This is a genomic window from Streptomyces sp. NPDC047853, assembly GCF_043204535.1.
In the GTDB taxonomy this organism is placed as follows: Bacteria; Actinomycetota; Actinomycetes; order Streptomycetales; family Streptomycetaceae; genus Streptomyces.
Map to the genome: position 1 here is coordinate 25743 of NZ_JBIDCI010000016.1, position 57671 is coordinate 83413.

At 73.2% G+C, this 57671-nt stretch carries 46 protein-coding genes and 2 pseudogenes; 29 read left to right on the forward strand and 19 right to left on the reverse strand.

Features of this window, described 5'->3' with window-relative positions; all coding sequences use genetic code 11:
• Positions 1–138 precede the first annotated feature (138 nt).
• Both ACGF5T_RS26710 and ACGF5T_RS26715 read right to left on the reverse strand, forming a co-directional pair.
• Positions 139–2916: a glycosyl hydrolase gene (locus ACGF5T_RS26710; RefSeq protein ID WP_366767437.1), complete on the reverse strand. Its 2778-nt coding sequence runs from the start codon at positions 2914–2916 to the stop codon at positions 139–141.
• A 323-nt stretch (positions 2917–3239) separates the two neighbouring features.
• Positions 3240–4550: a hypothetical protein gene (locus ACGF5T_RS26715; protein WP_366767486.1), complete on the reverse strand. Its 1311-nt coding sequence runs from the start codon at positions 4548–4550 to the stop codon at positions 3240–3242.
• Positions 4551–4776: 226 nt separating this feature from the next.
• Here ACGF5T_RS26715 and ACGF5T_RS26720 point away from each other — a divergent pair, with 226 nt between their 5' ends.
• Entirely contained in the window at positions 4777–7428 is a 2652-nt protein-coding gene (locus ACGF5T_RS26720) for an ATP/GTP-binding protein (protein ID WP_366767438.1), read from the forward strand.
• A 5-nt stretch (positions 7429–7433) separates the two neighbouring features.
• Entirely contained in the window at positions 7434–8360 is a 927-nt protein-coding gene (locus ACGF5T_RS26725) for a phosphotransferase (protein WP_366767439.1), read from the forward strand.
• A gap of 166 nt (positions 8361–8526) precedes the next feature.
• Here ACGF5T_RS26725 and ACGF5T_RS26730 read toward each other — a convergent pair whose 3' ends face one another.
• Complete coding sequence (locus tag ACGF5T_RS26730; protein ID WP_366767487.1) at positions 8527–9210, reverse strand: DUF6234 family protein; 684 nt, start codon at positions 9208–9210, stop codon at positions 8527–8529.
• Here ACGF5T_RS26730 and ACGF5T_RS26735 point away from each other — a divergent pair.
• Positions 9196–10639: pseudogene (locus ACGF5T_RS26735) on the forward strand (NF041680 family putative transposase). The gene ACGF5T_RS26730 and the pseudogene ACGF5T_RS26735 sit on opposite strands and share 15 nt — an antisense overlap.
• 168 nt (positions 10640–10807) lie before the next feature.
• Here the strand turns inward: ACGF5T_RS26735 and ACGF5T_RS26740 are convergent.
• Positions 10808–11140, reverse strand: coding sequence for a hypothetical protein (locus ACGF5T_RS26740; RefSeq protein WP_366767440.1), 333 nt, complete (start codon positions 11138–11140; stop codon positions 10808–10810).
• Between the two features lie 114 nt (positions 11141–11254).
• Between ACGF5T_RS26740 and ACGF5T_RS26745 the strand changes: the two genes are divergently transcribed.
• The 5 genes from ACGF5T_RS26745 (at position 11255) to ACGF5T_RS26765 (ending at position 17563) form a co-directional block, all read left to right on the forward strand.
• A complete protein-coding gene (locus ACGF5T_RS26745) occupies positions 11255–11791 on the forward strand; it encodes a GNAT family N-acetyltransferase (RefSeq protein WP_366767441.1) in 537 nt (178 codons plus the stop codon).
• 164 nt (positions 11792–11955) lie between these two features.
• Entirely contained in the window at positions 11956–13458 is a 1503-nt protein-coding gene (locus tag ACGF5T_RS26750) for an ABC transporter substrate-binding protein (RefSeq protein ID WP_366767442.1), read from the forward strand.
• Between the two features lie 3 nt (positions 13459–13461).
• Positions 13462–15255: an ABC transporter permease subunit gene (locus ACGF5T_RS26755; RefSeq protein ID WP_366767443.1), complete on the forward strand. Its 1794-nt coding sequence runs from the start codon at positions 13462–13464 to the stop codon at positions 15253–15255.
• Positions 15252–16523: an MFS transporter gene (locus ACGF5T_RS26760; protein WP_366767444.1), complete on the forward strand. Its 1272-nt coding sequence runs from the start codon at positions 15252–15254 to the stop codon at positions 16521–16523. The genes ACGF5T_RS26755 and ACGF5T_RS26760 overlap by 4 nt, the downstream gene beginning before the upstream one ends.
• A gap of 158 nt (positions 16524–16681) precedes the next feature.
• Positions 16682–17563: a GNAT family N-acetyltransferase gene (locus ACGF5T_RS26765; RefSeq protein WP_356610936.1), complete on the forward strand. Its 882-nt coding sequence runs from the start codon at positions 16682–16684 to the stop codon at positions 17561–17563.
• Positions 17564–17650: 87 nt separating this feature from the next.
• Here ACGF5T_RS26765 and ACGF5T_RS26770 read toward each other — a convergent pair whose 3' ends face one another.
• Positions 17651–18412, reverse strand: coding sequence for a CDP-alcohol phosphatidyltransferase family protein (locus tag ACGF5T_RS26770; RefSeq protein WP_356610935.1), 762 nt, complete (start codon positions 18410–18412; stop codon positions 17651–17653).
• Positions 18413–18521: 109 nt separating this feature from the next.
• Between ACGF5T_RS26770 and ACGF5T_RS26775 the strand changes: the two genes are divergently transcribed.
• The 5 genes from ACGF5T_RS26775 (at position 18522) to ACGF5T_RS26795 (ending at position 23617) form a co-directional block, all read left to right on the forward strand.
• Entirely contained in the window at positions 18522–19508 is a 987-nt protein-coding gene (locus ACGF5T_RS26775; RefSeq protein ID WP_356610933.1) for a zinc-binding alcohol dehydrogenase, read from the forward strand.
• 137 nt (positions 19509–19645) lie between these two features.
• Positions 19646–20044 carry a 6-carboxytetrahydropterin synthase gene (locus ACGF5T_RS26780; RefSeq protein ID WP_356610931.1) on the forward strand — a complete coding sequence of 133 codons (399 nt, stop codon included), beginning with the start codon at positions 19646–19648 and terminating at the stop codon, positions 20042–20044.
• Complete coding sequence (locus tag ACGF5T_RS26785; RefSeq protein ID WP_356610930.1) at positions 20041–21249, forward strand: glycosyltransferase family 4 protein; 1209 nt, start codon at positions 20041–20043, stop codon at positions 21247–21249. The genes ACGF5T_RS26780 and ACGF5T_RS26785 overlap by 4 nt, the downstream gene beginning before the upstream one ends.
• Entirely contained in the window at positions 21246–22364 is a 1119-nt protein-coding gene (locus ACGF5T_RS26790; RefSeq protein ID WP_366767445.1) for a trans-aconitate methyltransferase, read from the forward strand. Before ACGF5T_RS26785 ends, ACGF5T_RS26790 begins: the two co-directional genes overlap by 4 nt.
• Positions 22337–23617, forward strand: coding sequence for a lysylphosphatidylglycerol synthase transmembrane domain-containing protein (locus ACGF5T_RS26795; RefSeq protein WP_392889454.1), 1281 nt, complete (start codon positions 22337–22339; stop codon positions 23615–23617). The genes ACGF5T_RS26790 and ACGF5T_RS26795 overlap by 28 nt, the downstream gene beginning before the upstream one ends.
• Here ACGF5T_RS26795 and ACGF5T_RS26800 read toward each other — a convergent pair.
• A pseudogene (locus ACGF5T_RS26800) lies at positions 23590–24225 on the reverse strand (creatininase family protein); the annotation flags it as partial. The gene ACGF5T_RS26795 and the pseudogene ACGF5T_RS26800 overlap by 28 nt on opposite strands.
• Before the next feature lie 65 nt (positions 24226–24290).
• Between ACGF5T_RS26800 and ribA the strand changes: the two are divergent.
• A complete protein-coding gene (gene ribA / locus ACGF5T_RS26805) occupies positions 24291–24950 on the forward strand; it encodes a GTP cyclohydrolase II (protein ID WP_366767447.1) in 660 nt (219 codons plus the stop codon).
• Positions 24951–24996: 46 nt separating this feature from the next.
• On the opposite strand, the gene ACGF5T_RS26810 is transcribed toward ribA, so the two are convergent.
• The 3 genes from ACGF5T_RS26810 to ACGF5T_RS26820 all read right to left on the reverse strand — a co-directional run bounded on the left by ACGF5T_RS26810 (position 24997) and on the right by ACGF5T_RS26820 (position 28533).
• The gene (locus ACGF5T_RS26810) at positions 24997–26226 is read right to left on the reverse strand and encodes a serine hydrolase domain-containing protein (RefSeq protein ID WP_356610978.1); all 1230 of its coding nucleotides are present in this window, start codon (positions 26224–26226) and stop codon (positions 24997–24999) included.
• 119 nt (positions 26227–26345) lie between these two features.
• Positions 26346–27704, reverse strand: coding sequence for an MFS transporter (locus tag ACGF5T_RS26815; protein ID WP_356610923.1), 1359 nt, complete (start codon positions 27702–27704; stop codon positions 26346–26348).
• Positions 27705–27867: 163 nt separating this feature from the next.
• Positions 27868–28533, reverse strand: a complete 666-nt coding sequence (locus ACGF5T_RS26820; RefSeq protein WP_063483628.1) for a TetR/AcrR family transcriptional regulator — start codon at positions 28531–28533, stop codon at positions 27868–27870.
• A gap of 156 nt (positions 28534–28689) precedes the next feature.
• Here ACGF5T_RS26820 and ACGF5T_RS26825 point away from each other — a divergent pair, with 156 nt between their 5' ends.
• Entirely contained in the window at positions 28690–29589 is a 900-nt protein-coding gene (locus tag ACGF5T_RS26825; protein WP_361018209.1) for a shikimate dehydrogenase, read from the forward strand.
• A gap of 4 nt (positions 29590–29593) precedes the next feature.
• A complete protein-coding gene (locus tag ACGF5T_RS26830; protein ID WP_366767448.1) occupies positions 29594–31444 on the forward strand; it encodes a TIM barrel protein in 1851 nt (616 codons plus the stop codon).
• Here the strand turns inward: ACGF5T_RS26830 and ACGF5T_RS26835 are convergent.
• The 7 genes from ACGF5T_RS26835 to tkt form a co-directional block, all read right to left on the reverse strand.
• Complete coding sequence (locus ACGF5T_RS26835) at positions 31431–32891, reverse strand: membrane-associated oxidoreductase (protein ID WP_366767449.1); 1461 nt, start codon at positions 32889–32891, stop codon at positions 31431–31433. The two genes, ACGF5T_RS26830 and ACGF5T_RS26835, sit on opposite strands and share 14 nt — an antisense overlap.
• Before the next feature lie 56 nt (positions 32892–32947).
• A complete protein-coding gene (gnd, locus tag ACGF5T_RS26840) occupies positions 32948–33829 on the reverse strand; it encodes a phosphogluconate dehydrogenase (NAD(+)-dependent, decarboxylating) (protein ID WP_356610915.1) in 882 nt (293 codons plus the stop codon).
• Position 33830: 1 nt separating this feature from the next.
• Positions 33831–35483: a glucose-6-phosphate isomerase gene (gene pgi / locus ACGF5T_RS26845; protein ID WP_356610913.1), complete on the reverse strand. Its 1653-nt coding sequence runs from the start codon at positions 35481–35483 to the stop codon at positions 33831–33833.
• Positions 35476–36411, reverse strand: coding sequence for a glucose-6-phosphate dehydrogenase assembly protein OpcA (gene opcA, locus ACGF5T_RS26850; RefSeq protein WP_356610911.1), 936 nt, complete (start codon positions 36409–36411; stop codon positions 35476–35478). The genes pgi and opcA overlap by 8 nt, the downstream gene beginning before the upstream one ends.
• Positions 36408–38186: a glucose-6-phosphate dehydrogenase gene (gene zwf / locus ACGF5T_RS26855; protein ID WP_356610909.1), complete on the reverse strand. Its 1779-nt coding sequence runs from the start codon at positions 38184–38186 to the stop codon at positions 36408–36410. Before zwf ends, opcA begins: the two co-directional genes overlap by 4 nt.
• Complete coding sequence (gene tal / locus ACGF5T_RS26860) at positions 38183–39328, reverse strand: transaldolase (protein WP_356610907.1); 1146 nt, start codon at positions 39326–39328, stop codon at positions 38183–38185. Before tal ends, zwf begins: the two co-directional genes overlap by 4 nt.
• 86 nt (positions 39329–39414) lie before the next feature.
• Positions 39415–41499: a transketolase gene (tkt, locus tag ACGF5T_RS26865; protein WP_356610905.1), complete on the reverse strand. Its 2085-nt coding sequence runs from the start codon at positions 41497–41499 to the stop codon at positions 39415–39417.
• A gap of 157 nt (positions 41500–41656) precedes the next feature.
• Between tkt and ACGF5T_RS26870 the strand changes: the two genes are divergently transcribed.
• Together ACGF5T_RS26870 and ACGF5T_RS26875 are read left to right on the forward strand one after the other, a co-directional pair.
• The gene (locus tag ACGF5T_RS26870) at positions 41657–42592 is read left to right on the forward strand and encodes an AraC family transcriptional regulator (protein WP_356610903.1); all 936 of its coding nucleotides are present in this window, start codon (positions 41657–41659) and stop codon (positions 42590–42592) included.
• A gap of 110 nt (positions 42593–42702) precedes the next feature.
• Positions 42703–44040 (forward strand): 6-phospho-beta-glucosidase, encoded by a 1338-nt coding sequence (locus ACGF5T_RS26875; RefSeq protein ID WP_366767450.1) that lies wholly within the window; start codon positions 42703–42705, stop codon positions 44038–44040.
• Positions 44041–44108: 68 nt separating this feature from the next.
• On the opposite strand, the gene ACGF5T_RS26880 is transcribed toward ACGF5T_RS26875, so the two are convergent.
• A complete protein-coding gene (locus ACGF5T_RS26880; RefSeq protein WP_366767451.1) occupies positions 44109–45413 on the reverse strand; it encodes an ATP-grasp domain-containing protein in 1305 nt (434 codons plus the stop codon).
• A 290-nt stretch (positions 45414–45703) separates the two neighbouring features.
• Here ACGF5T_RS26880 and ACGF5T_RS26885 point away from each other — a divergent pair, with 290 nt between their 5' ends.
• Both ACGF5T_RS26885 and ACGF5T_RS26890 read left to right on the forward strand, forming a co-directional pair.
• Positions 45704–46573, forward strand: a complete 870-nt coding sequence (locus ACGF5T_RS26885) for a metallophosphoesterase (RefSeq protein ID WP_366767452.1) — start codon at positions 45704–45706, stop codon at positions 46571–46573.
• Positions 46570–47250 (forward strand): 4'-phosphopantetheinyl transferase superfamily protein, encoded by a 681-nt coding sequence (locus tag ACGF5T_RS26890; RefSeq protein ID WP_356610896.1) that lies wholly within the window; start codon positions 46570–46572, stop codon positions 47248–47250. The genes ACGF5T_RS26885 and ACGF5T_RS26890 overlap by 4 nt, the downstream gene beginning before the upstream one ends.
• Positions 47251–47278: 28 nt before the next feature.
• On the opposite strand, the gene ACGF5T_RS26895 is transcribed toward ACGF5T_RS26890, so the two are convergent.
• Positions 47279–47515, reverse strand: coding sequence for a hypothetical protein (locus ACGF5T_RS26895; protein WP_356610894.1), 237 nt, complete (start codon positions 47513–47515; stop codon positions 47279–47281).
• A 93-nt stretch (positions 47516–47608) separates the two neighbouring features.
• Positions 47609–48265: a helix-turn-helix transcriptional regulator gene (locus ACGF5T_RS26900; RefSeq protein WP_356610892.1), complete on the reverse strand. Its 657-nt coding sequence runs from the start codon at positions 48263–48265 to the stop codon at positions 47609–47611.
• Positions 48266–48496: 231 nt separating this feature from the next.
• Between ACGF5T_RS26900 and ACGF5T_RS26905 the strand changes: the two genes are divergently transcribed.
• The 9 genes from ACGF5T_RS26905 (at position 48497) to ACGF5T_RS26945 (ending at position 57652) form a co-directional block, all read left to right on the forward strand.
• Positions 48497–49156: a hypothetical protein gene (locus ACGF5T_RS26905; protein WP_366767453.1), complete on the forward strand. Its 660-nt coding sequence runs from the start codon at positions 48497–48499 to the stop codon at positions 49154–49156.
• Between the two features lie 70 nt (positions 49157–49226).
• Entirely contained in the window at positions 49227–50378 is a 1152-nt protein-coding gene (locus ACGF5T_RS26910; protein ID WP_356610890.1) for an FAD-binding oxidoreductase, read from the forward strand.
• Positions 50375–50674, forward strand: coding sequence for a (2Fe-2S)-binding protein (locus tag ACGF5T_RS26915; protein WP_356610888.1), 300 nt, complete (start codon positions 50375–50377; stop codon positions 50672–50674). Before ACGF5T_RS26910 ends, ACGF5T_RS26915 begins: the two co-directional genes overlap by 4 nt.
• Positions 50664–52064, forward strand: a complete 1401-nt coding sequence (locus tag ACGF5T_RS26920) for an FAD-dependent oxidoreductase (protein WP_366767454.1) — start codon at positions 50664–50666, stop codon at positions 52062–52064. Before ACGF5T_RS26915 ends, ACGF5T_RS26920 begins: the two co-directional genes overlap by 11 nt.
• Complete coding sequence (locus tag ACGF5T_RS26925) at positions 52061–52951, forward strand: dihydrodipicolinate synthase family protein (protein WP_356610885.1); 891 nt, start codon at positions 52061–52063, stop codon at positions 52949–52951. The genes ACGF5T_RS26920 and ACGF5T_RS26925 overlap by 4 nt, the downstream gene beginning before the upstream one ends.
• 10 nt (positions 52952–52961) lie before the next feature.
• Positions 52962–53963: a proline racemase family protein gene (locus ACGF5T_RS26930; protein ID WP_356610883.1), complete on the forward strand. Its 1002-nt coding sequence runs from the start codon at positions 52962–52964 to the stop codon at positions 53961–53963.
• Positions 53960–54655 carry a GntR family transcriptional regulator gene (locus ACGF5T_RS26935; RefSeq protein ID WP_366767455.1) on the forward strand — a complete coding sequence of 232 codons (696 nt, stop codon included), beginning with the start codon at positions 53960–53962 and terminating at the stop codon, positions 54653–54655. Before ACGF5T_RS26930 ends, ACGF5T_RS26935 begins: the two co-directional genes overlap by 4 nt.
• A 221-nt stretch (positions 54656–54876) precedes the next feature.
• Positions 54877–57486 (forward strand): class III lanthionine synthetase LanKC, encoded by a 2610-nt coding sequence (gene lanKC, locus ACGF5T_RS26940; RefSeq protein WP_366767456.1) that lies wholly within the window; start codon positions 54877–54879, stop codon positions 57484–57486.
• Positions 57487–57523: 37 nt separating this feature from the next.
• On the forward strand, positions 57524–57652 hold the full coding sequence (locus ACGF5T_RS26945; protein ID WP_003972313.1) for a SapB/AmfS family lanthipeptide: 129 nt from the start codon (positions 57524–57526) through the stop codon (positions 57650–57652).
• The last annotated feature ends 19 nt before the right edge of the window (positions 57653–57671 follow it).

The following is a 57671-nucleotide window of genomic DNA, read 5'->3' on the forward strand; positions in this document are numbered from 1 at the left end:
GGGGGGGGGGGGGGGGGGGGGGGGGGGGGGGGGGGGGGGGGGGGGGCGGGGGCGGCCGGGGGGGGGGCGGGGCCCGGGGGGGGGGGGGGGGGGGGGGTGCGGCCCCCCCCGCCCCCCCCCACGCCCGCACTCGATGGTTCAGCTGTACGGAATCACCAGCACGGACCTGTCCGTGCCCGTCTGGAGCTTGGCGGTGCCGTTGCCGATGGCGCTCCACACCTCGAGGCGCACGCTGCCGCCCCTGAGGTCGGCCGGCGTTCCCGTCGACGCCTTCAGGCCGCGAGCCTGGGTGTACTCCTCCCATCCGGCGACCGGGTCGGTCGCGAAGTAGTGGTACGTCTCCGTCCGGTCGTAGCTGCCGTCACCGGTGAAGTCGTAACTGACGCGCGCCTGCTGGCCGAGGCCGACCGCGGTGCCCGCGTCCACCTGGAGCCGGAAGGCGGTCGACGCGCCCGGGGTGAGCGAGCCGTTGACGCCACGCACCTCGTAGACGAGAGGCTGGTACGGGCTGCCGTCGTGATTGGCACCCCCGCCGGAGGCGATCGTGTCGCTGCCCGCCGTGCCGCCGGTCGCCGTGGTCAGGGCGCCGCCGGTGCGCAGCTGGAAGGTGTTGCCGGTCGGCGGGTCAGGATCGGGGTCGGGGTCCGTCGAGCCCGACCCGGTGCCGGTCGCCGTGGAACGGGCCGGTACGGAGAGGGTCTTGCCGTCGGAGAAGGTCACCGTGCGGGCCGTCGCTCCGTGGTTGTGTGCCGCGTAGGTCCGGGTCGTGCCCTTGGTGAAGACGGCGGACGTGGGGATGTCCCCGCTGACGGTGGCGTCCGGTGCGCCGAGGGCGTCGAGCGTGTTGATCCAGTGGTAGGTGTGCGCCTTGGACTCCCCCTGTTCCGGGGTGTATCCCGCGTGCCCCGCGTCCCATTTCGCCTTGGCCGTACCGGGGTCGGCGAACGACTGGAACTCCCAGAGGATGTCACGCCATTCGACGGCCGGGCCGCCGTTCTCCCGCTCCATCTCGGCGATGTTGCGCCGGATCGCGGCCTTCTCGCCGCCGAGGTGCAGCGAGCCGCCCGTCACGGGGAGGACGTTGATGCCGTGGATCTCCTCGGGGTTGGCGGTCCACCAGGTGGAGTAGGCCGCGCCACTGCCCCACACCATGCCGGCCGTGTCATGGCCGAACGAGGACGGGAAGACCTGCTCGTCGGCGTCGAACCAGTACTGGGCGATCGACTCCGACTCGGTGGTCAGCAGGAAGGTGCCGAGGTCGCGCAGCGAGGTGTCACCGGTGGCCGACCCCCACAGGATCAGGGCCGCGCTGAGGTTGGTGGACTCGGAGGACGACTCCTGGTTGTTTCCGGCCGCGAAGCCCTGGTGACCGGAGGCCCAGCTGTGCCCCGCGTACACGTCGAAGCCGCGCAGGAAGGGGAAGGCGGTGTCGGTGCGGCTGGGGTTGGCGGTGTCCCGCACGAGGGTCTTGACCATGCCGCCCCACGCGGAGTCGGCGGCCCACGCCTGGTCGTACTGGGCGATGATCGCCGCCGCGTAGACGTAGTAGCCGTAGTGGAAGTGGTGGTCGTTGAGTTCGGTGTCGCTGCCGTAGGAGGCGGGGTAGCCGGTGAGGGTCTTCCAGTCCCTGTCGTAGCTGAACTCGTTCGCGCCTCCCGCCGTGAACCAGTCCTGGAGCCTGCCCTTCAACAGGCCGAGCAGCCGGTCGCGGACGCCCGTCTCACCGATCTGCTCCGCCACCGGGACGAGTTGGGCGAGGCGGCCGAGGGCCTTGCCCGTCCAGTAGGTGTCGGCGGCCCCGGAGAAGGGGTCGGAGGCGTTCACGACCTCGTTGAGGTAACCGCGCAGCCGGGCGGCGTCCACGCCGTTCGACTTCGGCAGCGCGGGCAGCACCGCCGAGGCCTTCTGGCTGGTGGTGAAGGAGGCCGACTCGCGGACCTTCATGATGCCGCGCGGCGAGACGTACGTGTAGGAGGTGAGGGGGTCCGTGGTGTGCAGCCACTGGTGGCGGTAGAGCGCCTGGAGCGTGCCGCGCTCGGTGCCCTCCTTCGCCTCGGTGGTCAGCGTGTAGGTGGCCTTGGAGGCGCCCCCGGAATAGCTCCAGGACACGTGGGAGCCGGTGACGAAGCTGTAGGCGTACTTCTTGAACGTCGCCAGCGCGCCGGTGGAGGGCAGCACCGCGACGGAGAAGTAGTCCTTGGAGCCGAGCCCCGCCGTGACGGTCGACCCGGAGACGTTCCAGTCACTGCCGGTCGGCGCGAAGAGGGCGTAGTGGTGCCCGGCGACGGTGATGCCGAGCACGTTGCCCTGGTCGGCGAAGACGGCGGGCGCGCCGGCGGTGGTGATCTGGGCGTTGCCGCCGGAGCCCTTGGCGTACACGAACGGGGAGCCGTGGCCGATCGTGGTGCGCAGCGTGCGGGTGCCGTCGGACCAGTAGGGCGTGACCGTCCAGTCGGACCAGTCGTCGGCCTTGGTGTCGGGGGAGTTGAGGCCGGTCAGTCCGATGGTGAGGTCGCGCTTGTGGGCGTACTCGTACTGGCGGCCGTCGCCGACGATCGCGGGGGTCGTCGGGTAGCCGACGTCGAGCCCGCCGGCCGTGGCCTGGTAGGTCAGGGGATGCCCGTACATGGGGGTCGAGTACGGGTTGTCCCCGTAGCGCTGGTACGCGAGGGAGGACCACCAGTCGTTGGTGGGCACGGGCCGGTTCCGGGCGGCAGCGGTCACCTTGGGCGTGACCGGTGCTCCCGTGTTGGTGGTGGGACCCGACGTGCCGGCGGGCCGGGTGTCGGAGTAACTGCCGGAGCCTACGGGGACGGTGGCGGCGGCCGCGGGCGTGGCGGCCGGGCCCAGGCCGACGAAGGCGAGGGCTGAGGCCAGCAGCAGAACGGATGCCGGTCTGAAGCGTGGGGCTGGCATGTGTCACCTCAAGTCGTGACAGGGGGGAGTTTCTGAGAGCGCTCTCAGATGGGCGGAACGTAAAGCCCATGTAATGCACTGTCAATAGGTTGAACACAACGACCACGGCAGGCACTTGCCGTCCGACAGGTCTTCGCGGCTCGCCCGGGACCAGCGCGTGGGCGGCCACGACGGGCCGGGCGGCGTCGCCGTGGAGAGGTCGGCCGGCGGGTTGCGCTGGGTGCAGAACGGGCTTTGCGGGTCCGATGAGGCACAGACGCGTGCCGGACTCACGCCGTCCGGGCGTCACCTGGGCCGCCCCGGACCGATGAGCGCGAGTGCGCCTACGCGGGCAGCGCCGGGAACACGACCACCGAGCCGTCCTCGTTGCGGGCGATGTCGATCGCCACGTCGGTTGGGCGGCTGTCGACCACTACGCCGTCACCCAGCTGGTGGATGCGGTGTGTCGCGCGCATCAGGCGGTCGACTTCGGCGGTCGTGAAGACGGGCCGCTTCCCGTTCGGGCGGGCCAGTTCCAGCGCCGACAGGCGGACCAGGATACCGGCGATGCCCGACTCCAATTCGTCGAGGCGCTGCTGATCGCGCTTGAGAGCGCGGGTGAAGTTCTCGAACGGGTTGCTCGAATCGCTCTGGGCGTGCTCGACGGCCTGCAGCACGACGACGCGCCGCTTCAGCGCGATGGCGAGGGCGGCGAGTTCGAGGTGGGCATGAAAGGTGCCGCCATGATCTTCGACGCCGGGGAACGACTTGGTCAGCGTGCCGAGCTCGACGGCCTTGCCCTGCGGCAGTTTGTCGAGGGCGTTCTGCCACTGGGCAAGGCGGCGATCGGCGGCACCCAGCGCCGAGTTGATGGCGTGCACCGCCGAGTCAAGTCCCAGCGAGGCACCCGGTTTGCCCTGGTCGAGGAGAACGGCGGTGGCCTTGTCGATCGCGTCGCGGCAGCCGTCGAGCAGGCTCTGCTCGTGTTCGAGCTCCCGCACCTGAAGTTGCTCGAGAAGCTCGGTGATGTGCTCGATGGCCTCCCGGCGCCTGCTGTCGGCGTGCGCGCTCACACCCACCGCCACGGCCATGAGGACGAGCGGCGCGGCCACGGTGAGCGCCGCGCTGCCGCCGACCGCCACGCCGGCTGTCGCACCGGCACCACCGACGGCGCCCGCCGTCGCCGATTGACCGGCGGGCACGAACCTCGCGGCGCCGGCGATCCTGCCGGTCGAGTCCACGAGCGCGCCGCGGACACCACCCGCCGTGCCCTTCGCCGCCATCGGGCGAATGATGCCCTGGCCGAACTGGGCGGCGACCTTGGCCGGGATCACCATGCGGTACAGGCCTTCGCCGGCAACTGTGGCCGTGGCCCCCTCGGAGGAACCTCGCGCCGACTGCGCGATGAGCTGCGACAGGTGCTGAGCCAGAGGACTTGCGACATCGAGCGGGATACCCCGCCCGCGGTCGAGCGTGTCGGGCAGCGGATGCACCTCAAGCGTGGCGATCGGCTCGTCGGCCAGGGCGGCCAGCGCACCACGCAGTTCTGCCAAGCGCTCGGCCGTCATCGGCCCGTCTCCTGTCAGTGCGGGCACCCGGACGTCACCCGTCGCCAACATCCACACCGGTACGGTGGCCCTGCGGTCGTCAGTCATCATCCCCCATTTCCGCGGTACAGCCTACGGTCGCTGTCCGACCGGGAGGCAGGAACCTTGCGCATACGTGTTACAGACGAGGCGTCTACTGGCACACCATGCACGTCGAACCCGGTGAGACCGGCGTGGCAGGGGATCATGGTGCCCTTGCCTGGGCGTTCACCACGACTTGACGGTTATTCAGGTCGGCTGCTCTGCTGGCACCGTTGTCGACAAAGGGGGACTGGTGAGCCAGTCGGATCTGAGGGCGTTGTTCCGCTCGAACGATCGCGAAGTCAAGGCGGTCGACTACTTCGCCGACAGGCGTGACGAGTGGGACTCGGTGGCGCGGAGCCTAGCCGACCTCGTCCCGGGAGTGCGTGCCGATGGCTTCGATGTGCAGGACCTCGAGACGCCCCGCCGCAATGTGCTGACGTTCTACGGGGTCGGCGGCATCGGCAAGTCGACGTTGTCCCGGTGCGTGGCGCAGCATCTCTCCGGAGATCTGCCGGTCCAGGGGCACTGGCCGCCGCTCGACGAGAGCCTCGGCCCCATCGTGCCGGTGCGGGTGGATCTGTCGCGCGACTCGGGCGTCGATCTCGAGTCCCTGATTCTGGCCGTCCGACTGGCCGCGGCCGAGATCGGGCAGCCGATGCCGACGTTCGACCTGGCTCTCCAGCGGTACTGGGAACACAACCATCCCGGTGAACCGCTCGACGAGTACGTCCGTCGCCGCACCCGACTGAGCTCCCTTCCCGGAGCGCGGAATCTGTCGGCCCAGATGCAGTCGGCCTTGGCCGACGTGGCGCAGGCGGTGGCCCTTCCAGGCACGGTGGGGCAGGTGGTCGGCAATGGGCTGAGGACAGTCGTCCGGGCGCTGAGGGAACGACAGCACAGGATCAGGGCGCTCGCGGAGTGCAGTCGCTTCGCCGACCTGCTGGAGGCCACTCCCGACCAGGACGCACTCAGCTACTATCCGCACCTCCTCGCGTGGGACCTGGCGTCCCTGCCCGCCAAGCACCGGGCCACCCTGGTGGTGCTGCTGGACACGTTCGAGGACGTGGGAGACCGGGTGCACCGGGATCTGGAGCGCCTTGTCCAGCGGTTGGTGTGGTTGATGCCCAACGCCTTGTTCATCGTCACGGGTCGCAATCGCCTCCAGTGGGACGATCCGCTGCTGGAAGGCCAACTCGACTGGGCAGGGCCGGAGTGCTGGCCCCAGCTCGTCGGCGGTGCGACGCGTGAACCCCGACAACACACCGTTGGATACTTGTCCGCGGGAGATTGCGAAACCTATCTGTCCCAGCGCCTGACACGAGACGGTCGTCCGATGATGGACGACGCGACCCGCCGTCTGATCACGGCGAACTCGCACGGACTGCCGCTCTACCTCGACCTCGCGGCGATGCGCTTCCTTGATCTGTACCGTCGCTCGGGGAACGCTCCCTCCGTGCACGACTTCAACCTTGACTTCCCCGCCCTGGTCGCCCGGACCTTCCGTGACCTGCCTCCGGACGTGCGACGGGTCGTGCGGTCCGTCAGCCTTCTGGACACGTTCTCCGTGCCGCTGGCTTCGGCGGCCGCGGGCTTCGACCACGACGCTCCGGCCCAGAACCTGGTGGACAGGCCGTTCGTCGATCACGACCCCGGTGCGCCATGGCCCTACCGCCTGCACGCCCTGGTCCGGGACACGGTCCGCGAGGCGGACTCGACCAGCGACGACCGGTGGACCTCCGCCGACTGGCAACGCGCTGCGCGACGCGCCTTCGGGGCCCTCGGACAGGAGGACAAGTCCCACCGCGGGCGCCTGGTGTCCGCTCTCCGCCAAGGCCTCGCTCTGGCCCATCAGTTCGATCTCCCGCTCGGCTGGCTCGAGGACGCAGCCTTCCAGTACGTCGACGATTTCGTCTGGGAGCCCGTCGAGCCGCCGGCGGCCGTCCTGGCGGGGGCGTCTCCCACTGCGGCCCAAGCACTCGCCGCGACCCTCTCGGCCATCGCCCAGCGCCAGCGCCGGCACCGGGGCAGCACGGCGCAAGAACTCCGCGACGTCCTGCGGGCCGGAGTCCTGCCGCAAAGTCTGGACGAGTTGCCGCGCTACTTCCTGGCCGAGTGCGACCGGGACCTGGGCAATTTCCAGGAGTCGCTGAACGGCATGCAGCGCGTCGCGGAACGGGGAGGCCGCCTTGCCGCGACCGCTCGCCGGGGGCTCATCCACCTGGCGCGCCGCATCGGTGACTTCCCGCAGGCCAGGGAGGCGGCACTGCACCTGGGCACGGAGGGCCGTCAGGACCGCGTACTCGGCGACCTCTGGTGGCCCCAGGGATCCATCGCCTTGGCCTGCTCCGCGTACGCGGCCGGCCGCGATCAGGCACTGGCCACCGGGATGCTCGGCGAAGCCGCCCTGTCGCAGGCCTGTCTCGCCTTCGCCGCGGCCTTCCAGGACCGCCCGCGCGCGGCCGAGCAGATTGCCCGGGCCGAGGAGCTGCTCGGGGGCGTGTCGATCCGGTGGGCCGAAATGCAGACCCGCATCGCAGCCCTGGTGAGGGACGCGGGCATCGCGCCAGACCTGCCGGAGCGCGCCGAGGCCGTCGCGGTGGAGGCCATGGAGGCGGGGCTGACCTCATCGGTCGCCTACATCCGCTTCGCTGGATGCCTGCATGCCCTCCTGAACGGCGCCCCTGAAGCGCTCACCCAGGCCCGGGAGCGCCTTATGGCGGACTGTGTCAACGGCGTCGAGTTCGCCTACCTCGCCGAACTGACCTATCTGATGGCCGACGAGGATCCACCTTTGGGCCTTCCGCGCGCTGAGTGGCTGGACAGTGTCCCTCAGGTGCGGGCACGCTGGGTCGGCCTCGTCGAGGATCGCCGACAGGAGTCGGCAGCACAGCTAGGAGCTTGAACCAGGTGGCGCACTACACCACAGCGGACCAGATCGACCTCTCCAGCGTTGCCGACAGGTACGGACTGACGGGCGCGTCCCTCACCGTGCTCTCGGGCGGCGCCGCGAACTCCAGCTTTCGCCTCACCTGCGACCAGGGCGAGTACGTGCTGACCTCCCTTGACAACCACCACGAGGACACCGCGAACACCCTTGCCCGCCACACCCGGGCCTTCCACCGGCTCGGCCTGCCGACCAGCGAGGTCGTCCCCGCCACGGACGGTTCACTCATCGTCCGGGTCGAGGACCGCCTCCTCGTCCTGAAGAGGTGGATCGCCGGTACGGTCGAGCAGCCCCTTCCCCCCGCGCTCCTTCCCGAGGCCGGCAACCTGCTCGCCCGCCTTCACGCGCTTGCCCCCGACGCCGACGGCCTGATCGACGTCCCCATCGGGGCCCGCCGTCTCTCCGCCGAGCACCTCGCGTCGGTCCCCGACTTCGCCGACCAGGAGTTCGCCCGGTGGCTGACCTCCCGACTCGACCGAGTTCGTGACGCCGAGGCCGACAGCCACCGAACGTCCTGCCTGATCCACGGGGACCTCTTCGACGACAACGTCATCGTCCGTGACGACGGCGGCCTGTCCGTCCTGGACTGGGAGACGGTCTCCCTCGACGATCCCCTGCTCGACCTGGGCATGGCAGCCGTCGGTCTCGCCCAGGACGAGGCCGGCTTCCTCGACACCGAGCGTCTCCACGCCCTGCTCGACGGATACGAGAAACTCCGTCCCCTGACCACGGTGGACCGCGCGATCCTCCCCCTCGAGATTGAGCACGCGGCGCTGATCATCGCCTTCCACCGCTATCACCGCCACAACGTCCGGTTCCCGAACCCAGAGAGGGCCACGTATCACCGGGCGATGGTCCGCTTCGCGGAGTCGGTCGCCGCTCGGATCTGAGGCCGCCTCCTCACAGCGAAGGGTGACCGGTTTGCGACCTGCTACTCAGCTTGTTCTTTATGGTCGCCGGTGACTGGCCGCGACAGCTCGCGGGGTTGAGTGTGCATGACTGCCCCAGTTGCTGCGCCTGTGTGGCTTTGTCCTTCGGCATCCGGCGTTGTGGCTTCTACCGGTCGGTCACGTGGTTCGAGGGAGTGTGCGGCATCCCGGCCCTCGTTGGTGGCTCAGGTGGGTGGGCACGCTCGTACTGGCCGTGCCAAGCAGCGATCGTGAAAGACAGCGCGATGGCTGCCACGAGCAGTTGGACCGCTCCTGCGAACGGATGTGCCGAGTACAGGAAGATTACGGCGATCACGAGCACGCCCAATGTGAACCCGCCGAGCCAGAGGATCGGAACCCAGTCCATCGGGGGTGCCACGGTTTGCTCGTCCACACGGCCCCATCCACGGATGACCGACGTCAACCCCAGCAGAGAGGCGACCGGGATTTCGATGAGCAAGACGATCAGGCTTATGCAGCCACCCGCGAACCCGTCGCTTCGAGTGTCTGAAGGCTCTTCAGGCCGGCAATCGTTCCCCGGTAAGCGCGGTATACGCGAACTCGGCTCGAAGCGCATGGTCACACTCTCGTGCGTCACGCCGTGCACTGCATCACGGTTCACCAGGCCGAGACCGAGTCGTGGCCGAGCTGAGCACTCCGCAGGCCTCCTCCTGCCGTCGAACTGCAAAGTGAACGCACTCGCTCGTTTGAGGGTTCCGGGGACGTGAGCACGGCCTCCGTCTGATTTTGTGCTCCGACCAAAGAGGCACTTGACCAGTACGAAGGCCGTGGGGGAATGAGTCTGCTGCATCACGATGCCGTCCGGGAGTCGTTCGCGGTGGCGTCACGCTTCCGGGACGACTTCTTCGGCTGTCTGACCGCGCGTGGGGACACGTTGTTCGAGCTGACCGATGCACTGTTGTGTGCGGATGGGCCGGTAACAACGCCGGTGGACCTCACGTTGACGGCAGAACACCGGCGCGGGCACGGCGCGATGTACGAGGCGCTCAACTGCGGGAACGTCGAGGTACCGAAACTGCGGCAGGTGCTGGCCGGGCTGCCGCAACCCGAGGCCGCCGACGGACGCCTGGTCCTGGCGGTGGACGTCACCCACTGGCTCCGTCCGGACGCGCCGACCAGCCCGGACCGCCTGTTCTGTCACGTCTACGGCCGCAGCGGACGCTCCTCAGACCAGTTCGTGCCCGGCTGGCCGTACTCGTTCGTCGCCGCGCTGGAGTCGGGCCGGACCTCGTGGTGCCAGATCCTGGACGCGCTGCGGCTGGGACCGGCCGACGATGTCGCCGAGGTCACCGCGGTCCAGGTCCGCCGCGTGGTCGAGGACCTCATCGACGGGGGCCGCTGGCACCCGGGTGACCGCGACACCTCATTGTCTTCGACGCCGGCTACGACGCTCCGCGCATCGCCTATCTGCTGGAGGGGCTGCCGGTTGAGGTCCTGGGGCGGATGCGCACCGACCGCGTGATGCGCAAGCCGGTCCAGGTTCCCTGGATCTCGCCGTCACAGGGCGGGCGCCCGCCGAAGCACGGCAAGGAGTTCCGCTTCGCCAAGCCCGACACCTGGGGCGAGCCCGATGCCGCGACCGCAGCTGTCACCGACCGCTACGGCACCGCCCGCGCGAGGGCCTGGGACCGTATCCATCCTCGTCTGACCACCCGCTCCGCATGGGTCGACCACACCGGCGAACTCCCCCTAATCGAGGGCACGTTGATCCGCCTGGAGGTCGACCGCCTGCCCGGCGGCCACGATCCACTCCCCAACTGGCTGTGGACGTCGGCCACCGGCCTGACCGGTGAGAACGTCGACCTGCGCTGGCAGGCATTCCTGCGCAGATTCGACCTTGAACACGCCTTCCGGATGATCAAACAGACCCTCGGCTGGACCCGCCCGAAACTCCGCACACCCCAGGCGGCTGACCGGTGGACCTGGCTGATCATTGCGGTCCATACCCCACTCCGTCTCGCCCGGCCGCTGGTCGCGGATCTACGCCGTCCCTGGGAGAAGCCGGTCGAGCCCGGCCGGCTCACCCCCGCGCGGGTCCGCCGGGGGTTCAGAAACTTGCGTCCGGACCTGCCCTGTCCGGCCCGTGCGCCGAAACCCAACCGTCCAGGCCCCGGCAGACCCCAGGCTCGAAGGACCGGCGTCCCGCCACCCGCTACAACGTGGGCAAAACGGCCAGGCGACCTGAGAGCATCGCCGAACGTGACCAGGTCAGACCATAAAGAGCAACCTCAGAGTTGCGGGCTGTGGCAGCGTGATTCGAGGTGGGGTGCGCTGGAAGCGGGGACTGGCAGGGCAGTGATGACGGCGATGTTCCTCGATGCCGAAAGACGCGGCCCAACGTATGCGCTTGGTGATGCGACGCTTGTACTCGCGTGTCAGTTCGCGTGTCAGGCGAGGGGTGGTCCGTCGACGAGGACGCTCAGTACGCTGCGGCGCGCCCCGGCACGGGCCACACGAGTCTTGTTCGTGTTGAGCTTCATATCCAGCGGTCGAAAGGCCTTCTTCACGTCGGCTACCGGCGGTCGATGCTTTCGCCACGGACGAGCCGACGGCTGGAGAAGTAACATCTCGTCGCTGTAGCGCGTGTAGCGCAGGCCAAAGGACTCGGCTACGTGGGTGACAACGGCGTCGACGTCCCGCATGACGAGGTTCGAGATGGGTTCCTGAGACCCGCCGACCGCGTTGAACCGGAAAGTAGCCTCCCCATGCGTCGAACTCACCGGCCGGTTGTCCGATGACGCCCACAGCGGCCTTTCATCCTGGGGCGGCGTGCGGACGCCGCCCAGGCCGGGGCTCTCTGATCAGCGGCATTCGTTATTGCGTACGATGTGCAAGTGCGCACCAGTGACTACACCCTCAGGACAGCCACCCCGGACGACCTGGACGCCGCCCGGGCCGTCATGCTCGACACCGTCTACCGCGACTTCGGCACCGGGTACGTGCCCCGTTGGCACGGGGACATCGTCGACCTGGTCGGGGCCTATCTGGCGCCCGAGCGGCACACCCTTCTCGTCGCCGTGGACGCGGGCGGCGAGGTCGTCGCGACCGGTGCTCTCGACTCCCGGGGTCCCGCGCACCCCCCGAACCCCCGGTACGTCGCCGAGCGCTACCCGTCCGGCGTGACCGCGCAGCTGCGCCGCGTGTACGTGCGGCCCGAGCACCGGCGGCGCGGGCTGGCGCGCCGGCTCGTCGACGAGCTGCTCGCCTTCGCCGCCGCGGACGGCGGGTACCGGGCCGTGTACCTGCACACCGACCCGGCGGTTCCCGGTGCCGAGCCCTTCTGGCGGTCGCTCGCCAAGGTCGTGCACGACGAGCGGGAGGACGCGGGCGGCGGGCAGGCGGTCGTGCACTTCGACGTGCCGATGGCGTGAGGCCGATGGGGACGAGGCCGATCGGGGAGAGCCCGATCAGGGCGAGACCGATCGGGACGAGGCCGATCAGGGGGCGCGCTCCGTCATGGAAATGATTGTCATGTAGTCTCCGTTCGTTGCTGTCACCCCGCCTGACCCGCTCGACGCCGATTGATCCGAGGACCATGCGTTCCCACCGCCGCTCCCGGCTGCTCGCCCCGTTCCTGCTCGTGCCGCTCATAGCGAGCTGCTTCGCCTCGGGCGGTGGTGACGACTCCGGCTCCGGCGACGAGGGCGACGGTTCCCGCCTGCGCGTGGCCCTCGCCTTCCCGCCCGCCGAGAACCTCTCCCCGTACGGCGCCGACGCCACCCTCCTCAGCCGCCTCGCCGTCACCGAGGGCCTCACCGCGCTGGACGCCAACGGCTCCGCCGCCCCCGCCCTCGCCGAGTCCTGGCGCAGGGACGGCGAGAGGACCTGGGAGTTCACGCTCCGCGACGCCACCTTCCAGGACGGCAGCGAGGTCACCCCGGCCGCCGTCGCCGACTCCCTCACCCACGCCACCGACGCCGAGCCCGCGCCCGCCGCCCTCGCCGGCGTCACCCTCAGCGCCGAGGCCGGCGGCGAGCGGGTGGTCCGGATCACCACCGCCGAGCCCGACCCCGTACTGCCGTTGCGGCTCTCCAGTCCCAGCCTCGCCGTCCTCTCCGCGAAGGCCTACGAGAAGAGCGGGCACGTCGACCCCGTCGGCACCGCCACCGGGCCCTTCGAGCTGACCAAGGTCAACGGCGCCGGCTCCGCGACCCTCGACCGCTTCGACGACTACTGGGGTGGCCGCGCCCAGGCCTCCGGCATCGACGCCCGCTTCATCGCCGACGGCACCGCCCGCGCCAACGCCCTGCGCACCGGTGAGCTGGACATCGCCGAGGCCGTTCCGGTGGCCCAGGCGGCGACCCTCGACAAGGAGACGCGGCGCGACACCGCCACCACCCGGACCACCAGCCTGCTCCTCAACGCGACGTCCGGAACCTTCGCGGACGCGAAGCTGCGGGCCGCCGCCCGTGCCGCCCTCGACACCTCCGTCTTCGCCGAGGACGTGTACGAGGGCTACGCCGACCCCGGTGCCGGGATCTACGGGCCCGCCGTGACCTGGGCCGAGGGGAAGCGCACGCGGCCCGTGGGCCGCGCTGCGGCCGGGAAGGCCGACGGGAGGACCGTCACCCTCGCCACCTACGACAACCGGCCCGAGCTGCCCGAGGTCGCCCAGGTGGTCAAGCAGCAGCTGGAGAAGGCCGGCTTCACGGTGAAGCTCACCGTGCGCGAGTACTCGCGGCTGGAGGGGGACGCGCTGGACGGGAAGTTCGACGCGTTCGTGCTCGCCCGCAACACCCTCCTCGACACCGGTGACCCCGTCGCCGTCCTCTCCGGCGACTACACCTGCGACGGCGGCTTCAACATCGCCCAGCTCTGCGACAAGGACGTCGACTCGGCGGTCGCCGGGGCCGAGAAGATCGCGGACACCGCGAAGCGGCAGGACGCCGCGATGGCCGCGGAGGCCCGCATCCTCGGCAGCGACGCCGTCGTGCCGCTCGTGCACCAGCGGATCATCACCGGCGTCGCCGACTCCGTGCAGGGCGTGATCCTCGACCCGTACGAGCGCACCCTCGTCGGTACCGGCACCCGGCGCTGAGCCGTGCGGCAGCGGGTGGCCACCGTGGTGTGGCGGGTCGTGCTGGCGGCGGCGCTGGTGTGCGGGATCGGGCTGCTGCCGTGGCTCACGCACACCGATCCCGCCCACACCGTGCTCAAGGCGCGGTCCGCCGAGCGTGACCCCACGCCCGAGGTGCTCGCCGACATCCGCGCGCAGCTCGGGCTCGACGGCGGGCCGTTCCACGTCCTCGGGCGGTGGCTCGGGGGGCTGGTGCGGGGGGACGCCGGGCAGTCGTGGATCTCGGGCGCCGACGTGCTGCCCGGCGTGGTCCAGGCGCTCGGCGCGTCCCTGCTGCTCATGGCCGTCGCCCTCGCCGTCGCGGCCCTCACCGCCGGACTCGTCTGCGCCCGCACACTCCGGCTGGGCGCCCGCCGCCGGCTCGGCGGGCGGCGGCGTGGCGGCACCGGCTCGGCCGTCGTCGCCTCGCTGCCCGAGTTCCTCGTCGCCTCCGTGCTCGCCACCGTCGTCGGGGTGCAGCTGGGGTGGCTGCCCGCGCTGGGCTGGTACGGGCCCCAGTGGACCCTGCTGCCCGCCCTCGCCCTCGGGCTGCCCGCCGGGGCCGTGATCGGGCGGCTGCTCGACGACCTGCTGCCCGGCGCCTTCGGTGAGCCCTGGGCGCTGGCCGCCGCCGCCCGGGGACTGACCGGGAGCCGTATCGCCCGGCAGGCGCTGCGCCGCTGCGTGCCCGCGCTGCTGCCCAACCTCGGGCTGTTCGTCGTAGGGCTGACCGGCGGTGCCGTCGCCGTCGAGCAGGTCTTCGACATCCCCGGCCTCGGCCGGACCACCCTCCAGGCCGCCCTCGCCCAGGACCTGCCCGTCCTCCAGGCCGGCACCCTCGCCCTGGTCCTCCTCGCGGCGTTCGCCACCGGTGCCACCCGCGTCACCGCCCGACTGCTGACCGGGCCCGCGCCGAGCGACGGCGCGCTGTCCTCCCTGCACCGGCCCGCCCCGCCCGGCGGCCGCGTACCGCCCCTCCTCCAGGGTGCCGTGCTGCTCGCCGTCATCGGGGTCGGCCTGACCCGTGATCCGCTCGCCCTCGACACCGGGCAGCGGTTGCGGGCACCCTCCCTCGCCCATCCGTTCGGCACCGACTCCCTCGGCCGCGACCTGCTCGCCCGCGTCGGCCACGGCGCGCTCGACACCCTGCTGCTCGCCTCCGCCATCACGGCCGCCGCCCTCGTCGCGGGCGTGCTCCTCGGACTCGTGCCCCGGGTGTCCGGGGCGCTCGTCGACACCGTCAACGCCGTGCCGCCCGTCCTCGTCGCCCTCCTGGTCACCGCCGTCGCGGGCAGCGGAGGGGCCACGCCCGCGCTCGCGGTGGGCGCCGTCGCCTGGGCGCCGCTCGCCGCGCACACCTCCGCACTGCTGGGCCAGGAACGCGCCACCCTGCACATCACCGCCACCCGGGGCCTCGGCGCCGGGCGCTGGTACCTGCTGCGCCGCGAACTGCTGCCCGCCGTGCTGCCCCCCGTGCTCCGCCACGCCCTCCTGCGGCTGCCCGGTGTCGCCCTCGCCCTCGCCTCGCTGGGCTTCCTCGGACTGGGCGCCCAGCCGCCCTCCCCGGAGTGGGGCCTGCTCCTCGCCGAGAACCAGCCCTACGCCGAACGCGCCCCCTGGGCCGTCCTCGCCCCCGCCGCCGTCCTCGCCCTGCTCGGCGCCCTGGCCGTCAGCGCCGCGGGCGGGCTCCGCGGGCCCGGGCGGCGACCCGTACGCCCCGCCCCGGCCGTCGCCGAACAGGCCACCGCGCCCAAGAAGGAACCGGTCGCCGCACCATGACCTCGCTGTTCACACCCCGGACCGCACGGACCGCACGGAGCACCCGGCGACCGGCCCCGCTCCCGCCGCTGCTCCGGCTGCTGATCCTCACCCAACTGGCCTTCAACATCGGTTTCTTCGCCGTCCTGCCCTTCCTCTCCGAGCACCTGGGACAGAGCATCGGCATGGCGGGCTGGCTGGTCGGGTTCGTGCTGGGGCTGCGGACCTTCAGCCAGCAGGGGCTCTTCGTGGTCGGCGGCGCGCTGGCCGACCGGTACGGCATCCGGCCGGTCGTCCTCGCCGGGTGCGTGCTGCGGATCGCCGGGTTCGGCTGGCTCGGGTTCGCCGAGCAGACCTGGGCCGTGGTCGGGGCCGTCCTGCTGATCGGGTTCGCCGCCGCGCTCTTCTCACCGGCCGTCGAGTCCGAGGTGGCCCGGCAGGCCGTCGCCTGGGAGGAGCGCAGCGGTGAGGACCGGAGCCGGGTGCTCGCGCTGTTCACCGTCGCCGGGCAGGCCGGGGCCTTCGTCGGGCCGCTGCTGGGGGCCCTGCTGCTCGCCGTCGACTTCCGCACCGCGTGCCTGGCCGGCGCCGGTGTCTTCGTGCTCGTCCTCGCCGGGCACGCGTGGCTGCTGCCGCAGCGCATCCCCGGGCGGACCCGGGTCCCGGTCAGGGGCGGGACGCGACTGCTGCTGCGCAACCGGCGCTTCCTCGCGCTGTGCTGCGCCTACGGCGCCTACCTGCTCGCCTACAACCAGCTCTACCTCGCCCTGCCCGCCGAGGTGGAGCGCGCCGCGGGTTCCCAGGCACCGCTGGCCTGGCTGTTCGCGCTGTCCTCGCTGCTGGTGGTGACCGCGCAGTTGCCGGTGACGCGGTGGGCGGGGAAGCGGCTGGCGCCGCGCCGGTCGATGGTGGCGGGGCTGGTGCTGATCGCGACCGGCTTCGCCGTCGTCGCGGCCGCGCGGCCGGTCGGGTGGACGGGAACGGGCGGACTGCTGCCCGCGGCCGGGTTCGTCGTCCTGCTCACCCTCGGGCAGATGCTGGTCGCGCCCGTCGCCCGTGCCTGGGTGCCGGACCTCGCCGAGGACGGACGGCTCGGGCTGTACACGGGGGCGCTGTCCTCCGTCTCCGGGCTCATCGTGCTGGCCGGCAGCTCCGCGACCGGTCTGCTGCTGGACACCGGGCTGCCGGCCGCCGTGCCGTGGCTGGTCCTGGCCGCCGTACCGCTGGCGGCGGCGGGGTTGCTGCCCCGGCGGCCCTCCGGCTCCTCCGCCGGTACGGCAAAGCCCTAATCCCCTTGCCCGGGAGGCGACGGCCCGGTTACCTTCTCCCGGCCGTACCGGCGTCCCGGACGGCACCGTCCCCGAGGAGGTGTGGAGCACATGCGCAGGAGTGCCCGGCGGTCGAGCCCGCGTACGGACCCGATGCACCTCCTCACGACGGAGACACCTTGTCGCTTCGCATCACCCCGCTGACCGACCCCTCCGACGGGCCGCACCACCGACGCCTCGCCTGGCTGGCGTCCGACGCCGACGCCCACCCCGTCGGTTCGGCCTTCCTGCGCCTGCCCACCGGCGCCGGACAGACCCACCTCGCCGAACTCTCCCTGCACGTTCACCCCGTGGAGCGGCGCGCGGGAGTGGGCACGCGGTTGCTCGACACCGCCGTGGCCGCCGCCCGCGACGACGGCAGGCACGGCGTCGTCGCGCCGGCCGAGGCCGGGACGCCCGGCGACCACTTCCTGTCGGCGCGCGGCTTCCGCACCGTACTCACCCTGCGGTACGCCCGCCTGCCGCTGGCCGGTGTGGACGCCACCGCCCTCGACGAGCTCGTCGAGCGCCCGCGTCCGGGCTACCGGCTGGTCTCCTGGGAGGGAGCCGTCCCCGACGATCTGGCCGGGACGTTCGCCGCCTCCCGGCGCGCCATGGACGACATGCCCATGGAAGGCGCCGACCACGTCGCCGGGGTGTGGGACGTGGACCGGGTCCGGGCGGTGGCGAAGGCCGTCGGCGACCGGGGCGACCTGCTGCACACCGTTGTCGCCGTCGACACCAGCGACGGCTCGGTCGCCGGGTTCACGGAACTCGTCGTCCCCGGCGACCGCACGGGCGACGGACAGCACTACGGCACCGCCGTGCTGCCCGAGCACCGCGGGCACGGGCTGGCCCGGTGGATGAAGGCCGAGTCGATCCGACGGGCCCGCGCCGACCACCCGGGGCTCGGCGGCCTCCTGACCGACACCGCCGAGAGCAACACGTACATGAGGCGCGTCAACGACGACCTCGGCTACGTGCCCACGCACACGGAACTCCAGTACCGGCTGGACCTGTAGCGGGGACGGCGCGGCGGGCCGCACGGGGGAGACGACCCGTCCTCCTCCCGTCCGGCCCGCCGCGCTCCGCCGGGCGGCCGGGAGACCTCACCGCGCGACGAGTTCCCGCAGCACCTCGGCCCGGGCGCCACCCCGCACCCGCGAGGTCCGCCACAGCCACCGCACGTCCCGCCCGAACGACCACACCAGCAGACCCAGCGCCAGTAGCACCACCCCGGCGTTCACCGGCCCCGGCAGCAGGTCGGCGCCCGCGAGCAGCAGCAGGACGCCCTGCAGCGCGGCCACCGTCTTGCGGGCCGTGCTGGGCGGCAGCGGAGCGGTCAGCCACGGCCACACGCGGGCCGCGGCGACGAACACGTACCGCATGCCGCCGATCAGCAGCACCCAGGGACCCAGATCCAGCGCGACGTGGACACTGAGCACCAGGATCAGGAACGCGTCGACCTCCATGTCGAAGCGGGCGCCCAGCGGTGAGCAGGTGCCCGTACGGCGGGCGACCTTGCCGTCGACACCGTCCAGGACCAGGGCCACGGCCGTCAGGCCGACGAGGAGCGAGACGGGCGGTGCGCCGCTGAAGGAGTCGGCGACCAGGGCCGTCACCCCGCCGACCAGGGTGGCCCGGCCGAGGGTCACCCGGTTCGCCGGGCCGAACGAGGCGAGCCGGGAGCGGTGCAGGGCCCGGGAGAGCACCGCCCAGGTCGCGAACGCGAAGGCGAGGCCGGTCAGCCAGCCCGCCGTGCCCATGCCGATCGCGGTACCGAGCAGCGCCAGGAGAAGGACCTGCGCTCCCGCCCCCACCGCCGTCTCCTGCTGTGCGGGCCTCGCGTCGTACGTGTCGTTCAGGGCCACCGAACACCCTCCGGCCGAGTGACAGAGTCGATCAACGCCGCTACCTTGTGCGCGGCCTGTGCATCCCTCGGTACGTGGGCGGCTTCCCGATCGTTCAGGAGGACATCCGATGACCAGCACCGCACGTGCGTTCTGGCTCGACTCGCCCGGCCGGGGCGCCATCCACGACGTGGAGCTGCCCGTCCGGGGCGCGGACGAGGTGCTCGTGCGCACGCTCTTCAGCGGCGTCAGCCGGGGCACGGAGACGCTCGTCTTCGGCGGCCGGGTGCCGGCGAACCAGTACGCGGCGATGCGCGCGCCGTACCAGGACGGCGACTTCCCGGGACCGGTGAAGTACGGGTACCTCAACGTGGGGGAGGTGGAGGAGGGGCCGCGGGACCTCGTCGGCCGCACCGTCTTCTGCCTGTACCCGCACCAGACCCGGTACGTCGTCCCGGCCGCCGCCGTCACCCCGGTGCCCGCGGCCGTCCCCGCCGGGCGGGCCGTGCTCGCCGGCACCGTGGAGACCGCCGTCAACGCCCTGTGGGACGCGGCGCCCCTGGTCGGCGACCGGATCGCCGTCGTCGGCGGCGGCATGATCGGCTGCTCGGTGGCCGCGCTGCTGGCCCGTTTCCCGGGCGTCCGCGTGCAGTTGGTCGATGCCGACCCGGGCCGGGCCGAGGTCGCCGAGGCGCTCGGAGTCGGCTTCGCGCGTCCCGCCGACGCCCGCGGGGGCCTCGACCTCGTCGTCCACGCCAGCGCGACGGAAGCGGGCCTGACCCGGTCACTGGAACTGCTGCGGCCGGAAGGCACCGTGCTCGAACTGAGCTGGTACGGCGACCGCCGCGTCGCCCTCCCGCTCGGCGAGGCCTTCCACTCCCGGCGCCTGACCCTGCGCAGCAGCCAGGTCGGCACCGTCTCCCCGGCGCGCGGCGCCACCCGCTCCTACGCCGACCGGCTCGCCCTCGCCCTGGACCTGCTCGCCGACCCGGCGCTGGACGCGCTCGTCACCGGTGAGTCCGCCTTCGCCGAACTGCCCGACGTCCTGCCCCGGTTGGCTGCCGGCGACCTCCCCGCCCTGTGCCACCGCATCCGGTACGGCGGCGACGACGGCTGAGGCGGGCCGGGCCATCGGCGCCTGACCTTGAGAAAGAGGTACGGGCCGCTGAACAAGGGAGGGCACCGGACCGTAAAGGACGGTACCCGCGCAGCGACCGGCGGGGACCAGACGTGCCACACCTGGAGGGTCGTCCGTTGTTCAGCATCACCGTCCGCGATCACATCATGGTCGCCCACAGCTTCCGCGGCGAGGTCTTCGGGCCGGCGCAGCGCCTGCACGGTGCGACGTTCCTGGTGGACGCCACCTTCCGGCGCGAGCAGTTGGACGACGACAACATCGTCGTCGACATCGGGCTGGCCACCCAGGAGCTGGGCGCCGTCGTCAGCGAGCTCAACTACCGCAACCTCGACAACGAACCGGACTTCGCCGGCGTCAACACCTCGACGGAGTTCCTGGCGAAGGTCATCGCCGACCGGCTCGCCGAACGCGTGCACAAGGGCGCGCTCGGGCAGGGCGCCCAGGGCCTGGCCGGCCTCACCGTGACGCTGCACGAGTCGCACGTCGCCTGGGCGAGTTACGAGCGTGCGCTGTGACCGACACGTCCACCGAACCGGTGGTCGCCGCGACGACGGGGCGTGCCCGTCTCGGTTACGTGCCGGCGCAGGCCCCGGCCGCGCCGGGAAAGGGCGGGATCGTCCCGATGTCCCTGCGCTCCGTGCACTTCGTCGTGCCCGGCGGAGTCGACGACCCGGCCGCACCGAGCGGCGGCAACGCCTACGACCGGCGCATACGGCTCGACCTGCCCGGCTTCGGGTGGCGGGTGCGCGGGCTGCCGGTCGACGGGGCCTGGCCCCGGCCGGACGAGGCCGCCCGTACGGAACTCGCGCGCGTCCTTCGCCGGTTGCCGGACGGTGCCGTCGTGCTGCTCGACGGGCTGGTCGCCTGCGGGGTCCCGGAGATCGTCGTCCCGGAGGCGCGACGGTTGCGCATGGCCGTCCTGGTCCACCTCCCGCTCGGCGACGAGACGGGCCTCGCCCCCGCCGTCGCCGCCGCACTGGACGCCCGCGAACGGGCGGTGCTGCGCGCCGTCTCCGCGGTCGTCGCCACCAGTGACTGGGCGGTGCGCCGGCTCGTCTCCCATCACGGACTGGACCCGGCCCGGGTCCATGTCGCCGCCCCCGGCGCCGACATCGCGCCCCTGGCGCCCGGCACCGACGGCGTCTCCCGGCTGGTGTGCGTCGCCGCCGTCACCCCGCGCAAGGGCCAGCACCGGCTGGTGGAGGCGCTGGCCGCGGTCGCCGACCTGCCGTGGAGCTGCGTGTGCGTCGGCGGGCTCGGACACGACCCGCGGTACGTGGGCCGGCTGCGGGCGCTGATCGCGCGGCACGGTCTGGAGGAGCGGCTGGTGCTCGCCGGACCGCGGTCCGGCGCGGAGCTGGACGCCACCTACGCCACCGCCGACCTCATGGTCCTCACCTCGTACGCCGAGACCTACGGCATGGCGGTGACGGAGGCCCTCGCGCGTGGCATCCCCGTACTGGCCACGGACGTGGGCGGCGTCCCGGAGGCGGTGGGGCGCGCCCCCGACGGCGGCGTGCCCGGCATCCTCGTCCCGCCCGAGGACCCCGCCGCGCTCGCCGCCGAGCTGCGCGGCTGGTTCGGCGAGGCGGACGTACGGCGCCGGCTCAAGGCCGCGGCACGCGGCCGTCGCGCGGCCCTCGACGGCTGGGCGGCCACGGCCAGGAGCCTGGCCGCGGTCCTCCACCGGCTGCCGAGCACCCCCGGGAGGGCGGCATGAGGAGGACCACGGCATCGGCCGCGGGGGCGATCCCGCCTCAGCCCGGCCCCCGGGACGCCACCGAGTCCCGGGAGGACCTCGTCCCCCCGCCGGACCCGGCCGGGAGCCCTACCGGATGGCCCGCCGCCCGGGCCGCCCAAGGCACCGCCGGGCCGTCCGCCGACGGGGGCGAGGAGGGGCCGGCCGCTCAGCGGAACGACGAGCGCGCCACCCTGCGCCTCCGGGAAACGGACGGGCCGGACGGACCGGACGGGCCGGACGAGGAGCCGCAACATCCTGACGACCCCCCGCGCTTCGCCCCCGAGTGGCTGCGGCTCCGCGAACCCGCCGACGCCGCCGCGCGGGCGCGTGAACTGCTGGAGCCGCTCCGCATCCGCCTCGCCGGCCTGCCGGGCCGGGCGGGCGGCCTGGTCGTGCACGACCTGGGCTGCGGCACCGGCTCGATGGGACGCTGGCTCGCCCCGCTGCTCGACGGTGCCCAGCACTGGGTGCTGCACGACCGCGACCCCTACCTCCTGCACTTCGCCGCCGCCGGTGCCCCGCGCTCGGCCGCCGACGGCAGCCGTGTCACGGTCGAGACCCGGCGGGGCGACCTCGCCCGCCTCACCCCGGACGCACTCGCGGGCGCCGGGCTGGTGACGGCCTCCGCGCTGCTGGACGTGCTCACCACCGAGGAGGTCGGCGCCCTCGCCGCCGCCTGCGCCGCGGCCGGCTGCCCCGCGCTGCTGACCCTCTCGGTCGCCGGGCGGGTCGAACTGGCCCCCGCCCACCCGCTGGACGCCGAGATCACCGAGGCCTTCAACGACCACCAGCGGCGGACCGGCCTGCTCGGTCCGGACGCGGTCACCGTGGCGGTGGAGGCCTTCGCGGCGCACGGTGCCACGGTGCGGACGCACCCGAGCCACTGGCGGCTGGGTCCCGGCGAGTCCGCGCTCACCGCCGAGTGGTTGCGGGGCTGGGTGGGCGCGGCCGTCGAGCAGCGCCCCGAGCTGGGGGAGCGGGCCGGCCGCTACCTGGACGAGCGCCTCGCCGCCTGCGCCGCAGAGGAGCTGACCGTCGTCGTGCACCACACCGACCTCCTGGCGCTGTGCCGGCCGACGGGCGGAGCCTCGTGAGCGCATCGGCGGTCCGGGGGGAGACGGTTGCCGGCCCCCGTCCCGCGCCGCGCACCCGCCTGACCACGCGCCTGCCTACCCGCCTGGCCCCCCGTCTGCGCACCCACGTGGGCACCCTCGCGGGCGTCGCCCTCCTCGTCGTACTGCTGTGGCGGACCGGGACCGGCGTCCTGTGGGACGGGCTGCGCCGGATGGACGGGACCGCGCTGTCCGCGGCGCTCGGCATCGGGCTGGTCACCACCGTGCTCAGCGCCTGGCGCTGGGCCGTGGTGGCCCGGGGACTGGGCATCCGGCTGCCCCTCGGCCCCGCCGTCGCCGACTACTACCGGGCCCTGTTCCTCAACGCCGCGCTGCCCGGCGGTGTCCTCGGCGACGTGCACCGCGCGGTACGGCACGGGCGGAGCGCCGGCGACCTCGGGCGGGGCGTACGGGCCGTCGTCCTCGAACGGGCCGCCGGACAGATCGCGTTGATCGGCGTCGGGGCCGCGGTGCTGCTCGTCATGCCGTCCCCGGTACGCGACGAGGCCCGGCAGATCGCTCCCCTCCTCGGGCCGGCCCTGCTCGGCGCGCTCGCCGTCGGCCTCGCCCTCCGCATGAACCGGGCGCCCAACCGCCGGGGGCGGGCCCTGCGGGCGACGCTCGGCGAGGCGCGTACGGCGCTGCTGTCCCGGCGCGCGCTGCCGGGGATCGCGGTGTCGTCCCTCGTCGTCCTCGCCGGGCACCTCACGCTGTTCGTGCTCGCCGCCCGGGTGGCCGGCAGCGGCGCCTCCGTCGCCGTACTCACGCCGCTGGCCGTGCTGGCCCTGCTCGCCATGGGCCTGCCCCTGAACGTCGCCGGCTGGGGCCCCCGGGAGGGCGTCACCGCCTGGGCGTTCGGAGCGGCCGGGCTGGGTGCGGGCACCGGGCTGGGCGTGGCCGTGGTGTACGGGGTGCTCAGCTTCGTGGCCGCCCTGCCCGGCGTCGCAGTGCTCGTCGTCCGCTGGTACGCGGGTCCGCGCACCGGCCCCGGGAGCGCGGGCGAGGCTCCGGTGAACGCCCCGGAGCGCGCCCGCGTACCGGGCGCGCAGCCGCAGCCGCAGCCGCAACCGGCCCCGGGAGGGCCCTACCCGCGCTCACCCACCGGTCCGGGCGCGTCCGCCGCGGTCAGGATCGAGAAGTACGCCCCGAAGGAATCGGCGAGGCTCGCCAGCAGTTCCTTCCCCTTTTCCGCCGAACCGAGTGAAGGACGCCCGATGACACCGGAATCGGTATAGGCGGACATTCCGAGGGAGAGCAGATGACGCCGGTCGTCCGCGATGAAATCGGCGGCCTCGAAACCAGGCCGGACCAATTCGGGATGCGTGTGCAGAAGAATGGAGGTCTCGATTTCCCCCGCGTGCATGTCGGTGAGCAGCGAGGTGGCCACACCCGCCCGCTCCCGCGCCGCCTCCCAGTCCTCCGCGGCCGGGAACAACGCCATCCGCTCGCCGCGTGCGGACGACTCCTGGACGACGTTGCCGAGGACGTAGTTCCCGCCGTGCCCGTTGACCACCACCAGGGCGTCGACGCCCGAGCGGCGCAGCGAGTCCGCTATGTCGCGTATCACCGCGTGCAGGGTCACCGAGGAGACGCTGACCGTCCCCGGCCAGTCCGCGTGCTCGTGCGAGCAGCCGATCGTCACCGGTGGGAGCGGGTGCACCGGGTGCGCGGCGGCGATCTCCCGGGCGATGGCGCAGGCGACGAGCGTGTCGGTGGCCAGCGGCAGGTGCGGCCCGTGCTGTTCGTAGCTTCCGACCGGCAGTACCGCGATCTGCCGGGCCACCCCGCGGCCCCGCCCGCGCACGTCCTCGGTCGTGTCCGTCGGCACCAGTGAAACATCCATTCCCGCACGGCCTTTCGTCTCGGTCGGCAAAACTGTTGAGCCATCTGTTGAGGAACGCGAGAATCATGACAGAAAAAATTGGTGTACTCGGCAAGAAAGCATCGCAGCGCACGGACGTGGAACGGGTGGTGGTGACTCCGCTGCCCACCGTGTACGGGGAATTCCGGGCGTTCGGGTATGTCGACCACGAGCGCGGGGAAGAGCAAGTGGCCCTGGTCCACGGCGATCCGGGGGCCGAGGGCGTGCTCACCCGGCTGCACTCCGAGTGCCTGACGGGCGACGCCTTCGGGTCCCGGCACTGCGAGTGCGGCGACCAACTCGCCTCCGCGCTGTCGGCGGTGGCCGCCGCCGGCAGCGGGGTCGTCGTCTATCTGCGCGGACACGAGGGGCGCGGCATCGGACTGCTCGCCAAACTGCGCGCGATGGCGTTGCAGGCGGAGGGCCTGGACACGGTGGAGGCGAACCTCGCCCTGGGGCTGCCGGTGGACGCCCGCGACTACGGGGTGGCCGCCCGCATCCTGGAGGACCTCGGAGTGCGTTCGGTGCGGCTGATGTCCAACAACCCGCGCAAACGCGAGGCGTTGGTGCGGCACGGCATCCAGGTCGCCGAGCAGGTCCCGCTGCTGATACCGCCTTGCGAGAGCAACATCACCTACCTGCGCACCAAGCGGGAGCGCATGGACCACGTCCTGCCCCACCTGGACGCGGTGGCGCACCTGTCCTGAACGGGGCCGGGCGGACACCGGCCGGCCCCGCCAGGGTCGGTCCGGGTCAGTCCGTCACGGCCTCGTGGACGAGCCGCTTGAGGTCCCGGAAGACCGTGTGCGAGGACCTGGGCCGCACCTGGGTCATGAACTGCACCGTCAGATCACGCCCCGGGTCGACCCAGAAGGTGGTGGTCGCCACCCCGCTCCAGCCGTACGTGCCGAGCCCGGAGGGCGCCTGCGTACGGCTCGGGTCGATCACCACCGAGACGCCGAGGCCGAAGCCGACCCCGTCGTTGCCCGGCTCGTCGTGCGCGGGGCGGCTCCCGACGGCGCGCAGGTCGGCGCCGCCGGGCAGGTGGTTGCGGGTCATGAGGTCCACCGTGGCGGGGGTGAGCAGGCGCACGCCGTCGAGTTCGCCCCGGCGCCGCAGCAGCTCCGTGAAGCGGTGCACGTCGTGCGCGGAGGAGACCAGGCCGCCGCTGCCCGACAGGAACCGCGGCCTGCCCCGCACCGGCAGCCCGGGGACCGGGGCGATGCCGCCGCCGTCCGTCTCCCCGTACAGCTCGGCCAGCCGGCCGGCCTGTTCGTCGGTGACGTGGAAGCCGGTGTCCGTCATGCCGAGCGGCCCGAGGAGCCGTTCGGCGAGGAACACGTCGAGCGGCTGCCCGGACACCACCTCCACGAGCCGCCCCAGCACGTTGCTGGCCACCGAGTAGTTCCACTGGGTGCCCGGCTCGAACTGCAGGGGCAGACTCGCGTACAGGTCGACCGTCCCGGCCAGGTCCGCGCCGGGCCGCACCGACGACTCCAGACCCGCCGCGCGGTACAGCGCGTCGACCGGGTGGGCGTGGTAGAAGCCGAAGGTCAGCCCGGCGGTGTGGGTCATCAGATGCCGGACCAGGACCGGTCCGGCGGCCGGCCGGGTGACGACCTCGTCCGCGGCCCCTGCCACGTACACGCGGGGCTCGGCGAAGGACGGCAGGTACCGGGCCACCGGGTCGTCGAGCGTCAGCCGGCCCTCCTCCACCAGCATCAGCGCGGCCACGGACGTCACCGGCTTGGTCATGGAGTAGATCCGCCACAGGGTGTCGGCGGTCACGGGCAGTCCGGCCGCGAGGTCACGCCGGCCGTGCACGGTCAGATGGGCCACGCGTCCGCCGCGGGCGAGGGCCACCAGGAACCCCGGCAGCCGCCCCTCGTCGACCTCCCGGGCGAAGTGTCCGTCGAGCCGGTCCAGCGCCCCGGTGTCCAGCCCGGCCTCGCCGGCGTCGACCTCCTGCCGCAGCGGTGCCATCGCCATCGCCCTCCTTGGTCGTTCGTCGAGGTGCGTGCGGCCTACCCCGCGCGAGCGCCTTCAGACCTCGGGACGGCGCATTTCGCCGCTGCGCGCCCCGAGGGCGGGAGGGGATCCGGTCAGGCCGTCACCGTCTCCGGCCGGGCCGTGTCCCGCCGGGCGCGCTCGCCCAGCTCCTCCGTCGGCACCGCGTGCGTCTCGCGGGCCGTGAGCGCGGCGATCACCGGCGGGACGCACAGCGCCGCCGTGAACAGCGCCACCGCGAGCCAGTCGTCACCGTCCGGCCCGGCGATCCGCGCGGCGAAGGTCACCGCGAAGCCGGCCACCGCGAAGCCGATCTGCGTACCGATCGCCACCCCGGACAGCCGGACCCGGGTGGAGAACATCTCGCCGTAGAACGCGGGCCACACGCCGTTCGCCGCGCTGTAGACGACGCCGAAGGCGAGGATGCCGGTCAGGAACGTCAGCGGGTAGGACCCGGACGAGATCGCCCACAGGTACAGGAACATCGTCACCGCGCTGCCGACCGCGCCGACCAGGAACACCGGGCGCCTGCCGATCCGGTCGGACAGCGTCGCCCACAGCGGGATCGCGGCGAGCGCGACGACGTTGGCGAGGGCACCCACCCACAGCATGGCGGTACGGGACATGCCGACCGAGTCGCTGGTGGCGTACGCCAGTGCCCAGACCGTGAAGATCGTGCTGACCGAGGCGACGAGCGCGCCCCCGACCACCCGCAGCACGTCCGCCCAGTGGTCGCGCGCCAGCACCACGAGCGGCATCTTCTCGACCCCCTCCGTGGCGGCCTGCTGTGCGAAGGCCGGCGTCTCGTCGAGCTTGCGGCGGATGACGAAGCCGACGACGGCGACCAGGACGCTCAGCCAGAACGGCACGCGCCAGCCCCAGGACAGCAACTGCTCCTCGGGGAGCGCGGCCACGGGCAGGAACACCAGGGTGGCGAGCAGTTGCCCGCCCTGGGTGCCGCTGAGGGTGAAACTGGTGAAGAAGCCCCGTCGGCGCGGTGGCGCGTGCTCCAGGGTCATCGAGTTGGCGCTGGCCTGTTCGCCCGCCGCCGAGATGCCCTGCAGCACGCGGCAGGCCACCAGCAGGACCGGAGCCAGCGTGCCGACCTGGTCGCGGGTGGGCAGACAGCCGATGAGGAACGTCGAGACGCCCATCAGGACCAGCGTGAACACCATGATCTTCTTGCGGCCCATGCGGTCGCCGATGTGACCGAGGAAGAACGCGCCGACCGGGCGGGCCGCGTAGGCGACACCGAAGGTGGCCAGCGACAGCAGGGTCGCGGTGGCCGGGTCGGACTCGTCGAAGAAGATCTCGGGGAAGATCAGCGCGGCGGCACTGCCGTAGATGAAGAAGTCGTAGTACTCCAGGGCGCTGCCGATCCAGGCGGCGGTCGCGGCCTTCTTCGGCTGGCCGGGCGGGGCGGCGCCCTGGGACGCGGGGGCGGGGACGGACACGGCGTTGCTCCTTCGGGGGACTCCACGGTAGGCGGAGTGAGCGGAGGGGAGAAGTGCCGATCGGCTAATTAACCCACTGGGTAGTTAGTCGCGGTTGGGAAGGGATGTTGCGCGCACGTTTCCCGCGTGTCAAGGGGTGCCGTCGTCCCGCCGCCCCGCGCGGTCAGTGCGCGGCGCGCTCCGCCGTGAGGTAGGCGATCACCATGTCGCCCAGCATGGCGCGGTAGTGCTCGCGCTGCGCCGGGTCCACCAGGTCGCGGCCGAACAGCGCACCGAAGGTGTGCCGGTTGGCGACCCGGAAGAAGCAGAAGGAGCTGATCATGGCGTGCAGGTCGACGGCGTCCACGTCGGCCGTGAACAGGCCGGACCGCTGTCCCTCCTCCAGGATGCGGCGGATCACGTCGAGCGCCGGGGAGCCGATGCTGGCGAGCATCTCGGAGGAGGCGATGTGCTCGGCGTCGTGGATGTTCTCGATGCTGACCAGGCGGATGAAGTCGGGATGCCGCTCGTGGTGGTCGAAGGTGACCTCCGCGAGGCGCCGGATGGCCGCCACCGGGTCCAGGTGCTCGACGTCGAGCCGCTGCTCGGCCTCCCGGATCACGCTGTACGCCCGCTCCAGCACGGCCGTGAACAACTGCTCCTTGCCGCCGAAGTAGTAGTAGATCATCCGCTTCGTGGTGCGGGTGCGGGCGGCGATCTCGTCCACGCGGGCGCCGTCGTAGCCGGCCCGGGCGAACTCCCGCGTGGCCACGTCGAGGATCTCGGCCTGGGTGCGGGCGGCGTCGCGGGTGCGCGCGCCGGATCGTGCCGGTTCGTCGACGCTGGTCATCGGGATCCTTCGGCTGCGGGGCGACGGGTGCGGTGGGGTGTGCCGGTGATTCTAGAAGCCTCCCGCTTCCCAGACGCCCCGCCCTCCTGCTATGACTAACGTACTGGTTCGTACATTGCGCTCGGGTGGAGATCCGAGCCGCTCAGGAGGTCCCCGGTGTCCAAGGACTCGTATCTCGTCGGGCTGATCGGCTCCGGCATCGGTCCCTCGCTCAGCCCGGCCCTGCACGAGCGGGAGGCCGACCGGCAGGGCCTGCGCTACCTGTACCGGCTGATCGACATCGACGCCCTCGGTGTCCCGCCGGAGGCGGTGGGCGACCTGGTTCGCGCGGCCCGCGACCTGGGCTTCGACGGTCTGAACATCACCCACCCCTGCAAGCAGCTGGTCATCGAGCACCTGGACGCCCTCGCCCCCCAGGCGGAGGCACTCGGCGCGGTCAACACCGTCGTCTTCGACGACACCGGCCGGGCCACCGGCCACAACACCGACGTCACGGGTTTCGCCGCGTCCTTCGCCCGGGGACTGCCCGACGCCCCGCTGGAGCGGATCGTGCAGCTCGGGGCGGGCGGCGCGGGGGCCGCCGTCGCCCACGCCACGCTCACCCTGGGCGCCGCACGGGTCACCGTCGTCGACGCGGTGCCGGAACGGGCCGCCGCCCTCGCCGCCTCGCTGAACCGGCACTTCGGGGACGGCCGCGCCGCCCACGCCACGCCGGACGCGCTGCCGGGGCTGTCGACCACCGCCGACGGCATCGTGCACGCCACCCCCACCGGCATGGCCGCCCACCCGGGGCTGCCCCTGCCCGCCGAGCTGTTGCACCCCGCGCTGTGGGTCGCCGAGGTCGTCTACCGCCCGCTGGAGACCGAGCTGCTGCGCACCGCCCGCGCGCTGGGCTGCGCCACCCTCGACGGCGGCGGCATGGCCGTCTTCCAGGCGGCCGACGCGTTCCGGCTGTTCACCGGGCGGGAACCCGACGCCGTGCGGATGCTCGCCGACATCACCGACCTGGCGGGCACCCTCGGGGCCCCGCAGCAGGCAAGCAGTGGAAAGAGGTAGCCACGTGCGGACGTCCATCGCCACCGTTTCCCTCAGCGGGTCCCTCACCGAGAAGCTCACCGCCGCCTCCCTGGCCGGCTTCGACGGCGTGGAGATCTTCGAGAACGACCTGCTGGCCAGCCCGCTCACCCCCGAGGAGGTCAGCGCCCGCTGCGCCGACCTCGGCCTCACCATCGACCTCTACCAGCCCATGCGGGACATCGAGGCGCTGCCCGAGGCGGAGTTCGCCCGCGCCCTGCGCCGCGCCCGGCACAAGTTCGAGCTGATGCGCAGGCTCGGCGCGGACACCGTCCTGGTCTGCTCCAGCGTCTCCCCGCACGCGCTCGACGACGACGCCCTCGCCGCCGAGCAGCTGAGCCGACTGGCCGGCCTGGCCGAGGAGCACGGCGTCCGCGTCGCCTACGAGGCGCTCGCCTGGGGCCGGCACATCAGCACGTACGACCACGCCTGGCGTGTCGTCGAGGCGGCCGGGCACCCGGCGCTCGGCACCTGCCTGGACAGTTTCCACATCCTCTCGCGCGGCAGCGACCCCAAGGGCATCGAGGACATTCCGGGGGAGAAGATCTTCTTCCTCCAGCTCGCCGACGCCCCGCTGCTCGCGATGGACGTGCTCCAGTGGAGCCGCCACTACCGCTGCTTCCCGGGCCAGGGCGGCTTCGACGTCGCGGGGCTGGTGCGGCACGTCCTGCGCGCCGGGTACGACGGCCCGCTCTCCCTGGAGGTCTTCAACGACGTCTTCCGGCAGTCCGAGGCCGGCTCCACGGCCGTGGACGCCCGGCGCTCGCTGCTGACGCTCCAGGAGACCGTCGGCCTCGCCACGCCGCCCCCGTCCTCCCCGCCCACCGGGATCGCCTTCGCCGAGCTGGTCACCCCGGACGCCGCACCGGTCACGGCCGTGCTCGGCGCGCTGGGCTTCGCCAGGACCGCCCGGCACCGCGGGAAACCCGTGGACCTGTGGCAGCGGGGCGAGGCCCGCGTCCTGGTCCATACCGGACCGGGCGAACGCCGTGACGGCACCCGGCTCGCCGCCGTCGGCCTTCAGTCGCCCGACCCCGCCGGGGCCGCCCGCCGCGCCGAGGCGCTGCTGGCTCCGGTCCTGCCCCGCCGCCGCGCCCCCGGGGACGCCCCGCTGGAGGCCGTCGCCGCGCCCGACGGCACGGAGCTGTTCTTCTGCGCCACGGAGCGCCCCGGACCGCCCGACCGGCAGGCCACCCGGCAGCCCGACCGGCAGCCCGACTGGCGGGCCGACTTCGAGGACACCGGCGAGGACGCCTGGGACAGCGAGGACGCCGAGGACGGCGCGGCCTGGCGCGTCGACCACCTCTCCCTCGCCCAGCCCTGGCACCAGTTCGACGAGGCGACCCTGTTCCACCGTAGCGTGCTCGGTCTGCGCCCGCAGGAGAGCGTGGACGTCGCCGACCCCTACGGACTGCTGCGCTCCCGCGCCGTCACCACCGAGGACGGCGCCGTCCGCATCGTGCTGACCGTCGGCGCGGCCCCCACCGACGACACCGCGCACGCCCAGCACATCGCCCTGGCCACCGACGACGTGGTGGTCGCCGCCCGCCGCTTCCGCGCCGCCGGAGGCCAGCTGCTGCCGATCCCCGCCAACTACCACGACGACCTCGCCGCCCGCTACGAGTTCGCCGACGGGGAGCTGGAGACCTACCGGGAACTGGGCATCCTCTACGACCGCGACGCGCACGGCACCTTCCGGCACTGCTACACGCACACCGTCGGACGCGTCTTCTTCGAACTCGTCCAGCGGGACGGCGGCTACCGCGGCTACGGGGCGGTGGGCGCCCCGGTCCGACTGGCCGCGCAGCACGCGGTGCGGGGCTTCACTGGCGGCTGACGGTGCGGGTCAGACCGGTGATCACCGTCGTGGCCAGGATCCAGCCCGTGATGATCAGGAGGTACGCCAGCGTCTGGTGCCCGCCCTCGGGGGCGAACGCGTTCTCCTGGCCGAAGGAGATCACCGGCAGCAGCAGGTCCAGGGTGTAGAAGACCGGGTCGAATTCGGGTGCCTCGGCCGGCTTCAGCGGCGCCGGATGGTCCAGGCCGTACGCCACCGAGCCGATCGCGAGCAGCGACAGCAGCCAGCCGCCCGCCCGCAGCGGCCGGAAGCCGTACCCGACGGTGACGTCCTGGAGGTGTCCCCACAGGCGGCCGTACCAGGGCAGCGTGCGCCGGCGCCGCCGCTGCTTGGCCAGCTGCACCCGCCGGGCCGCGTCGTCGTCGCCGATCCGGCGGTACGCGGCGGTCAACTGCTCGTAGGTGAAGGGCAGGTAGCTCTCGCCCAGCTCCAGCATGGGCAGCCGCCGTTCGGCGGGCTCGTGCGGGATGAGCGAGGTGTAGGCGAGGTCGTTCAGCTGCACCCAGTCCGGTACCGCCTCGGGTTCCACGAACAGCACGTCCACCTGGGCGCGGCGCAGGTTCAGGGTGCCCTCCACCTTCGGGCACTGGCGCAGCCACAGCTCGCCGATCACGGTACTGCTCGCGCGCAGCGCGGTGCCCCCGGGATGCGACAGGCGCGCCATCGACAGGTCCAGCCGGCCGGGTATCCGAGCGCCCCGGAACTCCAGCCGGCCCCGGACCTCGGCCTGCCGCAGCAGCACGTCGGCCTCGGCAGCGAGCGTCTCGGCGTGCAGGGCGGTGCCGTCGGGCCGGTCGAGGACCGCGTCGGCGAGGTTGACCGTCCCGGCCACCCGAGCGCCGGTCAGCCGCACCTCGCCGCGGGCGCGCAGTCCCGGCGCCCACAGGTCGGCGCCCAGCACCGCCTGGTTCAGCTGGAGCACCGGCCCCTCGGTGTCCGGTGCGTGGAGGTCCGTGCTCTCCAGGTACAGGCTCCCGGTGACCTCCGCGCCGCCGAGCCGCACCATCCCGGAGAACCGGGCGCGGGTCAGCCGCAGCACGCCCTCCACCCGGACCGCGTGCGCGATCAGACCGGGCAGCGCCGACTCGCTCAGGTTCACCTCGCGCAGCCGCGCCGCGTACAGCCGGGGCGTCTCCTCGAAGTGGCAGTGCCGCAGCCGCACGGGGTGCTCGACCGTCGCGTACTGCAACTCCAGGCTGCCGGTGACGCGCGCCCCGGCCAGGCTGAGGGCGGCCACCTCGCCCTCCTGCCGGGGGCCGTCCAGGAGCAGCGCCCTCAGCACGCCCGCGCGCACGGTCCGTTCCGGCCCCCAGGAGCCGCCGCCCGCCGGGTCCTCGTCGTCCGCCGTGCGGAAGTCCACGTGGGTGCCGGTGGCGAACGCCCGCCAGACGCGCGCTTCGGCCGGTGTCAGGTCGTTGATCTCCATCAGGGAGGGACTCTGACCCGAACCGGCCGATCACGTCAACGCGCTTTCGAGGCGGTCTACTTCTGGGCGGCCTCCACGGCGTGCCCGCCGAACTGGTTGCGCAGCGCGGCGATCATCTTCATCTGCGGCGAGTCGTCCTGCCGGGAGGCGAACCGGGCGAACAGCGACGCCGTGATCGCGGGCAGCGGCACCGCGTTGTCGATGGCCGCCTCCACGGTCCAGCGGCCCTCACCGGAGTCCTCCGCGTAACCGCGCAGCTGGTCCAGGTGGTGGTCCTCGTCGAGGGCGTTGACGGCCAGGTCCAGCAGCCAGGAGCGGATCACCGTGCCCTCCTGCCAGGAGCGGAAGACCTCGCGGACGTTGTCCACGGAGTCGACCTTCTCCAGCAGCTCCCAGCCCTCGGCGTAGGCCTGCATCATGGCGTACTCGATGCCGTTGTGGACCATCTTGGAGAAGTGCCCCGCGCCGACCTTGCCGGCGTGGACGTAGCCGTAGGGGCCGTCGGGCTTGAGCGCGTCGAAGATCGGCTTGAGGTCGTCGACGACCTCCTTCTCACCGCCGACCATCAGGGCGTAGCCGTTCTTCAGGCCCCACACACCGCCCGAGACGCCGGCGTCGACGAAGTTGATGCCGCGCTTGGCCAGCTCCTCGGCGTGCTTCTCGTCGTCCGTCCAGCGGGAGTTGCCGCCGTCGATGACGGTGTCGCCGTGCCGGAGCAGGTTCGCCAGCTGGTCGATGACGCCCTGGGTGGCGGCGCCGGCCGGCACCATCACCCAGACCGCGCGCGGCCGCTCCAACTGCTCGACCAGGTCGACCAGGCTGGTGACGTCGGCCCTCTCCGGATTGGTGTCGTACCCGACGACGGTGTGGCCGGCGTTGCGCAGGCGCTCGCGCATGTTGCCGCCCATCTTGCCGAGACCAACAAGACCGATCTGCATGTCAGTGCCCTTCCTTCAGTTCACGGTAGGCGGCCACCAGCGCGGCCGTGGAGGGGTCGAGGCCGGGCACGTCCGCGCCCTCGGTGAGGGCCGGCTCGACGCGCTTGGCCAGCACCTTGCCCAGTTCGACGCCCCACTGGTCGAAGGAGTCGATGTTCCAGACCGCGCCCTGCACGAACACCTTGTGCTCGTACAGCGCGATCAGCTGGCCGAGGACGGAGGGGGTCAGCTCGGCGGCCAGCACGGTGGTCGTGGGGTGGTTGCCCCGGAAGGTGCGGTGCGGCACCTGCTCCTCGGGCACGCCCTCCGCGCGGACCTCCTCGGCGGTCTTGCCGAAGGCCAGCGCCTGCCCCTGGGCGAACAGGTTGGCCATCAGCAGGTCGTGCTGGGCCTTCAGCTCGTCGCTCAGCTCGGCCACCGGCCGGGCGAAGCCGATCAGGTCGGCCGGGATCAGCTTGGTGCCCTGGTGGATCAGCTGGTAGTAGGCGTGCTGGCCGTTGGTGCCGGGCGTGCCCCACACCACCGGGCCGGTCTGCCACTCGACGGGGCGTCCCTCGCGGTCCACCGACTTGCCGTTGGACTCCATGTCCAGCTGCTGGAGGTAGGCGGTGAACTTCGACAGGTAGTGGCTGTACGGCAGCACCGCGTGCGACTGGGCGTCCATGAAGTTGCCGTACCAGACGCCCAGCAGGCCCAGGATCAGCGGTGCGTTGACGGGTGCCTCGGCGTTCTGGAAGTGCTCGTCGACGATGCGGAAGCCGTCGAGCATCTCCCGGAAGCGGTCCGGGCCGATGGCGATCATGAGGGAGAGCCCGATCGCCGAGTCGTACGAGTAGCGGCCGCCGACCCAGTCCCAGAACTCGAACATGTTGGCCGTGTCGATGCCGAAGCCGGCGACCTTCTCCTCGTTGGTCGACAGGGCCACGAAGTGCCGGGCGACCGCCTTCTCGTCGCCGTCCAGCCCCGCCAGCAGCCAGGAGCGCGCCGAGGTCGCGTTCGTGATCGTCTCGATCGTGGTGAAGGTCTTGGACGCCACGATGAACAGCGTCTCGGCCGGGTCCAGGTCCCGGACCGCCTCGTGCAGGTCGGCGCCGTCCACGTTGGACACGAACCGGAAGGTGAGCGAGCGGTCGGTGAAGGCCCGCAGCGCCTCGTACGCCATCGCCGGACCGAGGTCCGAGCCGCCGATGCCGATGTTGACGACGTTGCGGATGCGCTTGCCGGTGTGGCCGGTCCACTCGCCGGAGCGGACCCGGTCCGCGAAGGCGGCCATCTTGTCCAGTACGGCGTGCACCTTCGGTACGACGTTCTCGCCGTCGACCTCGATCACCGCGTCCCGGGGCGCCCGCAGCGCGGTGTGCAGCACCGCCCGGTCCTCGGTGATGTTGATCCGCTCACCGCGGAACATGGCGTCCCGCAGCTCGGCCACGCCCGTGGCCTCGGCGAGTTCCCGCAGCAGGGCCAGCGTGTCGTCGGTGACCAGGTTCTTGGAGTAGTCGATGCGCAGGTCGCCGACGCGCACGACGTACCGCTCGGCGCGCCCGGGGTCGTCGGCGAACAGCTCGCGCAGGTCCGGCCGCGGCAGCGCGTCCTTGCGGTGGTCCGCCAGCGCGGTCCACTCGGGGCGCCGGTCGAGCTTGGGGGTGTCAGACATGGACAGGGGTCTCCTTGCCGGCCGCGCCGCGCAGGGCGATGGCGTACATCTCGTCGGCGTCGAGGCGCCTGAGCTCCTCGGCGATGAGTTCGGAGGTGGAGCGGACCTTCAGCGCGAGGGACCGCGGGGGCTGGTCGGGCAGGGTCATCGTGGCGAGCGGGCCCTCCGGCCGGTCGATGAGGATCTCGCCGTTCGCGGTGCCCAGGCGGACGGCCGTGACGACCGGACCGTCGGTGACCACCCGGTCGACCCGCACGTCCAGCCGGGCCTCCAGCCAGCGGGCCAGCAGCTCGGCCGCCGGGTTGTCGGCCTCGGCCTCCACGGTGGCCGAGGTCACCGGCACCCGGGCCTGGTCGAGCGCGGCGGCCAGCATGGAGCGCCACAGCGTCAGCCGGGTCCAGGCGAGGTCGGTGTCGCCGGGCGCGTAGGTGCGGACCCGCCGCTCCAGGACCTCCATCGGCCGCTCGACCGCGTAGAGGTCGGTGATCCGGCGCTGGGCCAGCGCCCCCAGCGGGTCCTTCGCCGGGTCGTCCGGCGCCTCCACCGGCCACCACACGACGACCGGGGCGTCCGGCAGCAGCAGCGGCAGCACGACGGAGTCGGCGTGCTCGGACACCTCGCCGTACATGCGCAGCACGACCGTCTCGCCGGTGCCGGCCTCGGAGCCCACCCGGACCTCGGCGTCGAGGTGCGAGCGGGTGCGGTCGCGCAGGTTGCGGGCGTGCCGCTTGATGACGACCAGGGTGCGCGAGGGGTGCTCGTGCGAGGCCTCCTCGGCCGCCTTGATGGCGTCGTAGGCGTTCTCCTCGTCCGTGACGATCACCATCGTCAGGACCATGCCCACGGCCGGCGTGCCGATGGCCCGGCGGCCCTGCACCAGCGCCTTGTTGATCTTGCTTGCCGTGGTGTCGGTCAGGTCGATCCTCATGGCCTGCGCCAGCTCCGTCCGTCTCGTGCGAGCATCTCGTCGGCTTCCCGCGGTCCCCAGCCGCCGGAGGCGTACTGCGCGGGCCGCTCGTGCGTGGCCCAGTACTCCTCGATCGGGTCCAGGATGCGCCAGGACTCCTCCACCTCCTGGTGGCGGGGGAAGAGGTTGGCGTCGCCCAGGAGGACGTCCAGGATCAGCCGTTCGTACGCCTCCGGGCTGGACTCCGTGAAGGACTCGCCGTACGCGAAGTCCATCGACACGTCCCGGATCTCCATCGAGGTGCCGGGCACCTTCGAGCCGAACCGCACCGTCATGCCCTCGTCCGGCTGGACGCGGATGACGATGGCGTTCTCGCCCAGCTCCTCCGTGGCGGTGGAGTCGAAGGGGGAGTGCGGGGCCCGCTGGAAGACCACCGCGATCTCGGTGACCCGGCGGCCCAGCCGCTTGCCGGTGCGCAGGTAGAAGGGGACGCCCGCCCAGCGGCGGTTGTCGATGCCCAGCTTGATCGCGGCGTAGGTGTCGGTCGTGGAGGCCGGGTCGATGCCCTCCTCCTCCAGGTAGCCGGGCACCTGCGCGCCGCCCTGCCAGCCGCCCGCGTACTGCCCGCGCACCGTGTGCTCGCCGAGGTCGTCCGGCAGCCGTACCGCCTTCAGCACCTTCAGCTTCTCGGTGAGCAGCGAGGGGGCGTCGAAGGAGGCGGGCTCCTCCATGGCGGTGAGGGCCATCAGCTGGAGCAGGTGGTTCTGGATGACGTCGCGGGCGGCGCCGATGCCGTCGTAGTAGCCGGCCCGGCCGCCGATGCCGATGTCCTCGGCCATGGTGATCTGCACGTGGTCCACGTAGGACCGGTTCCAGATCGGCTCGTACATCTGGTTGGCGAAGCGCAGCGCCAGGATGTTCTGGACGGTCTCCTTGCCCAGGTAGTGGTCGATGCGGAAGACCTGCTCCGGGTCGAACACCTCGTGCACCAGCGCGTTCAGGTCGCGGGCGCTGTCCAGGTCGTGCCCGAACGGCTTCTCGATGACCGCGCGGCGCCAGGAGCCCTCGGGGGCGTCGGTCAGCCCGTGCTTCTTGAGCTGCTGGACGACCTTGGGGAAGAACTTCGGCGGCACCGAGAGGTAGAAGGCGTAGTTGCCGCTGGTCCCGCGGGAGGCGTCCAGCTCCTCCACGGCCGCGCGCAGTTGTTCGAACGCGTCGTCGTCGTCGAAGTCGCCCGGGATGAAGCGCATGCCCTCGGCCAGCTGCTGCCAGACCTCCTCGCGGAACGGCGTGCGCGCGTGCTCCTTGACGGCGTCGTGCACGACCTGCGCGAAGTCCTGGTCCTCCCAGTCCCGGCGCGCGAAGCCGACCAGGGAGAAGCCCGGCGGCAGCAGACCGCGGTTGGCCAGGTCGTACACGGCCGGCATCAGCTTGCGGCGGGACAGGTCGCCGGTGACGCCGAAGATGACCAGCCCGGACGGGCCGGCGATCCGGGGGAGGCGGCGGTCCTGGGGATCGCGCAGCGGGTTGCTCCAGTCGAGCGGTGCCGCGGGCGCCACGGTCCGCCCGGCCGCGCTCTCCTGCTTCGCGTCCTCGGCGGCACGGGCCGCCCCGGCCTTCTTGGCGGCCCGGGCGGGCCTGCCCGTCCTCGCCGCCTTCGGTGCCCCGGCGGCCGCGGCCTGTTCGGCCTCCTCGGCGTGCAGCGGCCCCGCGGCCTCCTGCGCGGCCTCGGCCTCCTTGGCCTCCTTCGTCGCCTTGGTCTCGTGGACCGTCGTAGCGGGAAGGTCCTCGCTCATTCCCCGTCAACTCCCTTGCTGTCGAGGGACTTCGTCACGGCGTCGAGCAGGTCCTGCCAGGCCGCCTCGAACTTGGCCACGCCTTCCTGCTCCAGCTGCTGCACCACCTCGTCGTACGCGATACCGAGCCGCTCCACGGCCTCCAGGTCCGCCCGGGCCTGGGCATAACCACCGGTGACCGTGTCGCCCCGGACGTCGCCGTGATCCGCGGCGGCGTCCAGGGTGGCCTCCGGCATCGTGTTCACGGTGCCGGGAGCGACCAGCTCCTCCACGTACAGGGTGTCCCGGAATGCCGGGTCCTTCACCCCGGTCGACGCCCACAGGGGGCGCTGGGGGTGGGCGCCGGCGCCGGCGAGGGCGGTGAAGCGGTCGCCGGCGAAGACCTCCTCGTACGCCTCGTAGGCCAGCCGTGCGTTGGCCAGGGCCGCCTTGCCCCGCAGGGCGAGGGCCTCGTCCGTGCCCAGCAGGGACAGCCGCTTGTCGATCTCGCTGTCGACGCGGGAGACGAAGAAGGAGGCGACGGAGTGGATGTCCGCCAGGCCGAGCCCGGCCGCCCGGGCCTTCTCCAGGCCGGCGAGATAGGCGTCCATGACCTCGCGGTAGCGCTCCAGGGAGAAGATCAGCGTGACGTTGACGCTGATGCCGGCGCCGATGACCTCGGTGATCGCCGGGAGACCGGCCTTCGTCGCCGGGATCTTGATCATCACGTTGGGGCGGTCCACCAGCCACGCCAGCTGACGGGCCTCGGCGATGGTGGCCCGCGTGTCGTGGGCGAGCCGCGGGTCGACCTCGATGGAGACCCGGCCGTCCCGGCCGCCGGTGGCGTCGTACACCTCGCGCAGCACGTCGGCGGCGGCGCGGACGTCGGCGGTCGTCATCATGCGGACCGCCTCGTCGACGGTGACGCCCCGGGTCGCGAGGTCGGCGAGCTGCTCCTCGTAACCCTCTCCGGAGCCGATCGCGGCCTGGAAGATCGAGGGATTGGTGGTGACGCCGACGACGTTCCTCGTCGCGATCAGCTCGGTGAGGTTGCCGGACTCGATCCGCCGCCGCGACAGGTCGTCCAGCCATACGGAGACGCCCGCCTCGGACAGGCGTCGCAGTGCTCCCGCGGTCGCGGTCGCTTCGGTCACAGTGATCATCTTCTCTTTCTGCGGTTCCTCGTGGGTTCTTCCCGCGGCCGGCCCGGCCGGTGCGGTCGGACGCGGTCCGGTGCGATCCGGCCGGATCAGCCGCGGACGGCGGCCAGGGACTCCCTGGCGGCGGCGACGACGTGCCCGGCGGTGAAGCCGAACTCGGTGAACAGGGTCTCGGCGTCGGCGGAGGCGCCGAAGTGCTCCAGGGAGACGATGCGTCCCGCGTCCCCGACGAACCGGTGCCAGGTCAGGCCGATACCGGCCTCCACGGCCACCCGGGCCCGCACGGACGGCGGCAGCACGCTCTCGCGGTACGCGCGCGGCTGCTCCTCGAACCACTCCACGGACGGCATCGACACCACCCGGGTGGCGGTCCCCTCGGCCTCCAGCGCCTCCCGGGCCGCCACGGCGAGCCGCACCTCGGAGCCGGTGGCGATCAGGACGACGTGCGGGGCGCCGGTGGAGGCGTCCGCCAGGACGTACCCGCCCCTGGCCGCGTCGGGGTTCGGCTCGTAGGTCGGCACGCCCTGGCGGGTGAGGACGAGGCCGTGCGGGGCCGGCCGGGTCGAGTGGCGCCGGAGGATCTCGGCCCAGGCGGTCGCGGTCTCGTTGGCGTCGGCCGGGCGGACCACGTTCAGGCCCGGGACGGCGCGCAGCGAGGCGAGGTGTTCGACGGGCTGGTGGGTCGGGCCGTCCTCGCCGAGGCCGATGGAGTCGTGCGTCCAGACGTACGTCACCGGCAGCTGCATCAGCGCGGACATCCGCACGGCGTTGCGCATGTAGTCGGAGAAGACCAGGAAGGTGCCGCCGTAGACGCGGGTGTTGCCGTGCAGCGCGATGCCGTTCATCTCCGCCGCCATCGAGAACTCGCGGACGCCGAAGTGGACGGTGCGGCCATAGGGGTCGGCCGTCGGCAGCGGGTTGCCCTCGGGGAGGAAGGAGCCGGCGCTGTCGATCGTGGTGTTGTTCGAACCGGCCAGGTCGGCCGAGCCGCCCCACAGCTCGGGCAGCACCGGACCGAGTGCCTGGAGGACCTTGCCGGAGGCGGCGCGGGTGGCGAGCGCCTTGCCCGTCTCGAACACCGGCAGCGCGTCCGCCCAGCCCTCGGGCAGCCGGCCGGCCACCACCCGGTCGAAGAGTTCGGCGCGCCGCGGCTGGGCGCCCCGCCACTTGTCGATCCGCTTGTCCCAGGCGGCGTGCGCCTCGGCGCCCCGGTCCAGGGCCCGGCGGGTGTGGGCGAGGACCTCGTCCGCCACCTCGAAGCTCCGGTCCGGGTCGAAGCCGAGGACGCGCTTGGTGGCGGCGACCTCGTCCTCGCCGAGGGCCGAGCCGTGGGAGGCCTCGGTGTTCCGCGCGTTCGGGGCGGGCCAGGCGATGATCGTGCGCATGGCGATGATGGAGGGCCGGCCGGTCTCCGCCCTGGCCGCGGTCAGCGCCGCGTACAGGGCGTGCGGGTCGACGTCGCCGTTCTCGGCGGGCTCGATGCGCCGCACGTGCCAGCCGTAGGCCTCGTACCGCTTCAGCACGTCCTCGGAGAAGGCGGTCGCGGTGTCGCCCTCGATGGAGATGTGGTTGTCGTCGTAGAGGAGGACGAGGTTGCCGAGCCGCTGGTGACCGGCGAGCGACGACGCCTCCGCGGAGACGCCCTCCTGGAGGTCGCCGTCGGAGACGATCGCCCAGACGGTGTGGTCGAAGGGGGACTCGCCCGTGGGGGTCTCCGGGTCGAACAGGCCCCGCTCGTACCGGGCGGCCATCGCCATGCCCACCGCGTTGGCGACGCCCTGGCCCAGCGGCCCGGTGGTGGTCTCCACGCCCGCGGTGTGCCCGTACTCGGGGTGGCCGGGCGTCTTGGAGCCGTGGGTACGGAAGGCCTTCAGATCGTCGAGTTCCAGCTCGTACCCGGCGAGGTGGAGCTGCGTGTAGAGGGTCAGCGAGGTGTGGCCGGGGGAGAGGACGAAGCGGTCACGGCCGGTCCACTCCGGATCGGCCGGATCGTGTCGCATCACCTTCTGAAAGAGCGTGTACGCGGCCGGGGCCAGGGCCATCGCCGTCCCCGGATGCCCGTTGCCGACCTTCTGCACGGCGTCGGCCGCGAGGACACGGGCGGTGTCGACGGCACGCCGGTCGAGTTCGGTCCATTCGAAGCGGTCCGCGCTGTCCACTGTGTGCGTGCTCATCTTCAAGAAATCCTCGATCGGAGCGAAGTTGCCGGTCTGACGTGTTCAAACTTAAAAGTCTGACTTTTGTGAGTGAAGGTCGTCGTGTGCCAGCCTGTGGTGAAACTGGGACACGCCCGCGCGACCGGGCGCACGGGTGGGACGGCACGAGAAGGACATGGCGGACGAAAGCATCCAATACGGCGACGGTGGCGACGGCGGCGGCATCGGCGGAGGCGACGGGATCGATACCTTCCCCTTCCCGGTCGATCTCAGCCTCCTCGGCGTCGGTGTGCAGGTCGGTCCCATGGGCGCCGGCCGCACCTGGCACGCGCACGCCCCACTGCACCGTGTGCACCGCATCGACTTCCACGTCGTCATGCTCTTCACCGGCGGCCCGGTCCGTCACATGATCGACTTCGCCGAGTACGAGGCGACGGCCGGCGACCTGCTGTGGATCCGGCCCGGACAGGTCCACCGCTTCTCGCCCGACAGCGAGTACCGCGGAACGGTGCTGACCATGCAGCCCGGCTTCCTGCCCCGCGCCACGGTGCAGGCCACCGGCCTCTACCGCTACGACCTGCCGCCCCTGCTCCACCCCGACGAGGCGCGGCTCGCCGGACTGACGGCCGCGCTGGACCAGCTGCACCGGGAGTACGAGGACGCCACCACCCTGCCCCTCAGCCTGCACACCGCGGTACTGCGCCACACGCTCTCCGCGTTCCTGCTGCGCCTCGCCCATCTCGCGGTCAGCTCCGCCCAGGCGGCGCGCGAGGGCCTCGGGGACGTGCCGAACGACACCACCTTCACCCTCTTCCGGGACGCGGTCGAGCGGGGCTTCGCCACCAACCACAGCGTCAGCGCCTACGCCGACGCGCTCGGTTACTCCCGCCGCACCCTCGTCCGCGCGGTACGCGCCGCCACCGGAGAGACGCCCAAGGGGTTCATCGACAAGCGGGTCGTCCTGGAGGCCAAGCGCCTCCTCGCCCACACCGACATGCCCATCGGCCGGATCGGCGCGGCGGTCGGTTTCCCGGACGCGGCGAACTTCTCCAAGTTCTTCCACCAGCACACGGACCAGACGCCGGCGGGGTTCCGGGCCGAGCTGCGCTGAAGCGCCGTCAACCGCCGGGGTGCGGGCGCCGGCGGTCGGTGTGCCGTACCGCCCGGCGTGCCATGATCGGCGCCAGGCGGAAGTGCGGCCGGTGAGGGAAGGGTGCGGGCGTGAGGCTGACGATTCTGGGCGGCGGCGGTTTCCGGGTGCCGCTCGTGTACGGCGCCCTCCTCGGGGACCGTGCCGAGGGACGCGTGACGCACGTCGTGCTGCACGACCTCGACGCGGCACGCCTGTCGGCGGTCACCAGGGTGCTGGCCGAACAGGCGGCCGGGGTGGCCGACGCGCCCGAGGTGACCGCCACGACCGACCTGGACGAGGCGCTGCGCGGCGCCGACTTCGTGTTCTCGGCGATCCGCGTCGGCGGCCTCGAAGGCCGCGCCGAGGACGAACGGGTGGCGCTCGCCGAGGGCGTGCTCGGGCAGGAGACGGTCGGCGCGGGCGGCATCGCCTACGGGCTGCGGACCGTTCCCGTCGCCGTCGACATCGCGCGCCGGGTGGCCCGGCTGGCGCCGGACGCCTGGGTCATCAACTTCACCAACCCGGCCGGTCTGGTCACCGAGGCCATGGCCCGTCACCTCGGCGACCGCGTCATCGGCATCTGCGACTCGCCGGTCGGTCTCGGCCGCCGCGTCGCCCGCGTGCTGGGCGCCGACCCGCGGCGGGCCTACGTCGACTACGTCGGCCTCAACCACCTCGGCTGGGTGCGCGGTCTGCGCGTCGCCGGCCGCGACGAACTGCCGCGGCTGCTCGCCGACCCGGCGCTGCTCGGATCGTTCGAGGAGGGCCGGCTCTTCGGCGCCGAGTGGCTGCGCTCCCTCGGCGCGATCCCCAACGAGTACCTGCACTACTACTACTTCAACCGGGAGACCGTCCGCGCCTACCGGGAGGCGTCCCGCACCCGGGGCGCCTTCCTGCGCGACCAGCAGGCCGCCTTCTACGACGAGATGCGCCGGGCCGACGCCCCGGCGCTCGCCACCTGGGACCGCACCCGCGCCGAACGCGAGGCCACCTACATGGCCGAGAACCGGGAGACGGCGGGCGCGGGCGAGCGCGAGGCGGACGACCTGTCCGGCGGTTACGAGAGGGTGGCGCTGGCGCTGATGCGGGCCGTGGCCCGCGACGAGCGCACCACCCTCATCCTCAACGTCCGCAATCGCGGCACCCTGTCGGTGCTCGACGCCGACGCCGTGATCGAGGTCCCGTGCCTGGTCGACGCCAACGGCGCGCACCCGGTGGCCGTCGACCCGCTGCCCGCTCACGCCACCGGGCTGGTCTGCTCGGTCAAGGCGGTCGAACGCGAGGTCATGACGGCGGCCGAGACCGGTTCCCGCACGGCGGCGGTACGTGCCTTCGCCCTGCATCCCCTGGTCGACTCGGTCGACGTCGCCCGCCGCCTCGTCGACGGCTACACGGCGGTCCATCCCGGGCTGGCGTACCTCGGGTAGGAGCGGCCCCGCGCGACGGGCGCGACCCGTCCGTCCCACGGGGCGGCTGCGCCCGCCGTGCGGCTCGCCTACGCGGGGGCGCCCGCGGCCGGGTGGTCCGGTGCCGGGGCGCCCACCGGGCCGGCGACCGGCGCCACGGCCGCCGGACGACCGGCGGAAGCGGGAGCCGAGGCCGGAGCGGGGGAGGGAGCCGGAGCAAGGGCTGGCGCCGCAGCCGGAGCAGGAGAGGGAGCCGAAGCCTGAGCCGATGCGCTCGCGGACGGCGACGGGGACGGCGACGCGGACGCCGATACCGCCCCGGTGGTCGGGGCCGGTCCGCCGGGCGGTTCCGTGCGCTGGTGGGGGAGGGGCACCGGTCGCAGCGAGCGCGGCCCGGACACCACCGCGTAGTCCTGCCCCAGGAACGGCGGGGTCAGTTCGCCCGGATCGTCGCCGAGGGCCAGCCGGACCGCCGCCCAGGGCGCGTTGACGCCGCACAGCGCCAGCTGGTGCAGCCCGCCGGCCGGGCGGGTGTTGACGTCCATCAGGACGGGCCGGTCGCCGAACATCCGGAACTGCACGTTGGACAGGTGGTGCAGCCCGAACGTCTCGGCGATGAGCCGGGCCGGTCCCAGCCACCGCTCGTGGAGCGTGAACCCCCGGCGGCGGCCGTTCTTGGTGCGGCCCACGGCCAGCCGCACCCGGTCGTCGGGCCCGGTGAGGCAGTCCACGGAGACCTCCGGCTGCTCCAGCCGCGGCATCACCAGCCAGTCCACCGGCTCCTCGGCCGCCCGCAGCGCCTCGACGACCAGCGGCAGCGGCACCTCCGGGCTCGGGAAGCCGTTCAGGTGGGCGAGGGAGAACGGGGCGCGGGTGACCATCCGGAAGCCCACGCCGCCCGCGCCGGACGCCGGTTTGAAACACGCCCGGTGGCCTCGCCCCTCCAACTCCTCCACCACGGCCACGAGTTCGTCGGCCGTGCGGACCCGCCACCAGGGTGGGACCGGCACGCCGACCGCCCGTACGGCCTCGTAGGCGACCACCTTGTCCTGGAACACGGCCACCGCCTCCGGGGGCGGCGCCAGCAACGCCGTACCGGCCGCCTCGAACTCGGCACGGTGGGCCACGAGCGCCGCCTGGTGCAGCCGGGGCACGAACACGTGGATGCCCCGGCGCGCGCACTGGTCCAGGGCGTACTCGACGTATCCGGCCGGGGACAGGCCCTCGGGCTCCAGCTCGGCCGTGTCGGCGGCGGCCAGGACGGGGGAGTCCGGGTCGCCGTGCGTGGCGTGGATCTCGACGGCCCGGTCGGCGGGATTTCTCCGCAGCTGATCCATGAAGAAGACGTTCTCCGCGTACGTGCGGTTGAGCCAGACGCGTACGGGAGAAACCATGCAGGCCGCCTTTCGCGGGTCGCGGGCAGGGCGAAGCCGGCCGTGCCCGGCCAAGGGGGGATGGAGGGACACCAAGCCGCCCTGCGCGGAGGGAGAATCGTGGCGGTGGTGTCGGGGCGATCATAGGGGGTCCGGTGCCCGGGAGCGCAAAGCGCGTCACACGCACGCGTCCGCGCTCCTCGAGGGCATGCGCGCCCGCTGGTCCGACGGGGCGAGCCGCCCTTGTGAGCGGGTCCGGGATGTGATCTCGTGATCTCGTGACCTCGAACGCGCGTCCGGAAGGGGCGGGGATGACGGCGACGGACGATGGTCCGGGACAGCTGTGGGCCATCAGCGACCTGCACATCGGCTACGAGGAGAACCGCGCACTGGTCGAGAAGATGCGCCCGGAATCCGACGACGACTGGCTCCTGGTGGCCGGCGACGTGGCGGAGACCGTGGCCGACGTCCGCTGGGCCCTCGGCACCCTCGCGGACCGCTTCCGCCGGGTGATCTGGACCCCGGGGAACCACGAACTCTGGACGCACCCCAAGGACTCCGTCACCCTGCGCGGCGTCGCCCGCTACGAGCACCTCGTCGAGATGTGCCGCGAGCTGGGCGTGACGACGCCCGAGGACCCGTACCCGGTCTGGGAGGGCGCCGGCGGTCCTGCGGTCGTGGCACCGCTGTTCCTGCTCTACGACTACTCGTTCCTGCCCACCGGATGCGCGACCAAGGACGAGGGGCTGGCGTACGCCCACGGCACCGGCGTCGTGTGCAACGACGAGTACCTTCTCCACCCCGACCCGTACCCGAGCCGCGAGGCCTGGTGCCGGGCGCGGGTAGCGGAGACCGAGCGCAGGCTCGCCGCGCTCCCGGGCGGGCTGCCGACGATCCTCGTCAACCACTACCCGCTGGACCGCCACCCCACCGACGTCCTGTGGTACCCGGAGTTCGTCATGTGGTGCGGCACCCGCCTGACCGCCGACTGGCACCGCAGGTTCCGGGTCGACACCATGGTCTACGGACACCTGCACATCCCGCGGACCACCTGGCACGAGGGCGTCCGCTTCGAGGAGGTGTCGGTGGGCTACCCCCGCGAGTGGCGCAGGCGGACCGGGCAGCCCGGACAGCTGCGCCGCATCCTGCCGTCGCCGCCGCGAGAGGAGACCGCCCGGTGATCGAGGACCTGCTGCCCGCCACCGTGGTCACCGTGGAGGCCCACGGGCGGGACGACGCCGGGCACCTGCCCCTCTACCCGGAGGAGGCGGCGCTCGTGGCCCGGGCGGTCGACAAACGCCGCCGGGAGTTCACCGCGGTGCGGTCCTGCGCACGCCGGGCCATGGAGAAGCTCGGCGTGCCGGCCCAGCCCGTGCTCCACGGCGAACGCGGCGCGCCGCAGTGGCCGTCCGGGCTGGTCGGCAGCATGACCCACTGCGACGGCTACTGCGCCGCCGCCCTGGTCCGCGCCACCGACCTGGCCTCCGTCGGTATCGACGCCGAGCCCGACGGGCCGCTGCCGGACGGCGTCCTGCCCGGGGTGTCCCTGCCCGTCGAGGCGGAGCGGCTGCGCCGGCTGGCCCGGGAACGGCCCGGCCTCCACTGGGACCGGCTCCTCTTCAGCGCCAAGGAGTCGGTCTACAAGGCGTGGTTCCCCCTGACCGGGCAGTGGCTGGACTTCATGGAGGCCGACATCGAGATCTCCGTGGACCCGGTGGATCCGCGCCGGGGCACCCTGCGCGCCGCCCTCCTGGTGCCCGGGCCCCTCGTGGGCGGCCGGCGCCTCGGCCACTTCGACGGCCGCTGGACCGCCCGGCACGGCCTGGTCGCCACGGCGGTCACGGTCCCGCACGCCTGAACCCCGCCGCCCGGGCCCGGGCGGCGGGTCACGGTCGTGGGCACCAGTCGCGCAGGAGCCGGAAGAACGCCTCCTCGTTCCCCGTCAGTCCGGCGGCCTCCAGCGCCCGCTCCGCCTCGGCCAGCACGGAGGGCGGGACGACGGGTGGGCGCGGGGCGTCCGCCGGGCCCGCCGCGGTGTCGAAGCCGGCCCGCACGGTGTGCAGGAGCCGCAGGTAGGCCTGAACGGCCGTGCGCTCGTGGTCGGTCAGTACGGCGGTGGTCATCGGTCGGCTCTCCCCACAACGACGTCAGCGGTCACGCGCCCCCGCACGGCGGTGGCACACGTCCAGCTTGCCGCCCACCACTGACAATCCCGCTCAGGACTCCGGTCGCTTGACGCTCTCCAGGAGCATGTCCAGCCACTCGGCGACCTTGTCGCGGTGCTGGTCGGTGGGGAGTTGCGCGGCCCGCCAGGCGATGCCGCGCACGCCGTGGTCCTGCAGCAGCCGCTCCAGGGGGTCGTCGTCGACCGCGGCCGCCTGCCGCTCCCGGTCGGCGAGCTGCTGCAACAGCTCCTGCTCGGTGCGCTGCAGGGCGCTCGCGAGCGCCTCGGGGTCCTCGGCGGTGAGGAACCCGGCGTGCACCCGGAAGAAGCGCTGGATGGCGTCGCAGTGCTCCATGGTGGGCCGCCGGTCGCCGTTGATGAGGGCGCCCGCCTGCTGCCGGGACATGCCGGCGCCGTCGGCGATCTCCTGCTGGGTGTACTTGCGGCCGTTCGGCTTCAGCCGGGTACGGCGCAGCAGGTCCAGGCGCTGCACGAACCGGGCCTGCACGTCGGGTTCGCCGGCCGGGCGGCCGCCGAGCAGCGCGCCCGCCACGGACTCGGGGACGCCGGAGGCGGCGGACAGCCGGCCGACGTCGAAGACCTCGGCGTGCGGTACGCCGAGCCGGTCCGCGAGGTCGGCGACGCGGGCGACGACGGCGGACAGCGCCGCCGTCGGCATGGCACCCGGACCCTCGAAGCCACCCGTCACCGACAGCTCTCCTACGTCTCTCACAGGCCTCACAGGCTTTGCACAAGCGGTTGCCGTGAACTCCCGGAGAGTAGCCTGCCGCTCGAACTCACATCCAGGTCTCGCCACAACTGTGGCCTATTTCAGCCGTCAACAGGCACGAAATGCCACGATAGTTGACACGCCTTGCACCGGGGCACCAGGATCGGGACGCCGCGAGAAGGCCGCATAGGCAAGAGGGGTGACCTCCCGATGGCATTTCAGGCAGGAGGGCAGCGGCCGGCGCCGCGGCCCGGTCCCGCGTCCCCCGACGCCCAGGCGTATCTCCAGGACTACACCGCGCTCCTGGAGGCCGTCGCCTTCCCGTCCCTCGTCGTCGACCACCGCTGGGACGTGGTCCTGACCAACAGCGCCTTCCGGACACTCTTCCGCGGGGCCGGCCCGCACCCGACGGCCATGCCGGGCGACAACTTCCTCCGGTTCGTCCTCTTCCACCCGGACGCGTCCGGGGTCCTCGGGGAGCACGAGTCGAGCTGGTGCCTGCCCATGCTCGCCCACTTCGCCGCCACCCTGGAGCGGTACGGCCACGATCCCGGGCTGCAGGCCGTCCGCCGCGACATCGCCCAGGACCCGATCATGGAGGCCGCCTACCGCCAGGGCCTGCCCCACTGGATGCGCGCCGTCGGCGCCGAGGCCGTCGAACACGACGGCGCGGTCCGGCCGTTGCACCACCCCGACCCGCGCTGGGGCGCCACCGAGTGCCGGGTCGTGATGGAGGCCCCGAGGGTGCTGGAGGAGCTGGGCTACACCCGCCTGACGCTGGTCCTGCGCGAGCCGCGCCGTACGCCGCCCCGGCCCGCGCGGCCCCGTCGCGGCACCGCCCGGCTGAGGGTGGTACCCGCCTCCGAGTGACACCGGGCGACCCCCGCGGGAGGGTCGCGGCCCTGTTCCCAGTCCGTGTGATGTGTGACATAGTACTGCCGTGATCGAGTCGCTGACCTGCGATGTCGTGGTGGTCGGGGCCGGGATGGTGGGCGCGGCCTGCGCGTGGTACGCCGCCCGATCGGGGCTCGACGTGATCGTCGTGGACCGCGGCCCGGTGGCCGGCGGCACCACCGGAGCGGGGGAGGGCAACCTCCTGGTCTCCGACAAGGCACCGGGGCCCGAGCTGGACCTCGCCCTGCTGTCCGCCCGCCTGTGGAGCGAACTGCCCGGGGAGCTGGGCCCCGCCGTCGAGTACGAGGCCAAGGGCGGGGTGGTCGTCGCCGAGACCCCCGAAGCGCTCGCCGGCCTGGAAACCTTCGCCGCCGGGCAGCGGGCGGCCGGGGTGACGGCGGCGGCCGTCGCGGCGGACCGGCTCCACGAGCTGGAACCCCGCCTGGCCCCTGGTCTCGCGGGCGCCGTGCACTACCCCGAGGACGCCCAGGTGATGCCCGCCCTGGCCGCCGCCCACCTGCTGCGGGCCTCGGGGGCCCGGCTGCGCACCGGCCGGACGGTGACCGGCATCCGGCGCGGGCCCGACGGCGCCGTGCGCGGAGTACGTACCGACCGCGGCGACCTGCACGCACCGGCGGTCGTCAACGCGGCCGGACCCTGGGCCGGTGAGGTGGCCGCCCTGGCCGGTGTCCGGCTGCCCGTCCTGCCCAGGCGCGGCCACGTCCTCGTCACCGAACCGCTGCCGCCCCGCGTGCGGCACAAGGTGTACGCCGCCGACTACGTCCACGACGTCGCCAGCGACGCGGCGGGCCTGCGGACCTCCCCGGTCGTGGAGGGGACGGCAGCGGGGCCGGTCCTCATCGGCGCCAGCCGCGAACGGGTCGGCTTCGACCGGTCGGTGTCCGTCCCGGCGCTCCGGGCGCTGGCCGCGGGGGCGACGCGGCTGTTCCCCTTCCTCGCGGAGGTGCGGGCCGTGCGGACCTACGCCGGCTTCCGGCCGTACCTGCCCGACCACCTCCCGGCGATCGGCCCCGACCCGAGGGCACCCGGCCTCCTCCACGCCTGCGGGCACGAGGGAGCGGGCATCGGGCTGTCCACCGGCACCGGGCACCTGATCGCCCAACTGCTGAGCGGTGAACGGGCGGCCCTCGACCTCGACGCGTTCCGCCCCGACCGCTTCTCCGAGGAGGCCCCGTGAATCCCCTCCGGCTGGTCCGGGCGCGGCCCGCGCCCGCCCTCACCGTCACCGTCGACGGCCGGCCGGTCCAGGCGCTGCCCGGCCGGACCGTCGCCGCCGCGCTCTGGGCGGCCGGCATCACCTCCTGGCGCACCACCCGCGGCTCGGGCGGCCCGCGCGGGGTCTTCTGCGGGATCGGTGTGTGCTTCGACTGCCTGGTCACCGTCAACGACCGTCCCAACCAGCGCGCCTGCCTGGTCCCCGTGCGTCCCGGCGACAGCATCCGCACCCAGGCCGGGACCGGTCATGAGGACTGAGCTGGCGGTGGTCGGAGCGGGCCCGGCCGGGCTCGCGGCGGCCCTCGCGGCGGCGGCGGGAGGGCTGCGGGTGACGGTCCTCGACGCCGGGGACCGGCCCGGCGGGCAGTACTTCCGGCAGCCCGCCGCCGAGCTGGGCGCCCGGCGCCCGCAGGCCCTGCACCACCAGTGGCGCACCTGGGCGAGACTGCGGGACGGGCTCGCCGACAGCGGCGTCCGCGTCCTGACGGAACACCACGTGTGGTTCGTCGAGGAGCGGTCCGGCGCCTTCACGGTGCGCGCCCTGCTCGGCCCCGGGCAGGACGAACCGTCCGACGTGCACGCGGACGCGGTGCTGCTCGCCACCGGCGGCTACGAGCACGTCCTGCCCTTCCCCGGCTGGACGCTGCCCGGCGTCGTCACCGCCGGGGGTGCCCAGGCCATGCTCAAGGGCGGGCTGGTGGTGCCCGGGAGGACCGCCGTCGTGGCCGGCACCGGACCACTGCTGCTTCCGGTGGCGACCGGGCTCGCGGCGGCCGGCGTGCGGGTGGCGGCCCTCGTCGAGGCGGCCGACCCGAAGCGGATCGCCGGCCACGTCCGCGCCCTGGCCGGCAAACTCCCCGAGGGCGCGGGCCACGCCGCCCGGCTGCTGCGCCACCGCGTCCGCCCGCTCACCCGGCACGCCGTCGTCCGCGCCCACGGCGAGGACCGCCTGACCGGCGTGACCGTCGCCGCACTCGACGCCGGCGGTCGGGTCCGGCGCGGCACCGGACGCCACCTCGCCTGCGACACCCTGGCCGTCGGCCACGGCATGCTCCCGCACACCGATCTCGCCGACGGCCTCGGCTGCCGCCTGGACGGTCCGGCGGTGGCCGTCGACGCCGAGCAGCGCACGAGCGTGCCCGGCGTCTGGGCGGCCGGGGAGGCCACCGGCATCGGCGGCGCCGCCCTGGCCCTGGCCGAGGGGCACCTCGCCGGCCGCTCGATCGCGGCCCGGCTGCGGGGCCTCGAGCCCGACCCGGCCGGATGGGCGCGGGCCGCGAGGGCGCGCGAGACCCTGCGGACGGCCGCCGCCGCCCTCGCCGCCGCCTTTCCCCCGCCCGCCGGGTGGACCGGACAGATCACCGACGACACCGTGGTCTGCCGCTGCGAGGAGGTGACCGCCGGCGCCGTGAGGGAGGCCGTCGAAGGGCTCGGCGCGGGCGACGTCCGCACCGTCAAGCTGCTGACCCGCGCCGGGATGGGCTGGTGCCAGGGCCGGATGTGCGCCCCCGCGGTCGCCGGTCTCACCGGCTGCGAACCCGGCCCGGCGCGACGGCCGTTCGCCCGCCCGGTGCCCCTCGGCGTGCTCGCCCGGGCGCGGTCCGAGGAACCCGAAGAGACGCAGGAACCCGAGAGAGGACCCTCATGACTGACCACCGTCCCTGGCGCGGCGTCCTCGTCGCCACCGCGCTGCCGCTGCGCGAGGACCTCTCCGTCGACCACGACGCCTACGCCGAGCACTGCGCCTGGCTGGTGGCGAACGGCTGCGACGGCGTCGTCCCCAACGGCTCCCTCGGTGAGTACCAGGTGCTCACCCCCGAGGAGCGCGCCCGGGTCGTGGAGACCGCCGTCGCCGCGGTCGGCGGGGCACGGGTCGTGCCCGGCGTCGCGGCCTACGGCTCCGCCGAGGCCCGCCGCTGGGCCGAGCAGGCACGCGAGGCGGGCTGCGCCGCGGTGATGCTGCTGCCGCCCAACGCCTACCGTGCCGACGGGCGTTCGGTCCTCGCCCACTACGCGGAGGTGGCGCGGGCGGGCCTGCCGGTCGTCGCCTACAACAACCCCGTCGACACCAAGGTGGACCTGGTGCCGGAACTGCTCGCCCGGCTGCACGGCGAGGGCCACATCCGGGCCGTGAAGGAGTTCTCCGGAGACGTCCGCCGCGCCTACCGCATCGCGGAACTGGCCCCGGAACTCGACCTGCTGGCAGGCGCCGACGACGTCCTGCTGGAGCTGGCGGTCGCGGGCGCCAAGGGCTGGATCGCCGGGTACCCCAACGCGCTGCCCGCCGCCTGCGTCGAGCTGTACCGCGCCGCCGTCGCCGGTGACCTGGCCACGGCCGAGCGGCTGTACCGGATGCTGCACCCGCTGCTGCGCTGGGACTCGAAGGTCGAGTTCGTCCAGGCCATCAAGTGCTCCATGGACCTCGCCGGGCGGCGCGGCGGCCCCTGCCGCCCACCGCGCGTCCCGCTGCTGCCCGACCAGGAGGCCGCCGTCCGCGCCGCCACCGAGAAGGCCCTCGCGGCCGGACTCGCGTAGGGAGCCCCGTATGCGCAGCAGACTCGTCCTGCACGCCGTCGACTCGCACACCGAGGGCATGCCCACCCGGGTGGTCACCGGCGGCGTCGGCACCCTCCCCGGCGCGACCATGAACGAGCGGCGGCTGTACTTCCGCGAACACCGCGACGACGTCAAGCGGCTGCTGATGAACGAGCCGCGCGGCCACGCCGCCATGAGCGGCGCCGTCCTCCAGCCGCCCACCCGGCCCGACTGCGACTGGGGCGTCGTCTACATCGAGGTCTCCGGTTACCTGCCCATGTGCGGCCACGGCACCATCGGTGTGGCGACCGTCCTCGTCGAGACCGGCATGGTCGAGGTCGTCGAACCCGTCACCACCATCCGCCTCGACACCCCCGCCGGGGTCGTCGTCGCCGAGGTGGCCGTGGAGGGCGGCGCGGCCCGGGCGGTGACCCTGCGCAACGTCCCGTCCTTCGTCGTCGGCCTCGACCGCGAGGTCACCCTGCCCGACGGCCGGACCGTGCGGTACGACCTCGCCTACGGCGGCAACTTCTACGCGATCCTGCCCCTGGAGCGGCTCGGGCTGCCCTTCGAGCGGTCCCGCAAGGACGACATCCTCACCGCCGGGCTCGCCCTGATGGCGGCCGTCGACGAGGCGGAGGCACCGGTCCACCCCGAGGACCCGTCCATCCGCGGCTGCCACCACGTGCAGGTGACCGCGCCCGACGCCACCGCCCGCCACTCCCGGCACGCCATGGTGATCCACCCCGGCTGGTTCGACCGCTCGCCCTGCGGCACCGGCACCAGCGCCCGCATGGCCCAGCTCCACGCCCGCGGACACCTTCCGCTGCGCACCGAGTTCGTGAACGAGTCCTTCATCGGCACCCGGTTCACCGGACGGCTGCTCGGCGCCACCGAGGTCGGCGGCCGGCCCGCCGTGCTGCCCAGTTTCACCGGCCGGGCCTGGATCACCGGCACCGCCCAGTACCTCCTGGACCCCGACGACCCCTTCCCCGCCGGGTTCGTGCTGTGAACGCCGGCGGTCCCGCCCTGCCCGTCCTCGGAGGCAGGAAGACCAGTCACCGCGAGCGGGTCGCCGAGGCGCTGCGTGCCGCCCTCGTCGCGGGCGAACTGCGCCCCGGCGAGGTCCACTCGGTGCCCCGGCTCGCCGCCCGCTTCGGCGTCTCCGCCACCCCCGTGCGCGAGGCGATGCTCGACCTCGCCAAGGAGGGGCTGGTCGACACCGTGCCCAACAAGGGGTTCCGGGTCACCGCCGTCTCCGACCGGCAGCTCGACGAGTACACGCACCTGCGGTCACTCATCGAGATCCCCACCACCGCCGCACTCGCGGGCACCGCCGACCCCGCGGCCCTGGAGGCACTGCGCCCGGTCGCCGAGGAGACCGTCGCCTCCGCCGTGGCCGGCGACCTCATCGCGTACGTCGACGCCGACCTGCGCTTCCACCTCGGGCTGCTGGGCCTGGCGGGCAACGCCCATCTGGTGGACGTCGTCCGGGACCTGCGCCGGCGCTCCCGGCTGTACGGGCTGACGGCCCTGGCCGAGCAGGGGCGGCTCCAGGCCTCGGCCGAGGAACACCTGGAGATCCTCGACGCGTTGCTCGCCCGCGACGAGGAGGCCGTGCGCGCGGCGACGACACGGCACCTGGGACACGTGCGGGGCCTGTGGGCGGCCCGCCCCGACCGGTCGGCGGCACATCCGGCCTGAGCGGCGGCGCCGCACGCACGGGCCGGGACCGGCGTCCCGACGGCCCGGCGCCTCCCCGTCGGGGGAGTCGCTCCGACGGCCCGCCACCCTCCCTCGGGGCGGCGCGCCCGCGAAGTTACCCGTGCGTTCCGCACGTCGGAGAGGTGACAGCGGCAACTGTGCGGGGCGGTGGGCGGCGTGACACCGTCATCTCCGTCAGCGACCGACGGGAGGGAGTAGACGTGAACAAGGGCTACGCCGTGTACTGCGACGCGGACCCGTACTTCTACGACGCTCCCCACCGCACGTCCCCGCGGACCGGTGCCGGGCGCTCCCGGTACGCCGCGGCCTCCCGGCCCGTGCCGGAGGGTTGGCAGCGCAACGAGAGCGGCGACTGGCTCGCCCTGCGTCCGGTCGACGCCACCCTGCCCGACCAGGGCTGGAAGATCCACGTCGCGGCCTGTCTCGACAACGCCGAGAGCGTGCTGGACCGCGTGTGGCTGCACTGCGTCGAGCGCGGCACGGCCTTCAAGTTCGTGCCCAGCCGCTACCTGCTGCACCAGCGCAACGCCAAGTACGCCGACCGGGCCGGCAGCGGCAAGTTCATCACCGTGTACCCGGCGGACGAGGCGGACTTCGAGCGACTCGTGGACGAGTTGTCCGGCCTGCTGGCCGGCGAACCCGGACCGCACATCCTGAGCGACCTGCGGATCGGCGAGGGCCCCGTGCACGTCCGGTACGGCGGCTTCACCCGCCGCAACTGCTACGACGCGAACGGCGAGCTGCGGCCGGCCGTCACCGGCCCCGACGGTGTGCTCGTGCCCGACCTGCGCGGACCGGCCTTCCGCATACCCGACTGGGTGCGCCCGCCCGCCTTCCTGCGCCCGCACCTGGACGCCCGTGCCGCGGTGACCGTGACCGGCCTGCCCTACACCATCGAGTCGGCGCTGCACTTCTCCAACGGCGGCGGCGTCTACCTCGCCCGGGACACCCGCACCGGCGAGCAGGTCGTCCTCAAGGAGGCCCGCCCGCACGCCGGTCTCGCGGCCGACGGCGCCGACGCGGTGGCCCGGCTGCACCGCGAACGCCGGGCGCTGGAACTGCTGTCGGGGCTCGACTGCACGCCCGAGGTGCTGGACCACCTCAGGGTCGGGGAGCACCACTTCCTCGTACTGGAGCACATCGACGGCAAGCCGCTGAACACCTTCTTCGCCCGTCGCCACCCGCTCATCGAGGCAGACCCGGACGAGCGGAGACTCGCCGAGTACACCGCCTGGGCCCTCGACGTCCACGCACGGGTGGAACGCGCCGTCGCCGACGTCCACGCCCGGGGCGTGGTCTTCAACGACCTGCACCTGTTCAACATCATGATCCGCGAGGACGACAGCGTCTCGCTGCTGGACTTCGAGGCCGCGCACCACGTCGACGAACCCGGCCGGCAGACCGTCGCCAACCCCGGCTTCGTGGCGCCGGCCGACCGGCGGGGCGTCGCGGTCGACCGGTACGCGCTGGCGTGTCTGCGGCTCGCGCTGTTCCTCCCGCTCACCAGCCTGCTGGCGCTCGACCGCCGCAAGGCGGCCCACCTCGCGGACGTGATCGCGGAGCGGTTCCCCGTGGACCGGTCCTTCCTGGACGCGGCGGTCGACGAGATCACGGCCGGTGCCGACGGCGCCCGCCCTCAGCGGCGGCCGTCCGGTCCGGTGGCGCCGGTCCGGCCGAACGACTGGCCCCGCAGCCGGGACTCGATGGCCGAGGCCGTCCGCGGTTCCGCGACGCCGTCCCGCACGGACCGGCTCTTCCCGGGCGACATCGCGCAGTTCGCCACGGCGGGCGGCGGTCTGGCCTTCGGCCACGGAGCGGCCGGAGTGCTGTACGCCCTGGCCGAGAGCGGGGCGGGACGGGACGAGGACGGGGAGCAGTGGCTGCTGGAGCGGACCAAGCAACCGCCCTCGGGCATGCCGCACGGCTTCCACGACGGCCTGGCGGGCCTCGCCTGGACCCTGGAGCGTCTCGGCCACCGCGACCGCGCCCTCGACCTCGTCGAAATCCTCCTCGACCAGCCCTTCGGCCACCTGGGTCCCGACCTGCACAGCGGCACCGCCGGACTGGGCCTGGCCCTCGACTCGCTGGCCGCCACCACCGGCGAGAGCGCACTGCACGCGGCGGCCCTGCGCTGCGCCGAGCTGACCGCCGACGGCAGCCGCGCCGGGAGCGAGGGCTCCGGCCGGCCCCGCGCGGGACTGCTGTACGGCGCCGCGGGACGCGCGCTGCTCTTCGTACGGCTCTTCGAGCGTACCGGCGACCCGTCCTGCCTCGACCTGGCCCGTGACGCGCTGCGCGAGGACCTCGCCCGCTGCGTCCGCGGTGCGGGCGGCGCGCTGCAGGTGGACGAGGGCTGGCGCACCATGCCCTACCTGGGCGCGGGCAGCGTGGGCATCGGCATGGTGCTCGACGACTACCTCGCCCACCGGGACGACGAGGAGTTCGCCCGGGCGCGGGGCGAGATCGTGGCGGCGGCGCAGGCCATGTTCTACGCCCAGCCCGGGCTCTACCGGGGCGTCGCCGGCATGGTGCTGTACCTCGGCCGGACCACCGCCGCGGTGCCCGGCACCGGCCCGGCGGCCGTCGGGCGCCAGCTCGAGGCCCTGGCCTGGCACGCCATGTCCTACCGCGACCGGCTCGCCTTCCCCGGCGAGCAGATGATGCGCCTGTCCATGGACCTCGCCACGGGCACGGCCGGATGCCTGCTGGCCGTCGCCTCCGTACTCGGCGACGAGCCCGCCGCCCTGCCGTTCCTGCCGCCGCTGCCGAAGAACAGCGGCCCTCAGACTCGGCCCCGTCAGGGGTCGTGACCGAAGCACACCCGTTGCCGTACGAAGGGACAATGTCATGAACCTGTTTGACCTGCAGTCGATGGAGACCCCCAAGGAAGAGGCCATGGGGGACGTCGAGACCGGAAGCCGCGCGAGCCTGCTGCTCTGCGGCGACAGCAGCCTGAGCATCACCACCTGTAACTGACGCGGGAACTGACCGCCGC

Excerpts from the sequence above, each read along its gene's own strand:
- ACGF5T_RS26715 (WP_366767486.1), bottom strand. The coding sequence starts at position 4,550 with ATGACTGACGACCGCAGGGCCACCGTACCGGTGTGGATGTTGGCGACG.
- zwf (WP_356610909.1), bottom strand. The coding sequence starts at position 38,186 with ATGAGCGAGGACCTTCCCGCTACGACGGTCCACGAGACCAAGGCGACG.
- ribA (WP_366767447.1), top strand. The coding sequence starts at position 24,291 with ATGACAGAAAAAATTGGTGTACTCGGCAAGAAAGCATCGCAGCGCACG.
- ACGF5T_RS26930 (WP_356610883.1), top strand. The coding sequence starts at position 52,962 with ATGCGCAGCAGACTCGTCCTGCACGCCGTCGACTCGCACACCGAGGGC.
- ACGF5T_RS26810 (WP_356610978.1), bottom strand. The coding sequence starts at position 26,226 with ATGGCACCGCTGCGGCAGGAGGTCGACGCCGGCGAGGCCGGGCTGGAC.
- tal (WP_356610907.1), bottom strand. The coding sequence starts at position 39,328 with ATGATCACTGTGACCGAAGCGACCGCGACCGCGGGAGCACTGCGACGC.
- opcA (WP_356610911.1), bottom strand. The coding sequence starts at position 36,411 with ATGAGGATCGACCTGACCGACACCACGGCAAGCAAGATCAACAAGGCG.
- ACGF5T_RS26730 (WP_366767487.1), bottom strand. The coding sequence starts at position 9,210 with ATGCAGCAGACTCATTCCCCCACGGCCTTCGTACTGGTCAAGTGCCTC.
- pgi (WP_356610913.1), bottom strand. The coding sequence starts at position 35,483 with ATGTCTGACACCCCCAAGCTCGACCGGCGCCCCGAGTGGACCGCGCTG.
- gnd (WP_356610915.1), bottom strand. The coding sequence starts at position 33,829 with ATGCAGATCGGTCTTGTTGGTCTCGGCAAGATGGGCGGCAACATGCGC.
- ACGF5T_RS26750 (WP_366767442.1), top strand. The coding sequence starts at position 11,956 with ATGCGTTCCCACCGCCGCTCCCGGCTGCTCGCCCCGTTCCTGCTCGTG.
- ACGF5T_RS26710 (WP_366767437.1), bottom strand. The coding sequence starts at position 2,916 with ATGCCAGCCCCACGCTTCAGACCGGCATCCGTTCTGCTGCTGGCCTCA.
- ACGF5T_RS26885 (WP_366767452.1), top strand. The coding sequence starts at position 45,704 with ATGACGGCGACGGACGATGGTCCGGGACAGCTGTGGGCCATCAGCGAC.
- ACGF5T_RS26895 (WP_356610894.1), bottom strand. The coding sequence starts at position 47,515 with ATGACCACCGCCGTACTGACCGACCACGAGCGCACGGCCGTTCAGGCC.
- ACGF5T_RS26760 (WP_366767444.1), top strand. The coding sequence starts at position 15,252 with ATGACCTCGCTGTTCACACCCCGGACCGCACGGACCGCACGGAGCACC.
- ACGF5T_RS26945 (WP_003972313.1), top strand. The coding sequence starts at position 57,524 with ATGAACCTGTTTGACCTGCAGTCGATGGAGACCCCCAAGGAAGAGGCC.
- ACGF5T_RS26775 (WP_356610933.1), top strand. The coding sequence starts at position 18,522 with ATGACCAGCACCGCACGTGCGTTCTGGCTCGACTCGCCCGGCCGGGGC.
- ACGF5T_RS26905 (WP_366767453.1), top strand. The coding sequence starts at position 48,497 with ATGGCATTTCAGGCAGGAGGGCAGCGGCCGGCGCCGCGGCCCGGTCCC.
- ACGF5T_RS26870 (WP_356610903.1), top strand. The coding sequence starts at position 41,657 with ATGGCGGACGAAAGCATCCAATACGGCGACGGTGGCGACGGCGGCGGC.
- tkt (WP_356610905.1), bottom strand. The coding sequence starts at position 41,499 with ATGAGCACGCACACAGTGGACAGCGCGGACCGCTTCGAATGGACCGAA.
- ACGF5T_RS26820 (WP_063483628.1), bottom strand. The coding sequence starts at position 28,533 with ATGACCAGCGTCGACGAACCGGCACGATCCGGCGCGCGCACCCGCGAC.
- ACGF5T_RS26790 (WP_366767445.1), top strand. The coding sequence starts at position 21,246 with ATGAGGAGGACCACGGCATCGGCCGCGGGGGCGATCCCGCCTCAGCCC.
- ACGF5T_RS26880 (WP_366767451.1), bottom strand. The coding sequence starts at position 45,413 with ATGGTTTCTCCCGTACGCGTCTGGCTCAACCGCACGTACGCGGAGAAC.
- ACGF5T_RS26925 (WP_356610885.1), top strand. The coding sequence starts at position 52,061 with ATGACTGACCACCGTCCCTGGCGCGGCGTCCTCGTCGCCACCGCGCTG.
- ACGF5T_RS26920 (WP_366767454.1), top strand. The coding sequence starts at position 50,664 with ATGAGGACTGAGCTGGCGGTGGTCGGAGCGGGCCCGGCCGGGCTCGCG.
- ACGF5T_RS26835 (WP_366767449.1), bottom strand. The coding sequence starts at position 32,891 with ATGGAGATCAACGACCTGACACCGGCCGAAGCGCGCGTCTGGCGGGCG.